Genomic DNA, 57,671 nt, shown 5'->3' on the forward strand with positions numbered 1-57,671 from the left:
TGCCGAGCGGCGGCGACCGGGACACGCCGCCGGATGCGCAAATTGATCGAAGTGTCTCAATGGAGTAGTCAATCCGACAGTCGGCTACGAAGTTTGCTAGATAGGGTCTGAGCAGGGAAAACGCCTTCAGGCTTCTCCCTTCGGGGTGGTCCGGGCCGCCGCCCTGCCGAGCAACTCGCTCGCCTCCTACCCGAAAGGTTCTCCCATGCGCCATCTCCTCCATCGAGGGCTGCTGACCGGAGTGGCCGTCGTCGTCGCACTGTCGGCCACCCCGGTCTCCGCCGCCGCGTCGTCGGGCCCGTCGTCGGGCGCTGCGTCCGCCAGCCGTCCGTCGCTGGCCGCCGGCACCTGCTCGATCCTGTGGGACCTGCTCAACCTGGGTGGCCGCAACGGCCTCGTCGCGGTCGGCCTGACCGAGGATCAGCAACTCATCAAGTTCGCGGCCAACCGGCCGAACCTGACCTGCACCATCGGCACGGTCGATCTACCCGGCGCCGAGACTCTGGTCGGCATCGACTACCGGGTCCAGGACGGCAGGCTCTACGGCGTCGGCGACGCCGGGGGCGTCTACACCCTGTCCACCCGCGACGCCACCGCGACGCAGGTCAGCCAGTTGACCGTCGCCCTCAGCGGAACGTACTTCGGCGTCGACTTCAACCCGGCCGCCGACCGGCTACGGATCATCAGCGACACGGGCCAGAACCTGCGGCACAACGTCAACTTCGGCGGGACCACCCTCGTCGACGGAACGCTCACCTTCCCACCCGCGGTCGGCACCGCCCTCGGGGTGACCGGTGCGGCCTACACCAACAACGACCTCAATGCGAACACCGCCACCACCCTGTTCGACATCGACACCACCGGTGACCAGGTCGCCGTCCAGTCCCCGGCCAACTCCGGCCAGCTCGCCGCGACCGGCAAGCTCGGAGTCGACGCCGATCAGCGGGCCGGCTTCGACATCTACAGCACGATTCGCAGCGGCCGGGCCGTCGGCAACACCGGCTACGCCGTGCTCAACGGCACCGGCCCCAGCCGGCTGTACGCGGTCGACCCGCTCACCGGCGAGGCCAGCACCACGGGCGCGTTCGCCCAGGTGGTCGTCGACCTCGCCCTGCAACTCAAGCAGCCGTAACCACCGGCCCCGGCGGGCACCCGGACGGCGACGGCGGTGGACCTCCGGCGTCGCCGTCCGCCCGGATCGGCCATGCGCTGCCGTGTCCCGTCCCGCACCCGGCAGCGCATGGCAGGCCGTCACCACCGGACCAGCATCACCCCGCCGGCACGGTCGCCCACGGCGACCCCGATCACCCGCCGCCGAGCAGTGCCGCGACCGCCTCGACGGTGTCCGGATGCGCGGCCACCAGCGCCGACTCCGACGGCCCCGCCGGCGTCGCCTGCGGTGTCGACCACCCGCCGTCGCAGCCGAGCAACGCGGCAACCGCCTCGACCGCCGCCGGATGCGCGGCGAGCAGGGTGTGCACCTGCCCCACCGGCCCGACCCGTACCGCCGACGGGGTGGGCGTCGGGGCCGGGGCCAGCCACGGCGGCACCCAGGCGTCCAGCTCCGGCAGCGTCCCCGGGAAGGTGCGCGCGGCCTCCCGCACCAGCAACGGCACCAGCTCCGGGCCGTGCTCCCGCAGGGTGGTGATCAGAGTGGGCAGCCAGGGCAGCAGGACCGGGTCGGGCAACCGGGCGAAGGCGGTGGACATCGTCTCCACCACGAACGGCGCGAGCCCCGGCACCGGTTCCAGCGCATGCACGAAACCGGAGAGATACCTCGGGAAGGCCGGCACCACCAGCGGGTTGGCCAGCAGTTCGGCGCAGCGCTCCCGCAACTCGGCCAGCGGCAGCAGGCCGAGCTGGTGCCGGGCCGCCCAGAGCAGGGCGACCTTCGCCGGGCTCTCCGGGTGCGACTGGGCCACCGCGAGTTCGAGCTGGGACCGGTCGCAGCCCAGCGAGAGCGCCAGGCTCTCCATGCTGAACAGGAAGCCCAGCATCGCCCCGACCTGCCGGACCCCGGTCTCCTCCTCGACGAACGCGGTCGGCAGCAGGGTGCAGTAGTGCGCGTAACCGGTCGTCACGAACGCCTCGCACCAGGCCGGCAGGGCCGGGGCGGTGGCCCGGTGGTGGGCCAGCAACCGGCGGATCCGCCGCAGCACCTCCGGGGCGTCGTCCACGGTGCGTTCGGTGGCCAGCAGCTCCACCGCCCGGGCGCCCAGCTCGTCGACCAACCGGGGGCTGTTCAGCAACCGGATGGCGTCCTCCACGGCGGCGAGGGCACCGGCGGCGGTCGCGTCGGTGCCCCGGACCGCCCGGCGCAGCCGCTGCTCCAGCACCTGCTCGACGGTCACCCCCTCGTAGCCCAGCTCGATCAGCGCCCGCTGGTGGCGGCCCAGCGCCAGGTCCCAGCTCTCCTGGATCGACCGGTGTCCCAACCGGCGCTCACCCATGATCGGGCGGACCGCGTCGGCGGGCAGCAGGTGCCGCAGCATCCACAGCAGATCCGAGCAGCCGGTCAGGGCGGGGGTCGCGTGCAGGTCCAGCAGGGCCCGTCCGATGGTGCGCTTCTCCAGGTCCAGGCCGAGCGGCTGGAGCCGGTCGAGCACGTCGCGGGCCAGCGGCGGCAGGGCGTCGTAGCCCACCTGCCCGATCCGGTCACCGCCGAGCAGGATCTCGCAGAGCCGTCGGACGTCCCGCCGACCCGGTACGACGTCCTTCTCGATGCAGGTCACCGCCGCGTCGGCGAAGTCGTACGGGGTCGGGCGGGCCCGGTTACGCAACCCGGCCAGCAGGATCGAGGTCTCGAACACCGCGATCGCGTCGGCGGTGCTGGCCAGGTATCCGTTGCGGCGGGCCAACCGGACGATGTCCACGCACCAGCCGCGCAGCTCCGCCTCGTCCAGCCCGTCCAGGGGTGGCGGTGCGGCGAGGAATCCGCTGAGCCGATCGGCCATCGGCCCGGTCGGTGCGGCCACCGCAGCGACCTTGCGCCGGCCCCGACCCTTTCCGCCCCGTTGGCCGTCCAGCCGGAACGGCGTCAGGCCCGACCCGCTCACCGCCTTGGTCCAGGTGGCGGCGGCGATCGACACCGAGCCCGGCGCCAGCCCGAACTGCGCCTCGATGGCCGAGTGGCTCGACGGGATCAGCCCGTACCGCCAGCGGGTGCCGGTCCGGGGGGTGATCGCGAAATCCGGGGCGGGGGAGTCCAGGCCGAACTGCGCGACCCGACTGGCGGCGTGGAACGCGCCGCACACGTAGAGGCAGTCCGCCGGGTCGGCCCCGGACGCGGCGAGGTGCTCGCGCATCCGGGTCCACATGTAGCGCTCCCGGTCCTCGTCGCGCTCGGTGCGGTCCGATCCGGCCGGCCGCAACCGGCGGAACAGGCTGCCGATCAGCACCATCACCTGTCGGTAGGTGTCGTGGTCGGCGCCGGCGAGGGGACGCTCGACGTACTGGTCCCACCACTCCGACCAGTGCCGCACCTTGCCGTGGTGCAGCAGGTACGCCTCCAGCTCGGCGAACCGGGGCCGCAGGTCGCCGATCTCCACGCCGACCGCGTCGCCGTGCAGCGCCGCCTGCTCACCCGCGCCGCCGGTCGACGCGGTGACCGCCGCCGGCCCGGTGCCGTCCGTGGGCCCGGCATCGTCCGTCGGCCCGGTGGCTCCCGCCGGCCCGGCGTCGTCGCGCGGCGACCACTGGAAGACGTGGTCGGTAGAACGGTCCACCAGCACCAGCTCCACACCCGGCGTCTCCAACGCGTATGCGATCGCCTGGTATTCGGCGGACGCCTCGGTGACCGGGGCGACGACGCTGAGCGGACCCCATTCGGCGGGGAAGCCGTCCAGCTCGGAGGCGAACGCCTGCACCGCCACCGGCAGCCGGCAGTTGCGCAGCTCGCCCAGGAGCGGCTGGAGGTCCTCGCACAGCTCCAGATAGATCACCTTGGGTTGCTTGTGCCGCAGCCGGCGTACCATCGCCAGCGCCGAGGCCGGCGAGTGGTGACAGACCGGGAAGATCTCCAACCGCTCGCCCAGCGCCCGGTCGACGTCGTCGACGATGCCGGCGAGGATGCCGGCCAGCGCGTCGGCGGAACCGGCGAAGGTGGCCGCCGCGTCGGTGAGCTGCTCCCGCAGCGCGCCGAACGGCCCGGCCGCCACCCCGGCCCCGGCGGTGCCGCTGCCGTCCCCGGTGGTGCGGTGGGGATCGTCGGGGGCGGTGGCGGTGGTCATGACAGCGAGGCGATCGCCTGGCGACCGCCGTCGAGGAAGCCCGCCCAGCCCTCACCGTTCTGCTTGGCCCGGGGCTCCACCACCCCGTGCAGGTACTTGTTGAGGATCGCCAGGTCCTCCGGGTTGCGTCGGGCCAGCGACCCCATCAGCGACCCGGCCAGCGTCTCCACCCGCAGGGTACGGTCGCCGAAGAACTGACTGTGCAGGATGGCGTCCTCCAGCACGCCGATCTGTTCGGCGGTGGACAGTGCCGACTCCAGCTTCTCGTCGTCGCTGGTCGCCGACGCGGCAGCGGCCCGCAGGTCGGCGAAGCTCTGCAACAGGATGTCCAGCAGGGTGGGCGGCACGTCCAGCTCGATGCGGTGCCGGCGCAACAGCTCCTCGGTGCGGAACCGGACGATCTCCGCCTCGCTGCGCTTGTTGGTGACCACCGGGATCCGGACGAAGTTGAACCGGCGCTTCAACGCCGACGACAGGTCGTTCACGCCCCGGTCCCGGCTGTTCGCGGTGGCGATGATGGAGAAGCCGGGTTGGGCGAAGACGATGTTGTCGTCGTTCAGCTCGGGGATGGAGACGTACTTCTCCGACAGGATGGAGATCAGCGCGTCCTGGACGTCGCTGGTGGAGCGGGTCAGCTCCTCGAACCGGCCCACCACGCCCTGCTCCATCGCCGTCATGATCGGCGACGGGATCATCGACTCGCGGGACTGCCCCTTGGCGATCACCATCGAGACGTTCCAGGAGTATTTGATGTGGTCCTCGGTGGTACCGGCGGTGCCCTGCACCACCAGGGTGGAGTTGCGGCAGATCGCGGCGGACAGCAGCTCGGCCAGCCAGCTCTTGCCGGTGCCGGGGTCGCCGATGAGCAGCAGGCCCCGGTCCGACGCCAGGGTCACGATGCTGCGTTCGACGAAGCTGCGGTCGCCGAACCACTTCTGCGGGATCTCCCGCTCCAGACCGTCGGCCCGTTCCGAGCCGAGGACGAACAGCCGGACCATGCGCGGGCTCAGCCGCCACGAGAACGGCTTCGGGCCGGTGTCGACCGACTCCAGGTAGTCGAGTTCGTCGGCGTACTTGACCTCGGCGGGGGCACGCAACATCTCGGACATGAGGGGTGTCTCTCCTAGGTGAGGAAGCTCTTGAGCTCGAAGACGAGTTTGCGGATGTGACCGGAGAGGACCGGGGTGCCCAGGTCCTTGAGGCGCTGCCGGAACCAGGGGTTGACGCTTTGCTGGCCGGAGCTGCTGACCGAGCCGACCGGGATGAACCGCACCCCGGAGCGGTGCACCGCCTCGATGCCGTCGAACAACGGTTGAGAGCGGTTGAACTCGTAGAAGTCCGAGATCCACACCAGCACCGTGTTGCGCGGCTCGACGATCTTGGGGCGGGCCATCGCCATCGCCACCGGCCCGTCGTTGCCGCCGCCGAGCTTGGTGCGCAGCAGCACCTCGAACGGGTCGTGCACCCACGGGGTCAGGTCCAACGCCCGGGTGTCGTACGCGATCAGGTGCACGTCCACCTTGGGCAGCCCGGCGAAGATCGAGGCCAGGATGGTGCAGTTGACCATCGAGTCGACCATCGACCCGGACTGGTCCACCACCACGATCAACCGGGACGGAGTGGTCTTGCGGGCGGTCTGCCGGTAATAGAGCCGGTCGACGTAGAGGCGCTCGTCCTCCGGGCTCCAGTTGGTGAGGTTCTGCCAGATGGTGCGGTCCAGATCGAGGTTGCGGTAGACCCGCTTCGGCGGCACCGACCGGTCGATCGCGCCGACGGTGGTCTGCTCGACCTGGGTCCGCAGCACCTCGGCGACCTCGTCGACGTACCGCCGGATCAGCGACTTCGCGTTGGCCAGCGCCACCCCGGACAGGTTCGCCTTGTCCCGCAGCAGCTGCTCGATCAGCGACATGCTGGGGGTGAGCTGGCTGGCCAGCTTCGGATCGGCCAGCACCTCGCGCAGGTGCATCCGGCGCACCAGGTCGGCCTCCAGGTTGCCGAGGGTGCCGCCCAGCCCGGTGCCGCCCTGCCGGCGCAGCTCACCCGGCGGGCAGCCGAGCGCCTGCTCGAACCAGCCCGCGTCGGACTGCCAGCGGGCCAACTGACCGGCGCTGACCGGCCCCGACCCGGTGCCGAAGACGTTGAGCAGCAGCTTCGACACCAGCGCGGCTCGGCGGACCTCGGCCTCGCCCGGCCGGTGCCTGCCGAGGTCGCCGGAAGCCGGACCGCCGGCGGTGTCGGCCCCGCCCGACGCGGTCGCACCGTCACCGCTGGTCCCGTCCTCGTCGCCGGGGGCGGCGGGACCGCCGGCGGTGTCGGGGACGCCGCTGGTGCTGTCGGGGTCGGCGGCGGTCGTGGGGTCGGCGGGGGCGGCGAGCAGGCCGCGCAGTTCGTCGGCGAGCACGGGGAAGCGCTGCACGACAGTGTCCACCGAGACGGTCGGGTCCAGCAGGGCTGCGGGCAGGCCGAGGTCGTCGACCACGGCCACGCTCGCCGACTCCAGGGTGGGCTGCTCGTCGGGGTCGAACAGTCGGCCCAGCAACCGCCAGTAGAGCACCTGCCGGCGGTTCTCGGCGGCCAGGTCGCCCGGGGTCACGGCGTCGTCGCCCGGTGGCACGGCGTCGCCCGGCGGCGTGGTGTCGCTCATTGCGGTGGGTTCGGTCATCGGCGCAGCAACCGTCCCGCGCGTTCGCGCAGCACGGCCACGGCGTCGCCCGACCTGGCCTCGGCCTTCGCCACCTTCGGGTCGGTCACCCCGTCGGCCCAGTCGCCGTTGTGCGCCTCGACCGGCCGGCGTTTGACGGTGGCCTGCACCGCCAGCGGCTGCACCAGCCACCGGCCGTCGTCCCAACGCACCAGGCCCAGGCAGGACGACGAGGCGGCGACCAGCGCGGGAGTGAGCGGCCCACTGGCCGGCAACCGGTCGAGGGCGACCGCGAGGCGGTGCCCGTCGAGGTCGACGGCCAGCCCGCCGTCGTGCACGACGTAGCCCTCCAGCAGCACCGGCTCGGCGATCGCCACCGGGTGTCGGTCCAGCGGCGGGATGGCCGTCGCCGCCGCCGTGCCGAGCAGCACCCGGGCGGTGGCGAACGGGTCGGCGGGCTCGCCCGCCTGCGCCTGCCCGTCGACCCAGTGCAGGTCGCCACCCTGCGCCGGCAGGTCGATGACGGCCAGCGCCCGTCGCTGCGCGATCGCGGTGAGCAGCACGGGGTACGCCGACAACAGCCGCCACACCGCGGGCCCACCGATCGTGGCGACCTTGGCCGCGCCCACCGTCACCCGGACCAACCGGGGCGCGGTGGCGTCGGCCGGTTCGAGGATCGCGTGCAGTTGCACCTGGACGGCGGTCTCGTGCTCGTGGACGTCGACCCCGAGCGGCAGCAGTCGACCGGTGACCCGTTCGGTGGCGGTCACCGTGGCCGGGGCGGGCCCGTCCTGGGCGAGCAGCACACCCCGGGCCCACAGGTCCGCCCAGCGGCGTACCGGCACCTGCGGCATGGTCGCCACCGGCAGCCCGGCCCGCAGTTCGGCGGCGAGCCCGTCGAGCAGCACCGCCAGCCGGCGCGACTCCGGCTCGGCCAGCGCCGCCTCGACCGGCGTCCCGACGGCGGAGAGCAGCTCGTGGTCGACGCCGCGCCAACCGGCGAGGGCGGTCTCGTGCAGCCAGGACCGGGCGGCGGCGCGGGCGGGGGAGGGGTCACCCGCTTCGCCGGTCGGCGCCCACGGGGTCCGGTGCCGCCCGAGGGCGGTGTCGAGCTGGTCGAGCAGGGCGTCGTGGGTCGCGCCGAGCAGCGCCGTCCGGGCGCCGGCCAGCGCGGCCAGATGTTCCTGCCCGACCGAGCCGGCGGTCACCTTGCCCACCGCCTCGGCCCCCCGTTCGCCCAGCGGGGTGCCCGCCACCGCGCCGGCCAGGGCCGTCAACGCGGTGGCGTCCTGTTCGCCGACCCGGGCGAAGCCCCGCAGCAGGGCGTCGTCGAAGCCGGCGACCACGTCGTCGGCGTCGGTCAGCCCGGTGGGGGTGCTGTCGCGCAGCTGCGCCAGCTGCGTGCCGAGCATCAGCGACCTGCCCCGGTGGAGGGGAACCAGTGCAGCTCGGGCAGCACGGTGGTGCTGGCCGGGAACTCCAGGTAGGCCAGATGGCGCAGGAACCGGCTGAACACCACCGCGGCCGAGGTCGGCTCGTGCCGGGCGTCGAGCCGGGACAGCAGCTCGACGCCGGTCTGCGTGCCGTCACCGGCGTCGACCCGCAGGTAGCGGGCGACCCGGTCGACGCCGTACTGGAGCACGGCCTCGTCGGCGAGGGACTCCAGGTGCTTGCAGGGCGCGCCGCGCAGCCCGCCGCAGGGCCGGTTGTTGTTGGTGCTGCAATGGTAGGCGTGGCTGCCGGCGGTCACCGACGAGACGTACACCCGCTCGATGTCGGACCCGCTGGACACCACCCCCTGCAACCGCCCGTCGGCCAGCTCGACGAAGGGCACCTTGGCCAGCTTGCGGGGCCGGGCCGGCGGCACCACCGCCAGCACGCTCCGCCGCCGCGCGGCCCCGTCAGCGTCCGTCACCGCACGTCCTCCCACCCGCCGTAACACCGGCGTCGACCATGGTTGATGGCGCGCGCCGGCCGAGGCCGGCGTCGCCGTGACCACAAGATCATGGCCCCCGGGTACGACAGTTCCCGGGGTGGCGACCATCCGGTGCGCGGGCCGTCCGGTGCTCCCGATGATCGTTGGCGGACGTCCCGGGAGGGCGGCCGGCACCCGGTTGGCCGGTGGCGCGGACGGCGTGGACCGCACCGCGCACCCCCACCGCCACCCCACCCATCTGGAATGCCGCTCCCATGACCGCCTTCCCCCGACCTTCGCCGATCAGGTGGTCGCCCAGCCGGTCCGTGCCCAGTTCGAGGCGTTCCTCGACGAGCACCGCAGCGCGCTACGCAGCTGTCTGGACGGGTGGACCGAGAAACAGGCACGCCGATCGTTGGTGGCCTCCCAGACCACGCTGCTGGGCCTGGTGAAGCATGCGACCTTCGTGGGGAAGGTCTGGTTCGACGAGGCCGTCACGGGGCGGTCGCGCGCCGAGATCGGCATCCCCGCCACGTCGGACCAGTCGTTCGTCCTCGCCGACGACGACACGGTCGCCGCCGTGCAGCAGGCCCATCGGGAGGCCTGCGCCGCGTCGCGGCGGGCGACGGCCGCCCTGGGTCTGGACGACGTCCTGTCCGGGCACCGGCGGGGCCCGTGCCCGTTGCGGTGGGTGTACCTCCACGTGCTGCGGGAGTTGGCCCAGCACTGCGGGCACGCGGACATCCTGCGGGAGCAGTTCGTCGATGCTCAGCCCACGGGGTCGGTCCGCCCGGCCGCCGTCGGGGCGCCTGCGCCGACCGGGGCGGGGTGCGACACCACCTGACCGTGGGGCCGTGCTAGCGGTCCCGGTTGCGGGGGTGCCGCTTGGCCGTGCGTTCGTTGCCGTGTTTGTAGTTGCCGGTGAGGCGCGCCATCAGCTCCTGCGGATCGTCGCTGTCCACGTCGACCAGGAACCGGGCTGCGGCGGCACCCCGGAGCACCGAGGCGGGGCGGCCGTGGTGCAGCACTTCCACGTCCCCGTTCTTGCGGAGACGATAGGTGAATCCCTCGGGGGTGCCAGACATCGTTCCATCGTCCTCGCGGACCGGCTCGCACGCGACCGGATTAGCCGCTCCGAGGAGTCGTCGTATCGATCATCGCGAGGTGGGGTCCGGCCACCGACCGTGACCCGGATCGACGTGTCCTCGCTGTCGACGGCCGCCCGCGCCCCGGGCCGTCAGTCGTCGTACTGGACCAGGCAGAACTCGTGACCCTCCGGGTCGGCCATGACCACGACCACACCCTGTTCGTGGTCGTGCCGCTCACCGGTGTACCTGCCACCGAGGTCGATGACCGTGGCCATGGCCTCGTCGACGTGGTCGACGGCGACGTCGAGGTGGAGCCGTACCTTGCCCGTCCGGGGCTCCGGCACCGGCTGGAACACCAGCCGTGGCTGTGGGTCACCCCGCTCGCCGAGGTAGACCCAGCCCTCCTGCGACGGGCCGGGTTCCCGACCGAGCAGGACGCCCCAGAACCGGGCCACCCGCTCGGGGTCGAGGCAGTCGATCGTGACACCGGACCAGACGTTCGCCATCGGCTGATCATGACAGAACGCCGGTCGGCCGTCCGGTCACGTCGCTGCCCGCCCGCCCGGCCTGCCGGGCGGGTCGGTCCCGGTCAGCCGTCGTCGCGGCTCGCCATCGCCGGTCGACGTGGTCCATGTCGCCGGCCTACCTGGTCCCTCGCGCCGGTGTGTCGGGACAGCTCACGCCTGCCGCACCACCCCGGCCGGGCCGGTGGGGCGTTGACCGCCCGGGTGGTCGCCGAGCAGGTGGCGCGGCGGGAGCGCGAACCCCGAAGCCCTAGACCTCCAGCCGCAGCCCGGCCCACCGGCCGCACCACCCCTTGGCCGTCACGCGCTCGCGTACCTTCGCGCGGCCTGCGGCGTGGTCGAAGGCCGGTGAGGGGCGGACGACCATGCCGACCAGGTCGGCCACGCCGTGGCAGCACACCAGGTGGACCGAGTCACCCCGCAGGGTGACCGCGACGCAGGTGGCCGTCTCGGGCCAGCGCGATATCGCGTCCAGGGTGCCGAGGTAGGGACCGTCGCCGTTGCGCAGGTGCATCCGTGCCTGGTTGCGGATCTCCCATGGCACCCCGGGCAGGAGCGTCGCGGCCCGGGCCTCGGCGCGGGTCTCCTCACGGGGGTCCCGCTCCTGCGGGTCGAAGTAGGCGACGTCCACATCGCGCGGCGGCGCGGCCGGCAGGTCGCTGATCGCGTCCCAGACCCGGTTGCGGACGAAGCCGGCACCGATCCACCAGTCCGGCAGACCGAGGTCGGCGGTGGCCCGGAGCACTCTCATCGCCGCCGGGTCCGACTCGATGAGGCCCACCACGTCCTGTGTGCTCACGACCACCCCGAGGAGCCTAGAGCAGCGCCCGTCCGGCCCGGGTCACCGTGGCCGGGACGGGTCGTCGCCGAAGGCCGCCGCGAGCGCCATCGTGATCAGGTCGGCCAGGTCGGTGCGCCCGTCGTCCTGTGCCCACCGCACCAACGCGGTGTGCATGACGGCCAGGCAGGCACTGGCCGCCGCCGCCGCGCGGAAGGCCGCATCGGGATCGGTGGCCTCGTCCCCGAGCCCGTCCACGATGGCCTGTTGCAGCAGGTGGTGGTTGTCCAGGTGCCGGGCGCGCAGGGCGGGCGTCGAGATCATCAGCCGCAGGCGGGCCAGCAAGAACCGGTCGTCACCGGCGGTGAGCGTACGCGCCGACTCGACGAGCGCGGTGCCGATCCGGCGTACGAGGGGCTGCCCGGCCGGTGTCGCGGCGATGCGGTCGGCGACCAGTGGCCCGTTCTGGTCGGCCAGCACGAGATCCTCCTTGGTCGGGAAGTGCCGGTAGACCGTCATCGGGGACACCCCCGCCGCCGCGGCGACGTCGTTCACCGTCGTGCCGTCGTAGCCGCGCCGGACGAACAACCGCACCGCGTGCGCCTGGATCATGCGCTGCGTCTCGGCCCGTCGCTGGTCCCGCAGGGTGGAGTGCCGCTCATTCACGTGATAGACACTACCTTGGTGATAGTGACTACCAAGTGGGGAGTGGCTCACACATGAGCGACCTGAGCGGCAGGACGGCCCTGGTGACCGGGGCGTCGCGGGGCATCGGACAGGCGATCGCGGTCCGGCTGGCCGCGCGGGGAGCGGCCGTCATCGCGCACTTCGGCACGGGCGAGGGCGGCGCGCTGGCGACGGTCGACCAGATCGGGCGGGCCGGTGGGACGGCGTACGCCGTCGGCGCGGAACTGGGTGTGGACGGAGATGTCGAGACGCTGTTCGCCGGGGTGGCGGCGAGCCTGGCCGGGCGACCACTGGACATCCTGGTCAACAACGCGGCAGCGCCACCCGCCGGCCCGCTCGGCGTCACCACCCGGGCCGCCTTCGACCGGCTGTTCGCGGTCAACGTCCGCGCGCCGTACTTCATCATCGAACGGGCGTTGCCGCTGCTGCGCGACGGCGGTCGGATCATCACGATCTCGTCCGTGGCGACCCGGATGGCCAACCCGGACCAGACGTCGTTCGCCATGACCAAGGGCGCGGTGGAGACGATGACCCTGGCCCTGGCAAACCAGCTCGGGGCCCGGGGCGTCACGGTGAACGCGGTCGCGCCCGGCGCCACCCGGACCGCGACCAACTCACCGGCCTTCGCCACGCCGGGCCTGGTCGAGTTGATCACCTCGATGACGGCCCTCGACCGGCTGGGTGGGCCCGGTGACGTCGCCGACGTGGTCGCGTTCCTCGCCTCCGACGCCGCACGCTGGGTCACCGGGCAGGTCATCGACGCCAGCGGCGGCCTCTTCCTGGGCCCGCGCGCCTGACGTCGGCCCGGCGACCCGCGATCGCCGGCCGGTTCAGGCCGGGACGGGGTGGTCCGCCTCGAACCGCTCCCGGGTGAAGAACGCCAGTTGGGCCCGCTTGTCGGGCATGTCGATCTCGTCGGCGAAGGTGAACCCCTCCCGTTCCAGTCGCCGCAGCGCGAACCGGTTGCGCACGTCGGGCTCGACCACGATCCGCAGCCGACTTGGGTCGCGGAACAGGAAGCGGGCCAGCGCCGGGCCGATCGCGTCGGTGAGCCCGCGCGGCGGTCGGCGGCCGGGGGCGAGCAGCAGGTGCATGCCGATGTCGCCGGGCCGCACCCGGTAGCGCTCGCCGACCGGGTCGGCCTCCGGCTGGTAGGTCTGGAACAGGCCCACCGGCGTGCCGTCCAGCCCGATCAGGTACGCGTGGTGGGTGCCCAGGCCGTCGACGTACGCGTAGATCTCACGTACCTCCTCGACGGTGTACGACCCCATGCCCCAGAACGACGCGCGGGGCTCGGTCACCCAGCCGTGCAGCAGCGCGGCGTGGGCGGCCGGATCGACCACGGTGAGGGTCAACTCACCGAAGCCGGGGATCTTCTCCTGGTAGGTCACGCGGTCCTCGTCTCGGGGTGCTCGGGTCAGGCCACGCCAGTCGGTGCCGACGGGGATCAGCTCGCCGGTGGCCCACAGGGGCAGCTGGTCGGCGAAGTGCGGGTCGTCGGGGCGGCCCGAGACGCCGAAGGGGACGATCCAGCGGCTCGCCGACCGGTCGGTCAGGTCCCACACGTACCGGGCGACCGGCCCGCGCCAGCAGGCGTCGGAGACCCCGGGCACGCTGGAGGTGGACAGCACGCAGTGGGTGTCGCCGCCGAGGTCGGTGCCGTCGCGCATCGCGGCCACCCGGTCCGTGACCGCCTCGGACACGCCGAGGTGCAGCGGGTGCAGCAGATGCCGCCGTCCCCAGGGGCCGGGTGGGTCGCCGGCCGCGACCTCCTCCAGCGCGGCGGCGGCGAGCGGTTCGACCGCACCGCCGAGGCGGGGCAGTCCGGCGACCACCCCCTCCACCGCGTGCCCGATCCGGGCCAGCGGGTCGGTCCACGGGGCGAAGAGCGGGTCGTAGCCGCCGGGGGCGTGCAACGGGCCCAGGGCGGGGTGCGCCGACAGGTGCCGGACCAGCGCGGCCCGCCAGGCGGCGAACGCCCCGGCGTCGATGCTGTCGGCCTCCATCCGGCCGTCCCAGCCGGTCAGCCGGTCCCGCAGCAGTCGGGCCGGCCCGCTGAGCGGCCCCGGGTCGAGCCGGTCGAGCAGACCGCGCAGGACCACCGACCCCAATTGGGTGTCCGTGTGGACGTCCGGCGCGGCGACGCCGTCGGCGAGCAGTTCGCGGATCCGGCGGGCCCGGTGCGGCGGGGCGAAGTCGACACCGAGTTCGGCGACGTCGTCACGCCGGTCGTTGGCGCAGACCGCCGGCTCGCCGACCGCGACCGGTTTGGCGGCGGCGTAGTCGCCGCGCCACCGGTAACGGGGGTCCCAGCCGGGCACCGGTTCCCGCCGGCACCCGTCGTCGCGGTGAGGCACCAGGCCGGCGACGAGCTGGTGCACCGCCCCGTGCCGGTCGGCGACGAGCACGCTGTTGACCGGTTCGACCCAGCCGCGCAGCGCGTCGGCGACGTCGTCGGCGGTGCGGGCCCGCAGCAACGGCAGCAGCGCGTCGAAACCGAGGCTCTCCGTCACCCGGGCCGGGGTCCGCAGGCTGAGTGCGTCGCCGGTGTGCCGGTCGTGGTCGATCACCGGGCCACGCGGGGTCTCGATCACCTCGACGGTCTCCGTCGCGCCGCCGCGTACCTCGATCCGCTCGTCGTGCCGGTGGGCGGGCACCCAGCCGTCGGCGTCGCGGACCAGCACCAGGTCGCCGTCGCGGCGCAACTGTTCGCGGTAGAGGTCCTGGTAGTCGGCCATCGCGTTGGTGACCGCCCAGGCGACGTCGCCGGCGTGCCCGAAGTGCGGCAGCCCCGGTACCCCGGGGAAGGCCAGTCCGACCACGTCGAACTCGGGGCAGGCCAGCCGGATCTGCTGGTAGATGCCGGGCAGTTCGAGCAGCCGGTGCGGGTCACCGGCGATGACCGGGGCACGGCCGGTCACCGGGTCGGCGGGCAGCGCCCAGGCGTTGCTGCCGGAGCCGCCGGGCCCCTCGACGGCGAACAGGTCGCGGGCGGCCGGGCCGAGGGTGGCGGCGACGTGGGCGTGCCACAGCTTCTGCGGAAAGGTGCCGAACAGGATGTGCTGGACCAGGAAGACGCCCAGCGGCGTCCACGGTCGCCACCGGCCGGGCGCGCTGCCGGTGGCGGCGAACTCGGGGGCCGCCGCCGCGCCGGTCGCCAGGCCCGCGTTGACCCCGTCGGCGTACGCGGTGACCCAGCGTCGGGTGGCCGGGGCGAGCCGGTCGAAGCAGCGCCGGGCGGTGTCGTCGAGCCGGGCCCGCCGGACGAACCGGTCCCAGTCGAGTGCGGCGGGACCGATGTGGGCGGCGAGCCGGCCCTCGGCCCGCCAGCGTTCGACCTCGAGCTGCCACGCCCGGTCGGTAGCGGTCACCCGCCCCTGCCATCGGGCCAGCTCATCGACGGTGTCGGCCCACAGGTGCGGTACGCCCCACCGGTCGCGGTGCACGCCGGCGGCCGGCCGGTCGCCCGGCGGCATGCCGGTCCCACTCTCCACAGGACTCCTCGCCTAAGTTACCCTCGCCTAACTTAGGCGGACCTTACCTGGAGGACGTGTGAAACGGAACTGGGAGGCCCTGGTGCTCAAGGCCATGGGCGGCCGGGACTTCCGGCTGACCGTGCGGAGCACCGAGCCGGTCGGCGGGCACTACCAGCGTCTGGTCATGGACGACGGTGGCCTGCTGGCGGCGGGCAAGGTGCACCCCACCATGTGGATCCGGCTCTGGTTCGACGACGCCGGCCGGGCGCACCAGCGGGCGTACACGCTGGTCGACCCGGAGCCGGAGGCCGGCCGGTTCACCCTCGAGTTCGCCCTGCACGACGGCTGCGCGGCCCGCTGGGCGAGCACCGCGCAGGTGGGTGACACCATCGTCGCCACCCTCCAGGGCAGCGCCTTCGCCCTGCCCGACCCGGCACCCGCCCACCTCTACCTGGTCGGTGACGCCGCCTCGCTGCCGGCGGTGAACAGCCTGCTCGACGCCGCGCCCGACACCCCCGCCACGATCTGGTTGGAGTACGCCCACGACGGGGAACGGGCGCTGGCCCTGCGTACCCGGGAGCAGCACCGGGTCACCTGGGTGCCGCGCGGCGACGACGGGCGGCAACTCGTCGACACCGTCCGGGCCGCGCTCCCGGTCGCACCGGACGCCCACTACTGGGTGGCCTGCGAGGCGACCAGCACCCGGGCCCTCACCCGGCACGTCCGGCGCACCCTCGGGATGGGCAAGCAGCAGCTGACCTCGCTGGGCTACTGGAGCGCCCGGTGAAGGGGCGCCTCGGCACGCTCACCACGCTCTACGTCACCCAGTACCTCGGCATCGGATTCATCACCGTCGGGCTGACCGCCATCCTGCGCGACGGTGGCACCTCACTGGACACCCTGGCCCTGCTGCAGTTCGTCGGCCTGGTCTGGCCGCTGAAGTTCCTCTGGGCCCCGCTGCTCGACCGGTACGGCTCTCGCCGGCACGGCCACTACCGGTCCTGGCTGCTGCCCCTGCAGGCCGGTCTGGTGCTGACCCTGCTGGCGCTGCTGCCGTTCGCCGATCCGACCCGGCAGCTCGGCCCGGTGGTGGCGATCTGCGCCGCCTACGTCTTCCTCTCCGCCACCCAGGACATCGCCGTCGACGCGGTCGCCGTCCGGGTGTTGTCCGAGGGGACCCGGGGCGCCGGCAACGGCATCCAGGTCGCCGCGAGTTACCTGGGCAACCTGCTCGGCGGTGGCGCGTGCGTGCTGGTCTACGACCGGTACGGCTGGGTGCCGGCGATCGGGCTGTTGGCCGCGCTGACCGCCGTCGGGCTGCTGGTGGTGTGGCGGCTGCGGGAGCCGGCCCGGGTCGCCCGGGTGGCCGGCACCGGGCAGGCGTACCGGGCGTTGCTGTCGGTGTTCGGCCAGCCCGGGTGCCGCTGGTGGACCTTCGGCGTGGTGCCGCTGGTCTACACCGGAGCCGGAGCGGCCTATGCCCTGGTCACCCCGGCGCTGGTCGACGCGGGCTGGTCGCTGGCGCGCATCGGCGTGGTCACCGGCGTGGTGATCAGCGCCCCGGCGATCGTGGCCGGCCTGCTCGCCGGGGTCGGCGTCGACCGGTTCGGCCGGGGACGGCTGCTCGTCGTCGGGGGAGCGGCCCTCGCGGCCTCCACGGCGCTGCTGCTGCCGCTGATGACCGGCCGGGCCCCGCTGGGCGCGACGGTGGCCGCGCTGTGCTGCTTCATGGCGGCGTACACCGTCGCCAACGTGGTGCTCTACGTGGTCAACATGGACTACTCGCGGCCGGAGACCGGGGGGTCCGACTTCACCGTGCTGTCGTCGTTCGGGCTGGTCTGTTCGTTCCTGGCGGCCTCCCTCGGACTGGCCGCGGCCGATCGGGTCGGCTATCCCGCCGTCGCGATCGCCTCCGTCGTGCTGGTCGCCCTCGGCGTCGTGGTGGGGCTCGGGCACCAACGACGGTTCCAGGGCACGCCGATGCGCGCGCCCGAGCCGGCGGCGGAGCCGGTCCCCGCAGCGGGTTGACGGCCGCGTCCGGGGTGTCGGCATTGACATGATTTTAGGTTAGGGTAGCCTAACTTGTAGATCAACTGGGCCACCAGGACGCCCCATGTCCCCGCCGCCCGTCGCCCCGCGTGTCCGTCACCGACCGTCGAGGACTGCCCATGAGCCTGCCCGGATCCACCGTCGAGGCCCCCGTGACCGCCCCGCGCCCTGTCCCGCCCCGCGCCCACCTGCTCAACGCCGGCACCGTCGCGGACTACCGTCGGGCCGTCGTCCAGGGCATCGAGCGGGTGGCCGCCCGGGTGGCCGAGGTGGACCGACCCGGGACCGGCGTCACCCCGGACGAGTTGGCCCCCCGGGTCGCCGGCATCGACCTGGACCGTCCGCTGGGCGACACCACCGCCGCCCTCGACGAACTGCACGACGTCTACCTGCGCGACGCGGTCTACTTCCACCATCCCCGCTACCTGGCCCACCTCAACTGCCCGGTGGTCATCCCCGCCCTGCTCGGCGAGGCGGTGCTCAGCGCGGTCAACTCCTCCCTGGACACCTGGGACCAGAGCGCCGGCGGCACCCTGATCGAGCGCCGGCTGGTCGACTGGACCGCCGAACGGATCGGCTTCGGCCCCGCCGCCGACGGCGTCTTCACCAGCGGCGGCACCCAGTCCAACCTGCAGGCCCTGCTGCTCGCCCGGGAGGAGGCGTACGCCCGGATCGTCGGCGGCGGCACCGACCGGCCCAGTCGGCCCGAGGTGCTGTCCCGGCTGCGGATCATCACCTCCACCGCCGGTCACTTCAGCGTCCAGAAGGCCGCCAAGCTGCTCGGCCTGGGCGCCGACGCGGTGCTCACCGTCGCCACCGACGCCGGCCGACGAATGCGTACCGACGAACTGGCCGAGACCCTCGACCGGTGCCGCCGCGAGGGTCACACCGTGCTGGCCGTGGTCGCCACCGCCGGCACCACCGACTTCGGCACGATCGACCCGCTGGAACGGATCGCCGAGATCTGCACCGCCGTCGGGGTCTGGCTGCACGTCGACGCCGCGTACGGCTGCGGACTGCTGGTCTCGCCCACCCGGCGGCACCTGCTCACCGGCATCGAACGGGCCGACTCGGTCACCGTGGACTACCACAAGTCGTTCTTCCAGCCGGTCAGCTCCAGCGCCCTGATCGTCCGCGACCGGCGGGTGCTACGCCACGCCACCTGGCACGCCGACTACCTCAACCCGGCCCGGATGGCCGAGCGGCGCATCCCCAACCAGGTCGACAAGAGCCTGCAGACCACCCGCCGGTTCGACGCCCTCAAGCTCTGGCTCACCCTGCGGATCATGGGCGCGGACGCGGTCGGCGCGCTCTTCGACGAGGTGATCGACCTCGCCGCCGCCGCCTGGCGGCTGCTCGCCGACGACCCCCGCTTCGAGGTGGTCACCCGCTCGCAGTTGAGTACGGTGGTGTTCCGCTACCTGCCGCCCGGTGTCAGCCGCGACGTCGTCGACGACGCCAACCTGTACGCCCGCGAGGCGCTGGCCGCCTCCGGCGCCGCCCTCGTCGCCGGCACCAAGGTCGACGGCGCACACCACCTCAAGCTCACCCTGCTCAACCCCGAGACCACCCTCGACGACATCGCCCACGTGCTCGACCTGATCGCCGAACACGCCGGCTGGTACGCCCGCACCTGCGCCACCGCCGAGCTGTCCAGCCCCGTCGGCTGACCACCCGCCCTGGAGAAACCCCTGTGTCGACCCCCGACTTCATCGCCATCGGGCTGGGCCCGTACAACCTCGGGCTGGCCTGCCTGACCGCGCCGCTCGACGATCTCGACGGCCTGTTCCTCGAAGCCCGCGACGACTTCGACTGGCACCCCGGCATGCTGCTGGACGCCACCCGGCTGCAGACGCCGTTCATCGCCGACCTGGTCACCCTGGCCGACCCGACCTCCCCCTACTCCTTCCTCAACTACCTGAAGGAATCCGGGCGGCTCTACCCGTTCTACATCCGGGAGAGCTTCTTCCCGCTGCGCCACGAGTACAACGACTACTGCCGGTGGGCCGCCGCGAAACTGCCCTCGGTGCGCTTCGGCCACCGGGTCACCTCCGTCGAGTACCACCCCGCCGACGACCGGTACGTGGTGCACGCCGTGGTGAACGGCGAACGGGTCACCCACCGGGCCCGGCACCTGGTGCTCGGCACCGGCACCCCGCCGCACGTCCCGGACGCCTGTGAGGGCCTCGGCGGTGACGTCATCCACAACTCCCGCTACCGGGAACACCGGTCGGCGCTGCGCGCCAAGCGCAGCATCACCGTCGTCGGCAGTGGACAGAGCGCCGCCGAGATCTACCACGACCTGCTCACCGACCTCGGCAGCCACGGCTACCAGCTCAACTGGGTCACCCGGTCGCCGCGCTTCTTCCCCCTCGAATACACCAAGCTCACCCTGGAGATGACCTCACCGGACTACGTGGACTACTTCCACGCCCTGCCCGAGGAGACCCGCTACCGGCTGGAGGGCACCCAGAAGAACCTGTTCAAGGGGATCAACGCCGACCTGATCAACGACATCTTCGACCTGCTCTACGCCCACCGGGTGCACGGGCCGGTGCCGACCCGGCTGCTGACCAACACCGAGCTGACCAGCGCCCGGTACGACGAGACCGCCGGCACCTACCGACTCGGGCTGCGCAACATCGAGCAGGACCGCGACCTGACCCTCGACACCGAGGGGCTGGTGCTGGCCACCGGCTACCACTACCGGGTGCCGGAGTTCCTCGCCCCGATCCACGACCGGCTGCGCTGGGACTCCCACGGCCGGTTCGACGTGGCCCGCAACTACAGCATCGACCACACCGGTCGGGGGGTCTTCCTCCAGAACGCCGGCACCCACGCCCACAGCATCACCTCGCCCGACCTGGGCATGGGCCCGTACCGCAACTCCTGGATCATCCGGGAGTTGACCGGGCGCGAGCACTATCCGATCGAGGAGCGGATCGCCTTCCAGGAGTTCGGGGTCCCGGCCGGCGGCACCTCGTGACCGACGTGGTGTACCGCCGGCACGATCCCGCGCTCGGCGAGTTCGCGCTGCGCACCCTCGACCCGGAGGGCGACGCCGGGCTGCTGCACGGTTGGGTGACCCACCCGAAGTCGGCGTTCTGGCTGATGCAGGACGCCGACGTCGACCGGGTCGCCCGGGAGTACCGGGGGATCGCCGACCACCCGCACCACGACGCGTACCTCGGGCTGTGGCGGGGCGAGCCGGCGTTCGTCGCCGAACGCTACGATCCGGCCCGGGTGGAACTGGTCGGCCTCTACCCGCCGGTCGACGGCGACGTGGGCATGCACTTGCTGTGCGCGCCCACCGACCAGCCGGTGCACGGCTTCACCCGGGCCGTCATCACCACCGTCCTGGACTGGCTCTTCGCCGACCCGGACACCCGACGGGTGGTGGTCGAACCCGACGTGCGCAACACCGCCGTGCACGCCCTCAACGCCGCCGTCGGCTTCACCGCCGTCGGCCCGATCCGCAAGCCGGAAAAGGACGCCCTGCTCAGCGTCTGCACCCGCGACCAGTTCCTGGCCGCCACCCGAGGAGACCTGCCCGCGTGAACCCCGCCGCTTCCGTGGCCCACCTGACCCCCGCCACCTGGGCCCACGCCAACCGGCTGCTGGTCGGCAAGGCGCTGGCCGAGTTCGCCCACGAACGCCTGGTCACACCCGCCCCCGCCGGCGAGGGGCGATGGGTCGTGCGCACCGACGACGGCACGGTGGACTACCACTTCACCGCCCGCCGCTTCGCCCTCGACCACTGGCAGATCGACCCGGACAGCATCACCCGGCGACGCGGCGACCAGGAGTTGCCGCCCGACGCCGTCGACCTCTGCCTCGAACTGCGCGGCACGCTCGGCCTCACCGACCAGGTGCTCCCCGTCTATCTGGAGGAGATCACCTCCACCCTGGCCGGCACCGCGTACAAGCTGGCCCGGCCGGCGCTGGGCGCGGCCGAACTGGCCCGCGCCGACTTCCAGGCGATCGAGACCGGCATGACCGAGGGGCATCCGTGCTTCGTGGCCAACAACGGCCGGATCGGGTTCGGCGTGCACGAATACCACGCGTACGCCCCGGAGGCCGGCCGACCGGTCCGGCTGATCTGGCTCGCCGCGCACCGCGACCACGCCACCTTCAGCAGCGCCGCCGACCTCGACTACCCCACCCTGCTGCGCACCGAACTCGGCCCGGACACCCTGGCCCGGTTCGCCGCCACGCTGACCGACGCCGGTGTCGACCCGGACGACTACCTGCTCATCCCGGTGCACCCCTGGCAGTGGTGGAACCGGCTCGCGGTCACCTTCGCCGGTGAGGTGGCCCGGCAGCGCCTGGTCTGCCTCGGTGAGGCGCCGGACGAGTACCTGGCGCAGCAGTCCATCCGGACCTTCTTCAACGCCACCAGCCCGCACCGGCACTACGTCAAGACCGCCCTGTCCGTGCTGAACATGGGCTTCCTGCGGGGCCTGTCGGCCGCCTACATGGAGGCCACCCCGGCGATCAACGACTGGCTCGTCGACCTGGTCACCGGCGACCCGGTGCTCGCCGGCACCGGGCTGACGATCCTGCGGGAGCGGGCCGCCGTCGGCTACCGCCACCCGCAGTACGAGGTGGCCACCGACCGCTACTCGCCGTACCGCAAGATGCTCGCGGCGCTGTGGCGGGAGAGCCCGGTGCCCGGCCTGGCCCCCGGCCGGCGGCTGTCCACCATGGCCGCCCTGCTGCACACCGACCGTGACGGACGGTCGCTCGCCGCCGCCCTGATCGCCGAATCGGGCCTGCCCCCGCAGGAGTGGCTGCGCCGCTACCTCGACGCCTACCTGGTGCCGCTGCTGCACAGCTTCTACGCCCACCGGCTGGCCTTCATGCCGCACGGTGAGAACGTCATCCTGGTGCTGCACGACGGCGTGGTCGAGCGGGTGATCTTCAAGGACATCGCCGAGGAGATCGTGGTGATGGACCCCGACGTCGACCTGCCGCCGCTCGTGCAGCGGGTCCGCGTCGCCATCCCCGACGACGAGCAGCTGCTGACCATCTTCGCCGACGTCTTCGACAGCTTCTTCCGCCACCTCAACGCCGTGCTGGCCGGCGAGGGGGTGCTCGACGAGGACGACTTCTGGCGTACCGTCGCCGACTGCGCGACCGACTACGCCGCCCGCGTGCCGCACCTGGCCGACCGGCTGCGCCGGCACGACCTGTTCGCCGAGGAGTTCACCCTGTCCTGCCTCAACCGGCTGCAACTGCGCAACAACCAGCAGATGGTCGACCTCGCCGACCCGTCGGCGGCGCTCCAGTTCGCCGGGACCCTGACCAACCCGCTCGCCCGTCACGCCCCGCCCCGATGAGCACCGCGCTGTCCGCCGTGCGGCCCGGCCCGGCGGTGCCGCTGCGGTCGCGCTGGCTGATCCTGGCGGTGCTCTGCCTCGCCCAGTTGACAGTGGTGCTCGACAACACCGTGCTCACCGTGGCGGTGCCGGTGCTCACCACCGAACTGGACGCCAGCACCACCGACATCCAGTGGATGATCAACGCGTACGCGCTGGTGCAGTGCGGGTTGCTGCTCACCGCCGGCAGCGCCGCCGACCGGTACGGCCGACGCCGGATGCTCGTCGCCGGCCTGGTGCTGTTCGGCGTCGGCTCGTTGGCCGCCGGGCTGGCCCGCTCCGGCGACCAGCTGATCGCCGCCCGCGCCGGCATGGGGATCGGCGGGGCGCTGCTGGTCACCGCCACCCTGGCCGTCGCCATGCAGGTCTTCGACGGCGCCGAGCGGTCCCGGGCGATCGGCATCTGGGCGGCCACCAGCGCCCTCGGCTACGCCGCCGGCCCGCCGATCGGTGGCATCATCCTCGCCCACCTGCCCTGGGGTGCGATCTTCCTGGTCAACGTGCCCATCGTGCTGATCTGCCTGGTGGCCGGCCGGGCGTTGGTGCCGGAGTCCCGGGACCCGGTCGGCGGGCGACCCGACATCGGCGGGGTGCTGCTGTCCACGGCCGGCCTCACCGGCGTGGTCTGGGCCATCATCGACGGCCCCGGACGCGGCTGGACCGCTCCGGCGGTGCTCGGCGCGGCCGGCGGCGGCGTGCTGCTGCTCGCCGCGTTCGTCTGGTGGGAACGGCGCATCGCCGCCCCCATGCTGGACATGCACTTCTTCACCGACCGCCGGTTCGTCGGCGCGGTCACCGGGGTCGTCCTGATCACCTTCGGCTCCACCGGCGCGCTGTTCCTGCTCACCCAGGACCTCCAGTTCGTCCGCGGCTACCCGGCCTGGGAGGCGGGGCTGCGGATGGTGCCGTTCGCGCTGTCCATCGTGCTGCTCAACCTGGGCGGCATCGCGACCCGGCTGATCCGCAGGCTCGGGGTGCCCGGGGCCATCGCGCTGGGCATGGTGCTGCTCTCCGCCGGCCTGACCCTGGTCACCCACGTCCGCTCCGACGGCTACGGCGTGCTGCTGACCGGACTGCTGGTGATGGGCTTCGGCTGCGCCCTGGCCAATCCCGCGATCGTCGAGGCGGTGATGAGCGCCATCCCACCGTCGAAGGCCGGCGTCGGCGCCGGGATCGACGGCACCATGGCCGAGGTGGGGGGCAGCCTCGGCATCGCCGTGCTCGGGGCGGTGCTCAACGCCCGGTTCGCCGCGCTGGCGCCGATCGTGGTGGCCGGCGCCGGGTCGTACCCGGCCGCGCTGGCCGCCGCCGGAGGCGAGAGCGAACGGGCGCAGGTGACCGACGCCTTCTCGTCCGCGCTGGTCACCGGGCAGACCGCCGGGGCGGTGGCGGTCCTGGCCGGTGGGTTGCTCGCCGCCGGGCTGCTGCGCCGCGCCGAGCGCACCCGCTGAGCGTCGGGGCCCTCAGCGAGCGGGACCCGGGGCCGTCCCCACCGGCCAGGCAGCCGGAATCCGTTCCAGCACCCCACCGGCGAACACGTCACGCAACCCGAGCGGCTTGAGGTGGACGTACCCGATGTGGCAGTCGCAGAGCGCGGCGTCGCAGGCCCGGGGCTTCAGGGCGGCGCGCCACGATCCGTCGTAGAGGTTGCCGATCGGCGCGGGCCGGAAGTGGCAGCGGCGCACCGTGCCGTCACCCGCGACCGAGATCGCCGTCTCCCCGGCGTGGCAGGGCCGGTCGAGCGACGGGTGCGCACGGACGCTCCACCCGAACAGCGGGTCCAGCGCCGTCCAGGCCGCCTCCTCCTCGGCGGAGTAGTGGTGCCCGTCGGCGGCGTTCACCCAGAGGTAGACCGCCTCGGGCAGGGCGGTGCGCAGCGCCCGCGCCTCGGCCAGGTGTGCGGGCAGGCCGACCACGCCGACCGAGTAGCGCACGCCCAGCGCGGACAGCCGGGCGCAGCGGGCGAGGAAGCGGTCCCGGGCGACCTGCCCCGGGTGGTACGTCGTCCACAGCGCCGCCGTCGCCCGGTCGGCGTCGGCCAGCCAGTCCACCCGGGCGGCCAGGTTGGTCTGGATGACCACCCGATCCACGTGCGGCAGGTGCGAGAGCGACACCATGGCGTCCCGGTACCAGCTGCGGGTCAGCCCCTCGCCCCACGGGGTGAACAGCACCGACAGCCGCCGGTCGGTGGTGGCCGCCACCCAACCGGTGAACCGCTCCAGCGCGGCCCGGTCGGCGCGCAGCAGCTCCGGCGGGTCGACCCGCTTGGCGAAAGGGCAGTACGGACAGTCGTAGTTGCAGCTCGCCAGTGGCCCCCGGTAGAGCACCGCCAGCTCCGCCCCGACGTCGGCGGGTCCGGCACACCTCGGCTGCGCCGCCCGGGACGCGACGGGCTGCACCGGCAGGGCCGCCCGGGGTGGGACCGGGTGCAGCGGGAGCGGGGTGGCGGGTGTCATCGGGGCACGTACCCGGTCATCGCCTGGTGGACGCGGGCGGAGGTCAGCCACGGGCCGATCGCGTCGGAGCGGGCCAGCCCGGCCGGGGTGAGCCGCAACCCGTCGGCGCGGGCCCAGCCCCGGGCGGCCAACCGCCCCAGCTCGGGGAAGTCCTCGCCCGGCGGCCGGCCGAACCGGGCGGCGTAGGCCGCCGCGTCGACCCCCTCGGCGCGCAGCAGCGACTTGAGCAGCCACCGGCGACGCTGCTCGGCGCCGTCGAGGGCGAAGCCGAACTCGGCACACCGGAAGTCGTCGGCCGGGCGGGCCAGGTAGTCGTCCAGCACCGCCCGGACCTGCGACACCGCGACCGCGTAGTCGAACGAGTAGTGCAGGGCGGTGGTGTAGGAGCGCGCCCCGCACCCGAGCCCGACCATGCCGTCGTCCTGGCAGCAGTAGTCCGGCCCGTCCGGGGCCGGCACGTCGGCGCGGCGGAACTGCCGCATCGACTCCTGGCGGTAGCCGGCCGCACCGAGGATCTCCACCGCCTGCCGGTAGAGGGCCAGCCGGTGGGCGTCCCAGTCGGCCCGGCCGTGCGCCCGCCGACCCAGCCCGGTCAACGGCCGGACATAGAGCGGATAGAGATACAGCTCCTCCGGCCGCCAGGCCAGCGCCGCGTCCAGGCTCTCCTGCCAGGTCGCCGCCGTCTGCCCGTCGATGCCGTAGATCAGGTCGATGTTCAGCACCGGGACGGCCGCGTCGCGGATCGCGCCGAGCGCCGCCTCCACCTCCACGCGCCGCTGCGGGCGGCCGGCGGCCCGCGCCTCGACGTCGAGGAAGCTCTGCACCCCGATGCTCACCCGGTGCACCCCGTGCGCCGCCAGCACCGCCAGCCGGTCCGGCGTCGCGGTGGCCGGTGAGGTCTCCACCGACAGCGGTACGCCCGGCAGCCGGGCCCCCGAGGTGCCCGTGACGATGTCGAACAGCTCGGTCAGCTCGTCGGCGGTCAGATAGGTCGGGGTGCCCCCGCCCAACGCCACCCGGGCGTACCCGGCGTCGTCGCCGAGCGCGTCGGCGACCCGTTCGGCCTGCCGGCGCAGCTGCCGCAGGTAGGCCGTCACCTGCTCCTGCGGCGCGTTGGCCCGGGTGAACAGGTTGCAGAAGCCGCAGCGCATCTCGCAGAACGGCAGGTGCACATAGAGGAACAGCGCGTCGCGGGCCTCGGCCCGCCACACGTCGGCCAGCAGCGGCCGGGGCCGCAACGCCCGGTACGAGGTCTTGTGCGGGTACGCGTAGAGGTACTGCTGGTACGGCGAGCCGTCGAGGCCCGTGTCGGCGCTGGTCACCATTCCCCCGGTCGCAGAGTGAAGTGGGCGTACGGGACGGTCCACACCACGTCGTGGCCGATCCGGTGGCCGGTGTGGCCGTCCTCGCCGTACGCGGTGCCGTGGTCGGAACAGATGATCGTGAACACCGGCCGCCCCCGGCCGGTGAGCAGGGCGAACAGCCGGTCGACCCGGGAGTCGACGTACTCCAGGGCGGCGGCGTGACTGTCCCGGCTGTCCTGCGCCGCGCCCGGCAGGTGGTGCCGGTTGGGCTGGTGCAGCGCGGCGACGTTGAGGAAGGTGAACACCGGCCGGTCGACCGGCTGGCCGGGCAGCACCTCGGCCAGCCGGTCGAGCTGGGCGTCCAGGCAGGTGGGGGAGGTGACCCCGAACTCCGGCTCCCAGTGCGCCTCGGCGAACAGGCCGGGCAGCACCGCCCCGAGCGGGCTGCGCCGGTTGAAGAAGCCCACCCCGCCCAGGCAGAGCGTGTGGTAGCCGGCCCTGTCCAGCGCGGTGGGCAGGTCGGGGGCGTCGAAGACCCAGGTGTCCCCGCCGGCGGTCTCGCTGCCCGGGAACGCCGCCGCGTACAGCCGCTCGTGCCGGCCCGGGCCGGCCGGGGTGGGCAGGAAGCCGGCGAAGAAGGCGTGGTGCGCGGCGTAGGTGAAGCTGGCGGGGGAGTGCCGTCGCTCCCACCGCCCACCGGGCAGCACCCGCGCCAGCCTGGGGGTCCGCCCCGCCCCGGCCAGCTCGGCGGCCACGTCGAAGCGCAAGGTGTCCAGGGTGACCAGGCAGATGTCGTGACTGCCGATCAGCGTGCGCATCCGACCTCCTCCCGCCGCGTCGTCGCCGGTCCGCCGGCCGTCGGGCGGGCCGGCCCCGTCGCCGGGCCGGCCACCGCGTCGCGCCCGGCCGGCCCGGTCGCTGCCGTGTCGTCGCCGGTCGGGCGGGCCGGTGCTGCCGCCCGCCACCGGTCCCACCGGCCGCTGGTCAGCGCGTGCACCTGCTCGGCGTAGGTGTCCCGGCCGTCGGTCAGCACCCCGGGCAGCAGGTCGCCGAACGCGTTGACCTCGGCCACCGCGTGCCGTCGCCAGCCCACCAGGAACATCAGGTCGACCCCGACGTGCAGCGACCGGGGGAAGCACGCCGCCGCCTGTGCGCAGGTCCGCATCGCCGCCGCCCAGGACTCCGGGCCGGCCGCCGCCCGCAGCGCGTCCAGGTCGCCGCGGGCGTTGCCCAGGTGCAGGTTGGTCAGCGGTCCCCGGGCGGCCCGGACCACGGCGTGGGTGGGCCGGCCGGCGACCACCACCACCCGCAGGTCGACCACCCGGTCGGCCAGCCCGGCCTTGGGCAGCCACTGCTCCACGTGCAGGCCCTCCGGGGCGAGCCGGTCGACCAGCGCCGCGACGGTCGCCTCGTCGTCGTAGCGGCGCAGCCGCAGCGAGTTGAACAGCCCGTCCGGGGCGATCTCGATCGGGGTGACCGCCTGCACCCGGCGTGGCCCGACCGCGAGCGCGATCACCCCGGCCGCCGACGACCCGTGTGCCGGCTTGACGAACACCCGGGGCCAGCCGGCCGCCGCCATCGCCGCCCGCAACTGCGGATAGCCCTCGACCGGCGGCAGCGCCGCCGGCACCGGCACCCCGGCGGCCGACAGCAGCGCGTGGCAGCGGCGCTTGTCGCACAGCGCCGCCACGTCGTCGGAGTGGTTGAGCAGCGTCGCGCCCCCGGCGGCCACCCGGCCCATCCCGGCCACCAGCCCGGCGTACGTGTCGGCGAGGCCGATCAGCTCTCCGTGCCGGGCGGGGGTGGCCGCGCCGCGCAGCAGCCGGTCCACCTCCGCGTCCTCGCCGGGGGAGTCGACCCGAACCAGGGCATCGGCGTCCGGCGGGGCCGACCCGGTGAGCACCCGCGCCCAGGGCAGCACCGCCGGGTCGGGCAACCCCGCCTCGCGCACGGACCGCCGGAACAACGCGACCCGCCGGTTGTCGGGGTTGCCCACCACGGTCAGTCGCATGTCACTCCGACACCGCCGTGTAGCGGTAGAAATCCCCGTCGTCCTCGTCCGGTTCCTGCGGCTCGCAGACGTCGACCTCGACGCCGGGCAACGCGGCGACCACCCGGTCGGCAGCCTCCTCCGACAGGTAGTGGTGGTGCAGGTCGAGGGCGGACAGGTGGGTCAGGGACTGCCCGGCGAGCAGCGCGGCCAGGCCGTCGTCGGAGAGGGTGCCCAGCGACAGGTCGAGCCGCTCCAGCCGGGGCACCACGGCGGCGGTGGCGAGCGCGGCGGCGAGATCGTCGGTGATGTCGGCGTTGCGCAGCCCGAGCCGGCGCAGCGCCGGGAAGAGCCTGCCGGCCAGCAACGCGTCCAGGTCGGCCACGGTGGTGTTCCCGCCGTAGTCGTCGGTGCCCAGCCACAGGTCCAGGTGGTGCAGCGCGGGCAGCTCCGAGCTGAGCACCGCGCCGACGAACTCCCGGGACAGCCCGCCGCTCTGCACCGACAGCTTCCGCAGCCGCTCGTGCCGCACCGGGGAGAAGGCGAAGTTCTCGCCGCCGCGTACCCGCAGCACCTCCAGCTCCGGGTAGGCCGTCAGCAACGGACTGACATCGCCGACCCGCATCCAGGAGACCTCGCACTCCTCGGTGACCATGTCGCCGAGGAACAGGGCCCGCAGCCGGGGCAGCCGGGGAGCCGCCGCGCAGAGCTGGGCGATCGGGGCGTGGTGGAACGCCGCGTATCCCCAGGCCCCGACGACCAGCGCCTCGACGCGGTCACCGACCTGCTCGACGAACCGGTCGAACCGGTCCCGGAACTGCGCCGACAGGGTGTCCTGCCGGGTGTTCCCGTCGAAGTGCCAGTCGGCGATCCGCCAGCAGACCTCGCCGTCCACGACGGGCAGCGGCCCGTCGGCGGGGAACTCGACCACCGGCCGGCCGGCGAACGTCTCGGCGTGGGAACCGAAAGTCATCGACGCTCACTCCCCGACCGCGGTGAAGCGGTAGACGGTGCCGTGGTACTCGTCCGGTTCCTGCGGCTCGGAGACGTCGACCTGGACGCCGGGCAGCGCGTCCGCCAGCCGCTGTGCGACCTCGGGCGAGAGGAAGTGGTGGTGCAGGTCGAGGCGGCGCAGGTGGGTCAGCGGCTGCCCGGCCAGCAACGCCTCGGCGCCGGGGTCGGTGAACACCCCCATCGACAGGTCGAGCACCTCCAGCCGGGGCACCACCGGGGCGGTGGCCACCGCCTGCGCGATGTGGTCGGCGAACTCGGCGTTGCACACCGCCAGGTGCCGCAGCGCCGGCAGCCGGTCCCCGGCCAGGATGGCGGCCAGGTCGTCGACGCCGGTGTCCCCGCCGTAGTCCTGCCGACCCAGCCACAGGTCGAGCCGGCGCAGCGCGGGCAGGTCGCAGTCGCCCACCGCGCGGGTCACCTCGGCCGGCAGGCCGCCGGTCTGGAAGCCCAGCTCCCGCAGCCCGGTGTGCCGCACCGGTTGCAGGCTCAGCTCGTTGCCCCCGCGTACCCACAGCACCTCGAGGTCCGGATAGGCGGCCAGTAGCGGGGTGAGGTCGCCCTGGGTGATCCAGGAGATCTCGCACTGCTCGCTCACCAGGTCGGCCAGGAACACCGCGCGCAGGGCGGTCCAGTCCTTCGCCGCGTCGGTCAGCAGGTCGATCGGCAGGGCCCGCTCGTACGTGGAGCCCCACTCGCCGACCACCAGCGCGCGGACCGCCTCGCCGGGGACCTCCGCCCGCAGCGCGGCGACCAGGCCGGCGAACTCCTCCGGCTCGGCCTCGAAGTCCTCGACCTCCAGCCGCCAGGCGACGGCCGACGGATCGTCGGGCAGGGTCATCCCCGGTGTGAAGGGGACCACCGGCATTCCGGCGAACGACGACATGTGCGAACGGATCACGCCTACCTCCGGCTCGACTGGTGTGACAGCGGCGCGACCGTAACAGGCCCGCCCGACACGATGATCAGTGCCGGCGGGGCCCGGCGGCCGGGCTTCCACGCGGAGTGCCGGGCCGGTGACGCTTTACAGCGGCAGGCGGGTGTGCGAGTCTCGTGTCAGCGCTCCCACGGCTGTCCGTGTTCGGATACCCCGGGGAGTTCGCTCGTGAGAAATCGCACCCGGCGGGCGGCGTTCATCGTCGCCACCGCCGTCACCACCACCCTCGTCGCCGGTGTCGTCACCGCCGTCTCGGCGCAGGCCGCCGCCGGCTGTCAGGTCACCTACCAGGTCGGCTCCCAGTGGGCCGGTGGCTTCACCGCCGCCATCACGATCAAGAACCTGGGTGACCCCGTCAACGGCTGGCGTCTGGGCTGGACCTTCCCCGCCGGGCAGGCCGTCACCAGCGCCTGGGGCTTCACCGCGAGCCCGGCCAGCGGCAACGTGGTCGCCACCAACCTCGACTACAACGCCGTTATCGCCACCAACGGCAGCCTCGACGTCGGGTTCAACGGCACCTGGACCGGCAGCAACCCCGACCCCGCCGGTTTCACGCTCAACGGCACCGCCTGCACCGGCACGACCACCCCGACCACCGCACCCCCGACCACGCCGCCGCCGACCACCGCACCCCCGACCACCGCACCCCCGACCACCCCGCCGCCGACCACCGCGCCGCCGACCACCCCGCCCCCCACCACCCCGCCGCCGACCACGCCGCCCCCGACCAGCGGGACGCCGACGGTGGCGTCGGACGGCACCGGGAGATACCGCACGGTCCAGGCCGCCATCGACGCCGTGCCGGCGAACAGTTCGAGCCGGGCCACCATCACCATCAAGTCCGGCACCTACCGCGAGGTCGTCCGGGTGGCGTCGAACAAGCCCAACATCACCCTGCGGGGGCTCGGCTCGGCACCGTCGAACGTCGTGCTCGTCTATAACAACTCCGCCGGCACCCGGAAGCCGGACGGCACCACCTACGGCACCTTCAACAGCGCCAGCATGTTCGTCGACGGGGCGAACTTCGTCGCCGAGAACCTCACCATCTCCAACGACTTCGTGGAGAACTCCTCCGGGGTCGACCAGCAGGCGGTCGCGCTGCACCTGAACGCCGACCGGGCGGTGCTGCGCAACGTCCGGCTCCTCGGCGACCAGGATACCTTCCTGGTCAACGACAAGACCCGGGCGTACGTGGTGAGCTCCTACGTGGAGGGCACCGTCGACTTCATCTTCGGCGGCGGCACGATCGTCATCGACAGCACCTCGATCTACGAGAAGCGGTCGACCGGTGGGCCGATCACCGCCGCCCGGACGGCCGCCAGCAAGACGTACGGGATGCTGATCTACCGCTCGACGATCACCGGCGCGACGAACAACACCACCCAGCTCGGCCGTCCGTGGGGGCCGGACGCCCAGGTCCTCTATCGGGAGTCGTCGCTCAGCGCGACCATGAAGACCGCCCAGCCGTGGACCGACATGTCCGGCAACGTATGGCAGAACGCGCGGTTCCGGGAGTACCGCAACACCGGGCCCGGTGCCGGCACGAACGGCAACCGTCCCCAGCTCAGCGACGCCCAGGCCGCCACCTATACCCCGCAGCGGTACCTCGCGGGCAGCGACGGCTGGAACCCGATGTGAGCATCCTGCCGGGGAAGCGCGGCGTCGACTGAGCGTCATCTGGTGTTGACCGTTCCCCGCGTCGGTGCCTGACGCGGGGAACGGCCCGGCCGGGGGAACGGCAGGGCAACGGCGCGGCGGAGTTGGCGCGGCGCTGGTGCGGCACGGACCGGTACCGAAGCTGCAATGTCTTGCGGATCATTGCCGGTGGGTGTCGAGGAGTTTGCCGCAAGGTCTTGCAAAACCTTTCATGGGTGCCGCATCGTCTTCTCACCGGACAGCCGTCCACACCCACCAGTGCCTCTTCGACCCCCGGAAGCAGGTCCACTCCCGATGTCCACACCCCGCGTCCCCCGGGGAACCCGTCTGCGACGGGGTCTCCTCGCCCTCGCTGTCACCGCCTCCTCCCTCGCCGCGCTGAGCGCACTGCCGGCCACCGCCCCCGCGACCGCCGCCGTGGCCCTCAACGACAGCGAGGTCACCGCCAACCTCTGGGAATGGAACTGGCGCTCCGTCGCCTCGGCGTGCACCGACCACCTGGGCCCGGCCGGCTACGGCGCGGTCCAGGTCGCCCCGCCGCAGGAGTCGATCAGCCTGCCCACCAGCGCCGACGGCGTACACCCCTGGTATGAGGTGTACCAGCCGGCCTCCTACCGGCTGGACAGCCGGTTCGGCACCCGCCAGCAGTTCGCCGACATGATCACCACCTGCCACCACGCCGGCGTGCGGGTGTACGTCGACGCGGTGGTCAACCACATGGCCGGCACCAACAACGCCGAGTCGGTCGTCGGGTACGCCGGCACCGACTTCTCCGGCCCCGGCTACAGCTTCCCGGCCGTGCCCTACGGCACCGGCGACTTCCACCGCCCGGGTGACAACTGCCCGACCTCCGGTGCGATCAACGACTGGGACAACGAGACCCAGGTGACCAGCTGCGAGCTGCTGTCCCTGACCGACCTCTACACCGAGAAGGACAGCGTCCGCACCAAGATCGCCGGCTTCCTCAACGACCTGATCGGCCTCGGCGTCGACGGCTTCCGGGTGGACGCGGTCAAGCACGTCAAGAAGGACGACTTCGCCGCGATCCTCGGCAAGCTGCGCAACACCACCGCCGAGAACAAGCGGCCGTACGTCGCCCAGGAGATCTTCGACGGCGCCAGCAACGACGCCCTCAAGGCCCGCGCCTTCATCGGCAACGGCGACGTGCTCGACTTCGGGTACGCCAAGGGGCTGAAGTCGGCCTTCCAGGGCTCGATCGCCAACCTGGCCAACGTCGGGAGCTGGAACCTCGACGCGCCCAGCGCCAACGTGTTCGCCATGGTCACCAACCACGACCTGGAGCGCGACGGGGTGGTGCTGTCCTACCGGAACGGCAGCGACTACACCCTGGCCAACTACTTCGCGCTGGCCTACCCGCACGGCAAGCCGTCGGTCTACGACAGCTTCTCCTGGTCCGACCGCAACCAGTCGCCGCCCGCCGACGGCAACGGTTACGTCACCGACACCGTCTGCGGCAACAGCTGGAACTGCCTGACCCGGTCGACCGGCATCAAGGGCATGGTCGGCTGGGCGAACACCGCGAAGTCGGTCCGGACCGTCTCCGACTTCACCGTGGTCAACAGCAACGTCATCGGCTTCCACCGGGGTGACCGGGCCTGGATCGGGATCAACGACTCCGGTTCCGCCAGCACCGCCACCTTCACCACCGGCCTGGCCGACGGGTCGTACTGCGACGTCATCTCCGGGGCGCGCGGCGGGGCCGGCTGCACCGGCACGACGGTGACCGTCGCCGGCGGCCGGGCCACCGTGCAGATCCCCGCCAACGGCGCGGTGGCGCTGCACGCCAACGCGAAGGGCGGCAGCACGCCCACACCGACCGCCCCCGCCGGCACGGTCGCCACGACCTTCACCGTCACCGTGTCCCTCGCCGGTGACCAGGACGCCTACGTCGTCGGCAGTGTCCCGGCGTTGGGTTCGTGGGCCCCGGCCGGCGCGGTCAAGCTGACCGCACAGGGCGGTGGGGTCTACCGGGCCACGGTCAACCTGCCGGCGGCCACGACGGTGGAGTTCAAGTTCCTCAAGAAGACCACGGCCGGCGTGGTGACCTGGGAGTCGGGGAGCAACCGGACGGTGACCACGCCGACCAGTGGCACCTCGACGGTCACCGACACCTTCCGGGGCGACCCCGCCGGCACCCAGGGCGCATCCTTCACCGTCAGCGCCACCACCTCGTACGGGCAGAACGTCTTCCTGGTGGGCAGCGTCGCGGCGCTGGGCTCGTGGAACCCGGCCAACGCGGTGGCGCTCTCCTCGGCCGCCTATCCGCTGTGGCGGGCCACGGTCAACCTGCCGGCGAACACGACGGTCGACTACAAGTACCTCAAGAAGAACCCGGACGGCACGGTGACCTGGGAGTCCGGCGACAACCGCAGCGCCACGATCCCGTCTACCGGCACGTGGAGCAGCAACGACACCTGGCGGTGACATCGGGCGGGTGCGGCGGCCGGTCCCTCTCCAGGGGTCGGCCGTCGCGCCGGTCCGGGCCGGGGCACCGGACCGACGCCGCCTCGGCGGGTGGGCCGGACCCGAGACCGGGACCGTGGGCCGGACCCGAGACCAAAGGTTGACGGGTGTCGATTCTTGCTCGTATCGTCCGGAAAGCGCTTTCTCTACCCGCCGCCACCACCCCACCCCGTCGGAGGTGCGTCCCATGCGCCCGTCCCGCCAGCGCCGGCTGGCCCTGCTGCTCGCCGCGGTGCTCGTTCCCGTGGCCACCCTCCTGGTCGGACCGGTCACCACCGCCTCCGCCGCCACCATGTTCAGCGACGACTTCGCCGACGGGGACACCGCCGGCTGGTCGAAGTCGGGCGGCACCTGGGGAGTCGTCACCGACGGATCCCCGGCCGTCCGGCAGTCGAACGTCGGCAGCGAGAACGCCCGGCTCTTCACCGGCAGCACCGGCTGGACCGACTACCTCGTCCAGGCCAGGGTGAAACCGCTCAGCCTCGGCCCCGGCGGCCAGGTCGGCCTGCTGGCCCGCGCGGCCGGGGCGACGCGCTACTACCGGTTGGCGCTGCTGCCCGGCAACCAGGTGCAGTTGCAGGCGGTGAACGGCGGCGCGGTCACCGTGCTGGCCGGCATCTCCCACCCCGTGGCCACCGGCACCTGGCACACCCTCGCCGTCGAGGTCACCGGCGGCACCGTGCGGGGCCGCGTCGACGGGGTCTTCGTCGGCGAGGTCACCAGCTCGCTGATCGGGGCCGGCCGGATCGGGTTGCAGACCGCGTACTCGTCGGCATCCTTCGACGACGTCCTGGTCAGGAACGCCGACATCCCGCCGACCACACCGCCGGTCCACACCGACACCCCGTCACCGAGCGTCACCCCGCCGGCCACCACGTCGCCCGTGACCCCGCCGGCCACCACACCGCCGCTGACCCCGCCACCCACCGTGCCGCCGCCCGGGACCGTCGTGCTGGTGGTCGCCACCGACGGCGACGACGCCAACCCCGGCACGCTGGCCCGGCCGCTACGCACCATCCAGCGCGCGCACGACCTGGCCGAGCCCGGCACCACCATCGCGGTACGCGGTGGCACCTACGCGCCGACCAGCACCATCAAGATCCTCAAGGACGGCACCCCGGACCATCCGATCACCCTGATGAACCACCAGGGCGAGAAGGTGGTCATCGACGGCGAGAACATGCCGTACACGCCGGGCGCGGTGGGCTCCAGCATTCCCCGGGCCGACCGGGGTGTGCTGCACGTCGAGGCGGACTGGTGGCGGTTCGTCGGCCTGGAGATCGTCCACGGCCCGTACGGCATCTTCGGCGTCGACACCAACTACGGCAGGTACGAGCGTCTGGTCACCCGGGACAACTACGAGTCCGGACTGCACCTGCAGGGCGCGTCCAGCGGCAACCGGATCATCAACCTGGACAGCTACGGCAACCGGGATCCCCGTAAGAACGGCGAGAGCGCCGACGGGCTGGCCATCAAGGAGGGCTCGGGCCTCGACAACCGGGTAAGCGGCGCGCGGCTCTGGCGTAACTCCGACGACGGGTTCGACGCCTGGCTGTTCCAGTCGCCGATCCTGATCGAGGACAGCGTCGCCTACGACAACGGTTACAACTACTGGAACCTGCCCGGTTACGCCGGGGACGGCAACGGCTTCAAGCACGGTGGCGGCAACGACCCGCGCCCGGCCGTCGACCATGTCACCCGCAACAGCATGGCCTGGGGCAACTCGGCCGGCGGGTTCATCGACAACGGCAACCCCGGCACGCTGCTCTTCGACCGCAACACCGCGTGGCGCAACGGCAGGGCCGGTTTCGACGTCTCCCGTTCCACCTCCCAGCTCCACCGCAATCTGGCGGTCGGCAACACCCCCGACGTCTCGCCCGGCTCCTCGACCGGGGCCGACAACTCCTGGAACCTCGGCGGCGACTGGCCGCTGGCCAGCACCGACCCGGCCACGATCACCGGGCCCCGGGCAGCCGACGGGTCCATCCCGACGTCGACGTTCCTGCGTCCGGCCGACGCTGCCGACGTGGGTGCCCGGCTCTGAGCCACCCGACCCGGCCGTGCTCCCGTCCGCACCGGCGGGAGCGCGACCGACCCACCCGGCGGCCCGACCCACCCGGCGGACCGGGCCGCCGGCCCCCGACCGGCGTGGTCGGCGGCCGGCCGGCCGGGCGGCGCGGCGTCGCTCGACGGCGGCCTCAGCGCCCCTGGAGGGTGCGGACGTTGTCGCCGAAGGTCCAGCCCTTGGACCCGTCCCAGTTCACCGACCAGGTCATCAGGCCCTTCAGGCCGCCCCGGTAGGTGTTCCACGCCTGGGCCACCGAGGCCGGTGCGAGGTGACCGCCGCCGGCACCCGGCTGCGCGGGCAGGCCGGGCACCTGCCTGTCGTACGGGACCCGGATGGTGGTGCCCTGGATGACCAGGCCGGTGTCGAGGCAGTCGGTCTGGGCGGTGAAGCCGCCGACCGTTCCGGCCGGATACGAGTCACCGGCGCAGCCGTACATGCTGCCGTTGTAGTACTGCATGTTCAGCCACCAGAGCCGCCCGTTGTCGACGTACCGCTTGATGACCGGCAGGTACGCGCCCCAGATGGCGCCGTAGGTGACGCTACCGCCGGTCACGTAGGCGGTCTCCGGGGCCATGGTCAGGCCGAAGCCCGCCGGCAGTTGGGCCAGCACCCCGTCGATGATGCGGATCAGGTTCGCCTGCGAGGTGGACAGCCGGGTGATGTCCCCGCTGCCGGTCAGCCCGGTCTCGATGTCGATGTCGATGCCGTCGAAGTGGTACCGCTTGAGGATCGGCACCACGGTGGCGACGAACCGGTCGGCGACGGCCGCCGAGCCGAGGTCGATGCCGGCGGTGGCCCCACCGATCGACAGCAGGACGGTCAGACCGGCGGCCTTGGCCTGGCACATCTCCACCGGGGTGGGGACCCTGACGGTGGCGTCCATGCCGTCCTCCCAGAGCACCGTGCCGTCGGCGCGGATCACCGGGAAGGCGGCGGTGACGACGTTGTAGCCGTGCCCGGTGATCCGGGGGTCGGTGATCGGTATCCACCCCAGCGGCGGGTGGACGCCGTTGGCCGCACCGTCCCAGTTCTCCCAGTAGCCCTGGAGCACCTTGCCGGCCGGCCGGGCCTTCAGCGCGCAGCCCGTGCCGTCCGGCGGCGGCGTCGTCGTGCCGGGGGTGGGCGTGGCGGTCGGGGTCGGGGGGCGGGTGGGCGTGACGGTGGGTGTCGGCGACGGCGTGGGGGAGGGCGTTCCGGTGCAGACGCCGAGGTCTCGCCAGAGCGCCGGGACGGCGGCCGGGTTCCAGCCGGCGCCGGCCGGCGGGGTGTGGGTCACCAGCGACTCGTAGCGACGGCCGAGGTAGCTGACCCGGGTGCCGGCCGGGTAGCTGACGCCCTCGGCCCAGGCCGGTGCGGAGCAGGCCACCAGGGCGCTGGCGTCACCCGTGGTGGTGGTCGGCGCGGCCACACCGTTCGCTGCGGGCAGTGCGACGGCGAGCAGCACCGCGCCGGCCAGCACGGCCGTCGTCCCGGGTCGAAGTCGCATGACATACCTCCTCGTCGATGGCGGGGAGGCTATCAGTTAACTTTGTTAAGTGTAAATGCCCGGTGAAGCGGTGGCCGCCGGCAGGGCCGTGCTGCCCGGCGGGTCGGACTGGCCGGCGGGGCCGTGCCGAGCAGCGGCCGGACCTGCCCGGCGGGTCGGACTGCCGCCCGCCACGACCGGGTCGCGGCGGGCGACAGTGCGCATCAGGGGATCGGATTCCAGCCGTCGACGCCGGCCAGGTACCGCTGCGGGGTGTAGGTCGGGGCCTGCGTGTCGGTCAACTGTGGCCGGTCGGTGGTGACCGTCGACCCGGGACCGCTGTTGCGGTATTCGGCGAACCGGGCGTCCCGCCAGGAGAAGCCGGACATGTCGCTCCACGGGGAGTCCTTCACGTGCGCGCCGAGCACGCTGTCGCGGAACACCGCCTGCCCGATCGCGTTGACGTCCCCGCTCGGATGCCACGGCCGGCCGAGGTGCACGCTCTGTGCCGCCGCCGAGTCGGTGGTCAGCACGCAACCGGTGAAGAGCAGCCCGTACGGGTTGCCGATCATCGTGGAGGGGGCGGTGACGTACCCGTTGTTGCTGCTCGAACCCCGGCTGAGCGACCGGATCTCGCAGCGGTCGAAGACCCCGGTGCCCCGGCCGAAGACGAAGTCGACATCGCCCTCGACGTAGCAGTCGCGGAAGTACGCCCGGCCGACAGCGTCGACGTTGGCGCTGTTGTGGTAGAGCGTGTCCTGGTTGCCGAGGAACCGCACGTCGTCGAAGACCAGCCGGTCGGCCCGGGTGAGCACGGCCACCGCCTGCTCGGCCCCGTAGTCGTGCGCCGCCTCGTCGAAGTCGTTGGCGAAGGTCAGGTGCCGGGCGGTGAAGTCGTTGCCGTCGATGGTCACCGAGGCGCTGCCCGAGGTGCCGTAGGTGCCGCCACCCGGCTTGGGGGTGCCCGAGGCGTTGTCGTAGACGATCACCACGTCCCGGGCGTCACCGGTCGACCCGACGAACGACACGTACGGCTTGCCGGCCGGGATCGTCACCGTTTCCCGGTAGGTGCCCGGCCGGATGGTGATGGTGTACCGGCTCGCGTTGCCCACCGGCACCGCGTCCACCGCCGCCTGCGCGCTGGTGAAATCCCCACTGCCGTCCCGGGCGACCACCGAGGACCCGTCGGCCGGCGCAGTGCCGGTCGGTGTGGGCGTCGGGCTGGTGGGAGGCGGAGTGCCCGACGGGGTGGCGGTGGGGGTGCTGCTGGGGTTCGGAGTCGCGCTGGTCGGGGTGGCGGTGGGGCTCGGTGGTGGGCTGGTCGGGGCGGTGCCGCCCCGGGTCACCACCACGTCGTCGAAGCGGGCGGTGGCGTGACCGGTCTGCACGCCGATCCGGCCGGTCGCGGTGAGCGTGCCGGTGCCGGAGCCGACCGGGACGCCGTCGACCCAGCCGCGTACCGCCGTCCCGGCGACCTCGATCCGCAGGGTGTGCCAGGCGTCGGTCGTCACCGGGTGGGACACCGTGCCCAGCGGGGTGGCCCGGCCGCTGCGTACCGCCTCCAGCCGGACCTGGTCGCCGGGGAGCAGGGCGAGCCGGTAGTAGCTGGTCGCACCGCTGGCACGGGCCAGCAGCGCGACCATGCCGGTGCTGCCCAGCGTCATCGGCTTCACCCGGGCCTGGACGGCCTGGTCGGCCCAGGACGCGCTGCCGGCGAACAGCCGGGCGTCGGCGGTGTCGCCCCTGGCCTGCTGCAACGCCGGGCTGTCGTCGGAGGCCACCGACCACGAGCCACCGGATTTCGACCAGCCGGCGGTGTCGCCGTCGGCGAAGTCGTCGCTGAACAGGGTGGCGGCGTGCGCGACCTGGGCCCCGCCGAGTTGGCTGAGGGTCAGCAGCACGGTGGTGAGCGCCGCAGCGGCAACGGCGGGCAGGGATCGTCGGCGGTTTCTGCGCATGACGGGTGGACCTCCGGGGCCGGAAGGGAGGTGGGGAGCAGTGCGTGAAAGCGCTTTCCTGGCGCACCGTAGCCCCGCCCGCGCACGACTGTCAATGCGTTCGGCCCCGGAGGACCGGCGTCGAACGAAGCTCATCCGTCGCCCCCGCCGGTACGTCACCGTTGTCCACCGGCGGCGACTCACTGCTGTCCACGACGCCACCGCCGGTCGGGCACGGCCCGGGTCGTCTCCTCGGCCGGTATCCGCTCCTTCTCGGCCTGGGCGAGAAGCCGTTGCTTCGCTTCCTCGTGTTCCGCCGCCTGGATCTGCTCGCCCCGGCTCGCTGCCGCCCTGTCGCCCTGGTCTCGCATGCCGCCTCCGTTGGTGGGGCGCGGCGACAAGATCCTGGAAGAACATCACGCCGTGTCCCGCGTCCGTCACCTACTTCAACGAGCAGGCGACCGGGGCATGGGCTGTCGTGACTCAGGGTGATGGGGCAGGTGCGAGTAATGCGACGCAAGGACCGCCTCTCACCCACTCGGGTGTGCCGTACCAGTCAGGGGGGTGCAGCCCCTGTCACCTCGGCCAGATCCGCCAACTCGTCCGTGCTCGCGCGACGGCGACCGGTGGCGATGGAGTCCTCGATGTCCCGCGCGTACCGCCAGATGGGTGCGTGTACCGCAACTGCGTCAGCGCCGCCGTCGCTTTCCGTGCCCTCGTCACCGCGTGGAGGCCCCGGTCGGGTCCCGCCGATGTCGCCGCCACGCTGATCCGCTGATGATGGGTGCCGGCGGCAGTAGCGCGTGCGACTCCGACACCCGGCCCCCGGCCGCTGCCTCTTCCGCTGCGACTCGGCGTTGCCGACATCTTCTCGGCGGGTGCTCTCGGCGTGGTGTGGTCAGTCCTCGGTCTGGGGGCCGAGCAGGCGGATCTCCTCGATGTCCAGCGTCGCCTGCACCTCCCGGAGCACGCTGTCGTCGATCTCGTTGTTGTCGCGCAACCGGGTCACCTCGCGGCGCTTGTGTTCCAGCACGCCCAGCCGCAGCCGGTCGTCCAGCTCCTGGACCCGGTCGGCGTCCGGCCCGTCGCTGGTCGCCGTCACCAGGTCGAGATGCCGCTGGTAGTCGGCGCGCAACCGGTCCACCGCCTCCCGGTCGACCTCGAGTTCGGCGGCGACGTCCGGCAGTGCCGTCAACGCCGCCTCGGTGGCCCGGCGGTGGGCGTGCCGCACCTCGTCGCCGCGTGCCTCGTCGCCGCGCAGGCCGGCCCAACGGGCCACCGCCGGCAGGGTGGTGCCCTGCACCACCATGATCGACACGATCGCCACGGCGGTGCAGAAGATGATCAGGTCCCGCTCCGGCACCGGCAGGTGCGTGGTGGCCGTGGTCACCGGCACCGCGAGGGCGGCGGCCAGCGACACCGCCCCCCGGAAACCCGCCCAGCCCGCCGCCACCCGGACCCGCCGGCTCACCCCGGCACCCCGACCCACCACCGGCAGGCCGTAGGAGAACAGTTGCAACCACACCAGCCGGACGACCACCACCATCAGGGTCACCGAGGCGGCGATGGTCACCGACCGCACCAGGGACGTGCTGGTCACGTGGTTCACCGCCCGGGGGATCTGCATCCCGAGCAGCACGAAGAGCGCGCCGTTGATCAGGAAGGTGGACAGGTCCCAGAAGGCGTACGCCAACAGCCGGGACCGGGCCCGGATCACCCGTGGCCCGGCGTACGACAGCAGCAGCCCGGCGACCACGACGGCGAGCACCCCGCTGGCGTGCACCACCTCGGCGAGCAGGAACGCGGCGAACGGGGTGAGCACGCTCAGCGCGCCCTCGCGCAGCGGGTCGTCCAGTCGGCGGCGGATCAGCACCACGACCAGGCCGACGGCCAGCCCGGCGGCGATACCCCCCGCGGCCGAGCCGACGAACCGGCCCAGGAAGCCGAACACCCCCGGCGCGGTGCCGCCGACGATCAGCCCGACCGTCACCGAGAACAGCACCAGCGCGGTGCCGTCGTTGACCAGGCTCTCCGCCCGCAACGTGGTCAGGATCCGGCGGGGCATCCGCTTCGCCAGGCCGGCCACCGCCGCCGCGTCGGTGGGGGCGAGTACCGCGCCGAGCACCCAGGCCGCCTGCGGGCTCATCCCGAGCCCCTTGGCGACCAGCGCCACCGCCACCATGGTCACCACCACCAGCGCCACCGCCAGCGAGGCGATCACCAGCAGGTTCGCCCGGATCTCCCGCAGGCTGATCACCAGGCTCTCCCGGTAGAGCACGGCGGGCAGGAAGAGCAGCAGCACCACCTCGGGTTCGAGCACCACCTCCGACAGCGGCGGCAACAGCGCCAGCAGCCCGCCCATGGTGATCAGCAGCACCGGCGGGGCCACCCGGTACCGGCTGCCGATGGTGGTGCCGACCAGCACGGTGGCGGCCAGCACCACGATCAGGACCAGGACCTCCACGGCACCCTCCCGCCTCCACCCGACATGCTGGTACGAAGTCGGCGGCGACGCGGGGGAATCCGGGATCTGTCCGGACCGGCTCAGGTGACCCGGGACGGCTCCGTCGGCACTGCGGTCCAGGCCTGCCGCTCGGCGATGTCCCGCAGCCGGTCCATCGCGTCCCACACGTCGACGTAGCGGGTGTAGAGCGCCGCCGGGCCGAGCCGCAGCCGGTCGGGCACCCGGTAGTCACCGACCACCCCGGCGTCGACCAGGGCGCGGGAGATCCGCAGCGCCTCCGGGTGGTGCAGCGACACGTGCCCGCCGCGCCGGCCCGGCTCGCGCGGGGAGGCGAGCCGGAAGCCGTGCGGGACGAGCCAGGCGTCGGCCAGTTCGATGATCAGCTCGCCGAGCCGTACCGACTTCTCGCGGACCCGGTCCGTCCCGGCGTCGGCCAGCACGTCCAGGGCCGGGTCGAGGGCGGCCATCCCCAGCACCGGCGGGGTGCCCACCAGGAACCGCTCCGGGCCGGGCGCGGGGTCGTAGCCGGCACCCATCCGGAACTGGTCGCGCTGGCCGAACCACCCCCAGATCGGCTGCCGCAGCGACTCCTGCAACTCCCGCCGCACATAGAGGAACGCCGGTGCGCCGGGGCCGCCGTTGAGGTACTTGTAGGTGCAGCCGACCGCGAGGTCGACACCGGCGTCGGTCAGCGCCAGCGGCACCGAGCCGACCGCGTGCGAGAGGTCCCACAGCACCAACGCGCCGACCCGCCGGGCGGCGGCCGTCACCGCCGCCACGTCCAGCAGCGCCCCGCAGCGGTACGACACCGCCGACAGCACCACCAGGGCCACGTCCTCGGTCAGCGACTCGACCAGGGTGGCCTGGTCCAACCCTTCGTCGAGGTCGGAGGGGAGCAACCGCAGGGTGTGCCCGCGCTGCGCGGCCAGCCCCTCCAGCAGGTACCGGTCGGTGGGGAACTCCTCGGCGTCGGCCAGGATCGTGCCCCGGCCCGGCCGGGCGTCGAGGGCGGCGGCGGCCAGCTTGTAGAGGTTGACCGAGGTCGAGTCGGAGACGATCACCTCGCCCTCGCGGGCGCCCAGCGCGTGGGCGGCGATCCGGTCACCGATGCGGCGCGGCCACTCGATCCAGGTCGGCCAGCTCCGGACCAGTTCGGTGCCCCAGCCGTCGCGGACCAGCCCGGCCAGGTGGCCGCCGGTGGCGGACGGCAGCCGGCCCAGCGAGTTGCCGTCGAGGTAGCACAGGTCGTCCACCACGAACCGGTCCCGCAGCCCGGCGAGCGGATCGGCGGCGTCCCACTCCTGCGCGACCCGCCGGGATGTCTGTGCGGTCATGGTGCCCTCCCTCCGCCCGGATACCCGGGCCGATGCAGGCTAGCCGATCGTCCCGCCGACCCACCGCGCCCACCGCCCCGGGCCCCGCCCTGGCCCCAGCTCCGGGCCCGGCCACTGCCCCGGCACCCGGACCCTGCCGCCGCCGGCCGGCCGGACGTCCCGGCCGGGCCGACCGCCGGTCAGCCGACCGGCACGGTGGCCGTGACGGTGGCCTGGTCGATGTCGCTGGTGCGGACGGTGAACCGGATCGTCCATTCCCCGCGCGCCGGGAGGCTGATCTCGGCGCTGCCGTGGTGCGGCTCCGGGGTGTCCACCGGCACGACCATCGGTTCGATCCCGGCCGACGGCAGGGCGAGGCTGACCGTCCACTGCACCACCGGCAGCGGCTGCCCCTGCGGGGTGTAGACGTAGGCGTGCAACGAGTTCGGCACACCCACCCGTACCGGATAGATGTCGAACTGGAGGGTGTAGCTACCGCTGGTGAGGGTCTGTGCGACGCCCTCGCGGGTGGCGCGGGCGGCCTGGGTGTCGGCGGTCCGGCCCGGCGGGGTCTGCACCAGCACGGCGGTCAGCGCCAACACCACCGCGGTGGCGGCGAGTTCCACCCCGGCCGCCCGCGCCACCCGGCGGGGCCGGTCGGCGGCCTCGCCGCCGCGCACCATCCGGCGCTGCCAGGCCGCGACGCCGAGCACGGCGGCGAGCAGGGCCGCCTTGGCGCAGAGCAGCCGACCGTAGTCGGTGCCGAACAGCGCGCCGGGCCGACCGAGTTCGATCGCGGCCTGCCCGACCCCGGAGGCGACCAGCCAGCCCACCGCGATGGTCGCCCACCGCGACCAGGCCGGCAGGACCCGGGCCAGCACCCGCCGGTGGGTGCCGGGCAGCAGGAACACCGCCAGGGTGAACAGCCCGCCCAGCCACACGCTCATTCCGGCCAGGTGCACCACGTCGGCCAGGATGCTCACCGGCGGCAGCGGGGAGGCCACCGGATGCCCGGCCAGCGGCCAGGTCAGCAGGCCGGCGAGACCCACCACCGTCAGCGCCACCCGCCGGCCCCGACCGGCCCGCCCACCGGCCACCGCCGGCAGCAGCACGGCGGCGGCCCCGGCCAGCGCCAGCCGGGCGCCGAGCACCGGCCCGATGTCGCTGCCCGCCACCGCCGCGAGGTCACCGCGCGACAGCCCGCCAACCGGCACCCCGACCATGTCCGCGGCCTGCGCCACCCAGGTCCCGGCGGTGCCCACGGCCACCAGGGCGAGGCCGACGTACCCGGTGGCGGTCACCGCGCGACGGCGACGACGGCGGGGCCACCGGACGGCACCGAGCAACGTGGGGCCGACCGCCAGCACCAGGCCCAGGTAGCCGACGTACCGGGCGGCGGGAGTCCACGCCCCGGCGGGCCGCTCGTCCACGGCCACCGGCTCCGGCGGTGTCGCCGACGGCGCACCGGCGGAGTAGGCGAAGCTGCCGGCGACCGGGTGGCTGTCCGCCGAGATCACCCGGTAGCTGACCAGGTAGGTGCCGAGCGGCCGGTCCGGCACCCGCACCGGAATCCGCAGGGTCGCCCCCTGCGCGACCGGCTCCCCGACGGTGACCCGTCGCCCGTCCGGGCCGAGCACCTGCACCCGGCCGATGACCGGCGAGACCGCCTCGCTGAAGACCAGCACCACCTCCCCGGGCGGGGCGCTGATCACCGCGTCCCGGACCGGGCTCGTCGCGACCAGCGCGGCGTGGGCGGCGGCCGGGGTCGCCGGAGCCAGCGGTACGGACAGCAGCGCGAGGAGCAACCCCAGCAGCACGGCGGAACGGGTGGTACGCACACCCAGTGGTTCGGATCTGATGATCACATGGTTCAACCGGAGCGGTACCGATCTGCGCCCCCGGCCGGTCGCCGGTCCACGCCGTCGGCGAATCGCGGGTCCGCACCGCCGGTCGGCAGCTGGTCTTGCGCGCGGTCCGGCTGCTGGTCCGCCGCGCCGGTGGGCTGCTGGCGCAGGGCCAGGGTCAGCACGAGTCGGGCGTCCGGGTCGTCCAGGGCCGGGCCGAACAGGGTGCGCAGCTGCCGCATCCGGTAACGGACCGTCTGCGGGTGGGTGTGCAGGTCCTCGGCGACCGCCACCACCTGCCCCTGCCGGCGCAGCCAGCCGTGCAGGGTCTCCGCCAGGGCCCGCCGGGCGGTCGGCCGGAGCCCGGCCAGCGGGGCCAGCACGGTGTCGGCGAGGTGGGCGGCCAGGCCCGGCTCCCAGGCGGTGAGCAGGCCGAGCAGATGGTCGTCGCAGGACACCACCGGCTCCCGGCCGAGCGCGCCGTGCTGGTGCAGGGTCAACGCCCGACGGGACAGCCGGTACGACAGCCGCGCCCGGTGCCGTTCGACCGTCGGCCCGAGGGCGGCCCGCCGTCCGACCAGCGCCTGCCGGGCCCGGTCGAGCCGACCCGGCGTACCGGGATCGGGCAGCACCACCCGGACGGCGTCACCGATGACGGCGGCCACCGCGCCCGCGCCGATGCCCCGGGCCACCTGCTCGGCGTCGGTGCCGTCGACGCTGAGCACCGCCAGGGTCGTCGGCAACGGCCAGCGGGCCGCGTCCGCGGCGGCGCGCAGCACCGCCTCGGCCGGCGGGTCGGGCTGCACGAGCAGGGTGACCAGGCGACGTCGGGTGGTGGCCCAGTCCTGGGCGGTGTCCCGTTGCTCGTCGAGGAACCCCTCGGCGGCGGCGCCGGCCAACGCGTCGACGTAGCCGAACAGCGCCCCGGCGATCACGTACAGGTCGGCCGGGGCCGGGCCGGGGTTCCGCCCCGCCGCGCTGGTGGTGTGTTCGACCAGGAAGGCCCAGATGTCGCGGGCCCCGAGGGTCAGCACGGTACGCAGGGCGTCCACCCGGTGACCCTCGCGGTATTCGGTGCGGCCCAGGGCGTGGAACACCTCCCGGGTCGCGGTCAGCTCCCGCCCGGGGTCGGCGACGGCGTCGACGAAGGTGTCGACGGCGGTCTGCACCCCCAGGGCCAGGCCCTGCCCCTGCCCACCGGTCAGCGACCGGCCCTGCTCCCGCATCGCCGCCCGGACGGTGCCGAGGATCCGCGCGTGCAGGGCGCCGCGCAGCCCCCGCAGGTGGTCGCCGACGGCCGGGGCGAGGCCGGCGAGGCCGGGCTCGATGTCGAGCAGAGCATCCGACACGACCGACCTCCATTTGTCATCTGGATGACAACCTCAGGGGTGAATCCTGCACCCCGGCGCGGATCATTTTGGCACCCCCGTACGTAGGGTCGGCCCATGGACACGGATGTCATCGTGATCGGCGCCGGCCTGGCCGGCCTGGTCGCCGCCGCCGAGGCCGCCGATGCGGGCCGTCGGGTGCTGCTGCTGGACCAGGAGTCGGCGGAGAATCTCGGCGGGCAGGCCTTCTGGTCGTTCGGCGGGCTCTTCTTCGTCGACTCACCCGAGCAGCGGCGGATGGGCATCCGCGACTCGGTCGAGCTGGCCTGGCAGGACTGGACCGGCAGCGCCGCCTTCGACCGCCCGGAGGACCACTGGCCGCGTCGCTGGGCGCAGGCGTACGTCCACTTCGCGGCCGGGGAGAAGCGGGCCTGGCTGCGGTCGATGGGCCACCGGGTCTTCCCGGTGGTCAGCTGGGCCGAGCGGGGCGGGGGAGCGGCCCACGGGCACGGCAACTCCGTCCCCCGGTTCCACGTCACCTGGGGCACCGGCCCCGGCGTGGTGGAGCCGTTCGCCCGGCGGGTCCACGATGCCGTCACCCAGGGCCGGGTGACGCTGCTGTTCCGGCACCGGGTCGACGAACTCGTCACCACCGGCGGTGTGGTCACCGGGGTACGCGGCACGGTCCTCGCCCCCGACGACGCGCCGCGCGGACGCAGCAGCTCCCGGGAGGTCGTCGGCGACTTCAGCCACGGCGCGCAGGCCGTGATCATCACCTCGGGCGGCATCGGCGGCAACCACGACCTGGTCCGGCGGGCCTGGCCGGCCCGGCTCGGCACCCCGCCGACCCGGATGGTCGCCGGGGTCCCCGCCCACGTCGACGGCCGGATGCTCGCCATCACCGAGACCGCCGGCGGGCAGGTGATCAACCCGGACCGGATGTGGCACTACACGGAGGGGCTGCGCAACTGGGACCCGATCTGGCCCGAGCACGGCATCCGGATCCTGCCCGGCCCGTCCTCACTCTGGCTCGACGCCACCGGGGCGCGACTGCCAGCGCCACTGTTCCCCGGCTTCGACACCCTGGCCACCCTGCGGCACCTGCGCGGCACCGGCCACGACTACAGCTGGTTCCTGCTCACCCAGAAGATCATCGAGAAGGAGTTCGCGCTGTCGGGCTCCGAGCAGAATCCGGACCTGACCAACCGCAGCGTCCGGCAGGTGCTGCAACGGGTCCGGCCGGGCGCACCCGGGCCGGTGGAGGCGTTCAAGCGCAACGGGGCCGACTTCGTCGTCGCCGACACCCTGCCGGAGCTGGTGGCCGGGATGAACAAGCTGGCCGCCGAGACCGGCGGGCCGCAGCTCGACACGGCGGCCCTGACCGCCCTGGTCGAGGCGCGTGACCGCGAGGTCGCCCACCCGTTCGGCAAGGACGCCCAGCTGACCGCGATCCGGGGCGCGCGCCGCTACCGGGGCGACCGGCTGATCCGGGTCGCCACCCCGCACCGGCTGCTCGATCCGGCGGCCGGGCCGCTGATCGCGGTGCAACTGCACGTGCTGACCCGCAAGAGCCTCGGCGGGCTGCACACCGACCTGTCCGCCCGGGTGCTGCGCCCGGACGGGGAACCGCTGGGTGGGGTGTACGCGGCCGGTGAGGTCGCCGGCTTCGGCGGCGGGGGCATGCACGGCTACAACGCGCTGGAGGGCACCTTCCTCGGTGGCTGTCTGTTCTCCGGCCGTACCGCCGGGCGCGCTGCGGCGGCGGCCACCGCCACCTGACGGCGGCCTCTGCGGCACGGCCGGCGCCGCTCGCTTCGTCCGTCCCGACCGCGCGCGCGGTGCTGGCGGGGGCCCGTCCGGGTCGGCCGCGGCCCCAGTACGATCGTCTTTCGTGGACGACGACGCGCTGACCGCGATGGTGACCGTCGCGCCGGGCCGGGTGACCCTGTCCGACCGGCGCACCGAGCGCCGCTGGTCGGTCGGGGTGGCCGCGTACCGGCTCGGCGTCGTGCCGGTCACCCAGGGGTGGTACGCCCGGGTGACCGGGGAACGGCCGAGCACCGCCCGGGGCGACCGGCTCCCCGTCGAGGGGGTGTCCTGGGCGGACGCGGTGCGCTTCTGCGTCGCGCTGTCCCGCCGGGAGGGGCTGACCCCGGCGTACCGGCTGCCCGACGACGGTGCGGACGTGGACGGCGACCGGAGCACCGTGGAGTGGGACCCGACCGCCGACGGCTACCGGCTGCCGACCGAGGCCGAGTGGGAGTACGCCTGCCGCGCCGGCACCACGGGCCCGCGCTACGGGCCGCTCGACGAGATCGCCTGGTACCGGGGCAACTCCGGTGAGCGGTTGCACCCGGTGGGCGACCGTGAACCCAACCCGTGGGGCCTGTACGACATGCTCGGCAACGCCTGGGAGTGGTGCTGGGACGTCTACGACGCCGAGGTGTACGGCAGCTACCGGGTGCTGCGCGGGGGCGGCTGGTACGACGAACACTGGAGCTGCCGGGCCTCGGTGCGTCGTCGCAGCCACCCGACGTTCCGCATCGACGACGTCGGCTTCCGGCTGGCCCGTTCCCTGCCGGGCTGAGTCCCCGCACCGGCACACCCCGGGTCGACGCGACGACGCCCCGCGGGGAGGGGGCGTCGCGCGGTGGTGGTACGGCTCAGCTGGTGGGGAAGTTGTCCGCCGGTTGCGCAGGTAGACGCCCGACTCGGTGAGCACACCGGTGCCGGTGTAGGTGCCGCCGGAGCGGGTGCCGGGGCGGAAGGCGGCGCTGCCCTCGTCGGCGTCGGAGTAGGTCCAGTTCGCGTAGCTGATCTTCAAGCGGTCCAGCAGGTCCAGCCACGCGTTGCTGCTCGCCGCGTCCACGGCGCCGCCGCCGGTGTAGGTGACGGCGCCGAACTCGGTGACGAACATCGGCGGCCGGGCGGCGGCCCGCTCCAGTTCGGCCCGGTAGTTGTCGCGGTGCGACGCGGCGTAGAAGTGGAACTAGGGTGCCCTTAACGTCCCCGCAACATGTCGGTGCCGGGTGAGTCCGGCAGCAGCCGCCGCCCCGGTCGGCGGTTGCTCCCGGGGACCCGAGGCGTGGGAGTTGCCGCCCGCCCGGCGGGCACGGGTCTTTCGTACCGGCCGGGCGTCGACGGTCGGGGTCAGGGCACGCGTCGGGTGCTGTGCCGCACGACCAGCGGCGTGGCCAGCTCGATCCGGTGGCTGTCCAGCCCTTCCCCGGCGATCAGGGACAGCAGCATCCGGGTCGCCATGCCGGCCATCTCGGCGAGCGGCTGACGGACGGTGGTCAGCGGCGGGGCGGCCCAGCGGGCGGAGTCGAGGTCGTCGAAGCCGACGATGCTGATGTCGTCGGGGACCCGGGCGCCTCGCTCGTAGAGCGCCTCGTAGGCGCCCAGCGCCATCTCGTCGGCGCAGGCGAACACGGCGGTGGGCGGCTGGGCGAGGTCGAGCAGGGCGTTCATCTCCCGGTAGCCCGACGGGGAGGTGAAGTCGCCGTGCCGGATGTACCCGGCGGGGATCTTGCGGTTGGCGGCGTTCATCGCGGCCCGGTACCCGTCGACCCGGGCGCGGCTGCACGGCACGGTCGGTGGCCCGCCGATCACCGCGATCCGGTGGTGACCCAGGTCGAGCAGGTGTTCGGCGGCGGCCACGCCCCCGGACCAGTTGGTCGCGCCCACCGAGGGGATGCCCGCGCCGGGCTGGCCGGCCGGGTCGATGATGACCACCGGGATGCCCAGCTCGTCGAGTTGGACCTGCTGGCTGGGGGACAGGTCGGACAGGACGAGCAGCACCCCGTCGCACCGGCGCTTGGAGAGCTGTTCGATCCACCTCCGGTCGGGGCGGGTGCGGCTGCGGCCGTGCACGGCGGAGACGACCACCCCGACGCCCGCCCGGTAGGCCAACTCCTCGACGCCGTCGAGGATCTGCATCGCCCAGGGGCTGCCGAGGTCCCGGAAGACCAGATCGATGAGGCCGGCGGCACCGGGCATCGAGGGTGCCCGGCGGGCCGTGTACGACCGTCGGTCGAGCAGATCCTGGATGCGACGTCGGGTCGCCGGAGCGACGTCGGGTCGGCCGTTGAGCACCTTCGAGACGGTGGGGACGGACACCCCCGCGGCGGTTGCGATCTCCGACAGCGTCGCCCGGTCCTCCGCCATGCCCGTCTCCCTTGCAGTCGTACGCCCGTCGGCAGCATAGCCCGAAAGTTTCGGAAGTCGGGGGACGGCCTGCCCGGCTCGGCGGTTCGGCGGCTCGCAATCGACGTTCGTCGGGGCCCGGGGGTGCCGGAGCCCGACAGTGGCGTCGAAACTTTCCCGAAACGGAAGTGTCCGGTACGGCTTTCATGTCCCGGATGCGGGGCTGATCCGTCCGCCCTCGGCCGGCCGTCCGGGTCAACCGCCCGCCCGACCCGATTTCGACTCCGGTTGTGCATACGGCATGCTGGTACGCGGACGGCAGGAACCTCTGTCGGTGGCCGGCGGCGACCCGCGGACACGCGGTCGTCCCTGCGCGAGACGTGCGGGAGGACAGGGCGGCGATGGCCGAGGCTCAGGCGTGGCGTTCCGTGTTCACCGGCACCAGCGAGATGGCCGCGCGGATGCGCGCCTTCGACTGGTCCGCCACCTCCCTCGGCGCGGTCGAGGGATGGCCGGCCAGCCTGCGTACCGCCACCCGGATCTGCCTGACCTCCCGGTTCCCCATGATCGTGTGGTGGGGGCCGGAGCTGCGGTTCATCTACAACGACGCCTACGGCCCCCTGCTCGGCAGTAAACACCCCGCATTGGGCAAGCCCGGTGACCAGGTGTGGGCCGAGATCTGGCACATCATCGGGCCGATGCTGCGCGGCGTGGTGGAGACCGGCGAGGCGACCTGGTCGGAGGACCTGCTGCTGCCGATGAACCGGCACGGCTACTGGGAGGAGACGTACTGGACGTACTCCTACAGCCCGCTGCACGACGACGACGGCGTGGTGCGCGGCGTCTTCACCGCGGTCAGCGACACCACCGAGCGGGTGATCGGCCAGCGTCGGCTCGCCGCGTTGCAGGACCTGGGCGCCCAGGCCGGCACCGCCCGGACCGTGGACGAGGCGTGTGAGCTGGTCGCCGGGTCGCTCGGCCGGTCCGCGGTCGACGTGCCGTACGCGGCGGTGCACCTGCGTACCCGCGGTGACGAGCTGCGCCTGGCCGCCAGCACCCTGGCCGGTGAGGTCGACCGGTGCGACGGGTCTGCGCCGCCGGTGTGGCCGGTGGCCGAGGTCCTTGCCGACGGCCGGCCGGCCCACGTCACCGATGTCGTCACCCGCGTCGGCGAACTGCCGACCGGCGGCTGGCAGACCGCGCCGACCGAGGCCGTCGTGCTGCCGTTGCACGGCGAGACCGGCGCCGAGGACATCGGCGTCATCGTCCTGGCCGCCAGCGCCGGCCGGGCGCTCGACGACGGCTACCGCACCTTCCTCGACCTGGTCGCCCAGCAGACCGCCGCCCTGATCAACGGTGCGGTGGCCTACGAGGTGCAGCAGCAGCGGGCCGAGGAACTGGTGGAGCTGGACCGGGCCAAGACGGCGTTCTTCTCCAACATCAGCCACGAGTTCCGTACCCCGCTCACCCTGATCAGCGGGCCGTTGCAGGAGCTGCGGGCCCGGCTGGGCGACCAGGACGAGCAGGTCCGCGACGAGCTGGAGGTCATGCACCGCAACGCGTTGCGACTGGGTAAGCTGGTCACCGCGCTGCTCGACTTCTCCCGCATCGAGGCCGGCCGGATGCAGGCGAGCTACGAGCCCGTCGACCTGGCCCGGTTCACCGCCGAGCTGGCCAGCGTGTTCCGGGCGGCGGTCGAACGGGCCGGCCTCACCCTGGACGTGGACTGTCCGCCGCTGTCCCGACCGGTCCACGTCGACCGGACGATGTGGGAGAAGGTGGTCCTCAACCTGCTCAGCAACGCCCTGAAGTTCACCTTCCAGGGCGGCATCCGGGTCTCCGTCGCCGAGCGCGACGGCATGCCGACGGTCCAGGTCGTCGACACCGGCGTCGGGGTGCCGGCCGACGAGATCCCCCGGTTGTTCGAGCGGTTCCACCGGGTGCCGCAGGCCCGGTCCCGGTCCCACGAGGGCAGCGGCATCGGACTGGCCCTGGTGCAGGAGTTGGTCGGCCTGCACGGTGGCACGATCACCGTCGACAGCACCCCGGACGTCGGCACCGCCTTCACCGTACGGCTGCCGTTCGGCGTGGCCCACCTGCCCGCCGAGCACGTCGTCACCGGCGTCGGCGCGCCGGTGCCGTCGGACACCGCCGAGCCGTTCGTTCGGGAGGCGCTGCGCTGGCTGCCCGCCGGCGACGTCGACGACCGGCCGGTGCCGGAGCCACCGTCGACCGACCACCCCGGCCCGGACCGTCCCCGGGTGCTCGTCGCCGACGACAACGCCGACATGCGCGACTACCTGCACCGGCTGCTGCGTTCCCGGTACGACGTCACCGCCGTGGGGGACGGACTCGCCGCCCTGGCCAGGGCCCGGGCCGACCTGCCCGACCTGATCGTCAGCGACGTGATGATGCCCGGTCTGGACGGCCTCGAACTGGTCGCCGCGCTGCGCGCGGAACCCCGCACCATGGGGGTGCCGGTGCTGCTGCTGTCGGCCCGCGCCGGTCAGGAGGCCGCCGTCGAGGGGTTGGAGGCCGGTGCCGACGACTACCTCGTCAAGCCGTTCCCCGCCGAGGAGTTGCTGGCCCGGGTCCGGGCCAACGTCGACCTGGCCCGGTTGCGCAACCACCATGCCAACTGGCGGGCCGCGATGATCAACTCATTGCAGGAGGGTTTCTTCGTCCTCGACGCCGACGGCGCGCTGGTGGAGATGAACACCGCCTTCGCCGACCTGTTCGGCTACGGCCCGGAGGGCCTGCCCTACCGTCCCCGGTATCCGTGGTGGCCCGACGACGCCACCGACCCGTCGGCGCACCGGTTGGTGGCCGACGCGTTCTCGCAGGCCATGACGGTGACCCACGGCTCGTTCGTGGTGCCGCTGCGGCACCGCGACGGCCACCGGCTCTGGACGGCGGTCGCCTTCAACGCGGTCACCGACGACCACGGCCGGCGGATGGTGGTCGGCACCATCCGCGACGTCACCGCCGAACGGTACGCGGTGCAGCGGGAGACCGCCCTCAGCGCCCTCAACCAGCGGCTGTCCCGGGCCGCCAGCACCACGGAGGCGTTGCGCGCCGGGGTGGAGGAGCTGCGCCAACTGTGGCAGGCGCACCGGGTGCTCGCCGCCCACTGGCAACCGAACGGCGTACCGACGCTGACCGGCACGCCGGTCAGCGACTGGGCGCAGCTCCCCGGGCCGGTCCGCGACACCGTCACCGCGCTGCGGTCGCAACCACCCCTGCGGATCACCATCGACCCGGCCACCGGTGTCCGGCCGGCCGGCGCCGGCACCACTGTCGACTCGCCGCAGGGTCCGCTGGTGATCTGGCTCGAACTCGACCCGGCGCGGGGTTTCGGCACTGAGGACCAGATGCTGCTGCTGCTCCTGTGCGGCGCGCTCGGGCAGGCACTGCACCGGGCGCACGCCGCCGATCAGCAACGCGAGGTGGCGGTCGCGCTGCAACGGTCCATCCTCGGCCCGGCCGAGCTACCCGACGGCTTCGCCGTACGGTACGAGCCGGCGACCCGCCCCCTGGAGGTCGGCGGCGACTGGTACGACGCGGTGACCCTGCCCGACGGCCGGATCGGCATCGTCGTCGGTGACTGCGTCGGCCGGGGCCTGCCCGCCGCCGCGGTGATGGGGCAACTGCGCAGTGCCTGCCGGGCGCTGCTGCTGGAGGCGTCCGGCCCGGCCCAGGTGCTCACCGCCCTGGACCGGTTCGCCCTGATGCTGCCCGGGGCGGCCTGCACCACGGTGTTCTGCGGCATCCTCGACCCGGAGAGCGGGAAGCTGACGTACAGCAGCGCCGGGCACCCGCCCGCGATCCTCACCCACCCGGACGGCCGCACCGAGCTGCTGGCCGGCGGGCGGGGCAGCCCGCTGGGCATTCCGTCCCGGGGCGGACGCCCCGACGCGATCAGCGTCGTCCCACCCCGTGCCGTGTTGCTGCTCTACACCGACGGCCTGGTGGAACGCCGTCGCCAGTCGCTCGACAGCGGGATCGCGCAGGCCGCCTCCGCCGTCCGGGAGGATCACACCGCCGGGGTGGAGCAGCTCGCCGACCGGGTGATGAACCGGATGACCCCGCAGGGCGGTTACGACGACATCGCCCTGCTGCTCTACCGTCACCCGGCGCCGCTGGAACTGTCGTTCCCCGCCGACCGGTCGCAGATGGCCCCGGTGCGTTCCACCCTGCGACAGTGGTTGCGGCGCACCGGCGCCGACCCGCACCTGGCCCAGGACGTGCTCGTCGCCACTGGTGAGGCCTGCGCGAACGCGGTCGAGCACGGCCACCGCGACGCCCGTCCCGGGTTGATCCGGCTGCTCGCGGTGGCCGCCGGTGCGGACCTGTTCGTCACGGTGGTCGACTCGGGACGGTGGAAGGTGCCCGAGATCGACCACGACCGGGGACGCGGCATCAACCTGATGCGCGCGCTGATGGCACACGTCGACATCCAGACCACCGACGCCGGCACCACCGTCGCGCTGCACACGAGGATTCCCGCATGAACACGCCTCTGGACCTGGCTACCGGCGTACGGGCCGACGGCGCCCCGGTGCTGACCGTCACCGGCGAGATCGACATGAGTAACGCCGACGAGTTCCGGGCCGCGATAGTGGACGCCGTCGTCGACGGACACCGGCTGACCGTGGACCTGACCGCGGTGGAATACCTGGACAGCGCCGCCCTCGCCGCGCTGTTCGCCCACGTCGACCGCCTCCGGGTGGTGGCGAATCCGTTGCTGGACAGCGTCCTGACGATCTCCGGTCTCGGCGCCCTCACCACGGTGACGATCCGCGACTGATCCGACCGGCCGACCGCACGGACGGCGTGCCGACGGGGGTGCCCGGGCGAATCCCGGGAGGCTCCGGCGACCGGTCCGCTGTTCCCGCACGGGTGCAGGTGGGGCGGTGACCGACGCACCTGGTCCCTGCAGATGGCGAACAGTGCAGATCCGGGGGCCGGGCGATCAGCTCGCCGTCACGCAGAACTCGTTGCCGTCCGGATCGGCCAGCACGACGTCGCCGTCCGCACCGACCTCGAGCCGGGTGGCCCCGAGCGCCACGAGTCGGTCGACCTCCGCCTGCTGGTCGCCCTCGGGCGCGAGGTCCAGTCGCTGCCGGTTGCGGCCCTGTTTGGGGGCCACGGGCGGGCCACCCCAGGCGACCTTCGTGCCACCGTACGGCGACTGGACCGCGGTTTCCTGGTCCTGGTCCCACACCAGCGGCCAGCCCAACGCCTCGCTCCAGAACAGGCCGACCTCCCGGGTGCCGTCGCAGGCGACCTCCCCGAGCAGGCCGCACCCGGCGAGGTAGTTGTTGCCCGGCTCGATGACGCAGAACTCGTTGCCCTCGGGATCGGCCAGCACGATGTGCCCCTCCTCGGGACGCTGCCCGACGTCGAGGTGGCTGCCGCCGAGATCCAGCGCGGTCGCCACCTGCCGCTGCTGGTCGTCAGGGCTGGTACTGGTCAGGTGCAGGTGCATCCGGTTCAGCCCGGCCTTGCGGGTAGGGCTCGGGACGAACCGGAGGCCGAGCTGGGTGTCCGTGCCGGATAGGAGCGCGCCACCGGTGGCGTCCTCGACGACCTCCCGGTGGAGCAGGCCGGCCCAGAAGCGCGCCAGTCGGCTCGGGTGTTGGGCATCGAGGGTCAACGTCAGGGGTCCCGAGAGCATCACCGCACAGTAGACGCCGACCGGTGGGGCAACAAGGCGATTGCGCCGGGCCCGGCCGGGGGTCTCGGCGATGGTGGCGGGAGGTCCGGGCGGTGGACGATGGTCACCGCCCGGACCGCTGTGCCCATGCTCACGACGCCTTGGCGCGGGTAACCGCCGACGGCTGGTCGCACGTGATCCTCTGGCGCTGGGGGGCCTTTGCGGTGCCGCTCGCCCCGGCGACGCGCGTCCGTTGCTCACGATGGGTAGCCGGTGGACGTGGGCCGTCGCCTGAATCGTGGCAGGAGCGGAGTTTCATGCTTGCCGGCGTTCCCACGTCGAGGGGCCGCTGTGGCGGGTCTACTCGCCTGCGTCTGCGTGGGTGAGTAGGCGGGCGGCCAGGGCGCGCACCTCGGCTCTGAGTGCGGCGGGTTGTTCGATGGTGAAGGGCCAGCCGAGTCCGGCAAGCATCTGGGCGGCACCGTCGAGGTGTTCGGCTCGGGTCGTCAGCCGTACTCCGTCGGTGACCTCGGTGAGTGTGCCGACAGATGGAGGGATCCGCCGCTGTGCCTGGGCGAGGCTGGTGTGCAGCAGGACCGAGATGTCGTGGGCGTAGGCCACTGAGGCGAGTCCGGCGAGGACGTGTCCGGTGGGGTCGAACCCGGCCGGCACCTCGAAAGCTCCGGCGGTGGCGTGAGTGGTGCCGATGCGATCGAGTCGGAACGTCCGAACGGACCCGCTGGCGTGGTCGCGACCGGTGACGTACCAGCGACCGTGGTGGAAGACCAGCCCGTACGGGTCGAGGTCGCGTTCGCTGGAGCGGCCGTGCCAGCTGGTGTACGTCAGC

The 57,671-nt window shown here is 73.3% G+C and carries 43 protein-coding genes and 2 pseudogenes (1 of these 45 cut by a window edge); 17 read left to right on the forward strand and 28 right to left on the reverse strand.

Annotated features, from left to right (window positions below; genetic code table 11):
* Window positions 1-205 precede the first annotated feature (205 nt).
* Window positions 206-1,132 (forward strand): DUF4394 domain-containing protein, encoded by a 927-nt coding sequence (locus GA0070216_RS05705; RefSeq protein ID WP_091240014.1) that lies wholly within the window; start codon window positions 206-208, stop codon window positions 1,130-1,132.
* A 172-nt stretch (window positions 1,133-1,304) separates the two neighbouring features.
* Here the strand turns inward: GA0070216_RS05705 and GA0070216_RS05710 are convergent, their stop codons facing one another.
* From GA0070216_RS05710 to GA0070216_RS05730, 5 genes are all read right to left on the reverse strand, one after another.
* Window positions 1,305-4,229, reverse strand: a complete 2,925-nt coding sequence (locus tag GA0070216_RS05710; protein WP_245722320.1) for a DUF5682 family protein — start codon at window positions 4,227-4,229, stop codon at window positions 1,305-1,307.
* On the reverse strand, window positions 4,226-5,338 hold the full coding sequence (locus GA0070216_RS05715; protein ID WP_091240017.1) for an ATP-binding protein: 1,113 nt from the start codon (window positions 5,336-5,338) through the stop codon (window positions 4,226-4,228). The genes GA0070216_RS05710 and GA0070216_RS05715 overlap by 4 nt, the downstream gene beginning before the upstream one ends.
* Window positions 5,339-5,352: 14 nt before the next feature.
* Window positions 5,353-6,768, reverse strand: coding sequence for a VWA domain-containing protein (locus GA0070216_RS05720; protein WP_425413138.1), 1,416 nt, complete (start codon window positions 6,766-6,768; stop codon window positions 5,353-5,355).
* 119 nt (window positions 6,769-6,887) lie between these two features.
* On the reverse strand, window positions 6,888-8,282 hold the full coding sequence (locus GA0070216_RS05725; protein WP_091240022.1) for a hypothetical protein: 1,395 nt from the start codon (window positions 8,280-8,282) through the stop codon (window positions 6,888-6,890).
* The gene (locus tag GA0070216_RS05730) at window positions 8,282-8,749 is read right to left on the reverse strand and encodes a hypothetical protein (RefSeq protein WP_091240940.1); all 468 of its coding nucleotides are present in this window, start codon (window positions 8,747-8,749) and stop codon (window positions 8,282-8,284) included. The genes GA0070216_RS05725 and GA0070216_RS05730 overlap by 1 nt, the downstream gene beginning before the upstream one ends.
* A gap of 193 nt (window positions 8,750-8,942) precedes the next feature.
* Here GA0070216_RS05730 and GA0070216_RS05735 point away from each other — a divergent pair, with 193 nt between their 5' ends.
* The gene (locus tag GA0070216_RS05735; RefSeq protein WP_091240943.1) at window positions 8,943-9,629 is read left to right on the forward strand and encodes a DinB family protein; all 687 of its coding nucleotides are present in this window, start codon (window positions 8,943-8,945) and stop codon (window positions 9,627-9,629) included.
* 13 nt (window positions 9,630-9,642) lie between these two features.
* Here the strand turns inward: GA0070216_RS05735 and GA0070216_RS05740 are convergent, their stop codons facing one another.
* The 4 genes from GA0070216_RS05740 to GA0070216_RS05755 form a co-directional block, all read right to left on the reverse strand.
* The gene (locus GA0070216_RS05740) at window positions 9,643-9,870 is read right to left on the reverse strand and encodes a hypothetical protein (RefSeq protein ID WP_091240024.1); all 228 of its coding nucleotides are present in this window, start codon (window positions 9,868-9,870) and stop codon (window positions 9,643-9,645) included.
* A 152-nt stretch (window positions 9,871-10,022) separates the two neighbouring features.
* On the reverse strand, window positions 10,023-10,379 hold the full coding sequence (locus tag GA0070216_RS05745) for a VOC family protein (protein ID WP_091240028.1): 357 nt from the start codon (window positions 10,377-10,379) through the stop codon (window positions 10,023-10,025).
* A 268-nt stretch (window positions 10,380-10,647) separates the two neighbouring features.
* Complete coding sequence (locus GA0070216_RS05750; protein WP_245722322.1) at window positions 10,648-11,196, reverse strand: nucleotidyltransferase family protein; 549 nt, start codon at window positions 11,194-11,196, stop codon at window positions 10,648-10,650.
* A gap of 42 nt (window positions 11,197-11,238) precedes the next feature.
* Complete coding sequence (locus GA0070216_RS05755; protein ID WP_091240036.1) at window positions 11,239-11,841, reverse strand: TetR/AcrR family transcriptional regulator; 603 nt, start codon at window positions 11,839-11,841, stop codon at window positions 11,239-11,241.
* A 53-nt stretch (window positions 11,842-11,894) separates the two neighbouring features.
* Here GA0070216_RS05755 and GA0070216_RS05760 point away from each other — a divergent pair, with 53 nt between their 5' ends.
* Complete coding sequence (locus GA0070216_RS05760; RefSeq protein ID WP_091240040.1) at window positions 11,895-12,659, forward strand: SDR family oxidoreductase; 765 nt, start codon at window positions 11,895-11,897, stop codon at window positions 12,657-12,659.
* Window positions 12,660-12,692: 33 nt separating this feature from the next.
* Here GA0070216_RS05760 and GA0070216_RS35265 read toward each other — a convergent pair whose 3' ends face one another.
* Both GA0070216_RS35265 and GA0070216_RS05765 read right to left on the reverse strand, forming a co-directional pair.
* The gene (locus tag GA0070216_RS35265; RefSeq protein WP_245722347.1) at window positions 12,693-13,253 is read right to left on the reverse strand and encodes a GNAT family N-acetyltransferase; all 561 of its coding nucleotides are present in this window, start codon (window positions 13,251-13,253) and stop codon (window positions 12,693-12,695) included.
* Window positions 13,254-13,277: 24 nt separating this feature from the next.
* Window positions 13,278-15,338: pseudogene (locus GA0070216_RS05765) on the reverse strand (penicillin acylase family protein); the annotation flags it as partial.
* 76 nt (window positions 15,339-15,414) lie between these two features.
* Here GA0070216_RS05765 and GA0070216_RS05770 point away from each other — a divergent pair.
* From GA0070216_RS05770 to GA0070216_RS05800, 7 genes are all read left to right on the forward strand, one after another.
* Window positions 15,415-16,125: a siderophore-interacting protein gene (locus GA0070216_RS05770; protein WP_091240047.1), complete on the forward strand. Its 711-nt coding sequence runs from the start codon at window positions 15,415-15,417 to the stop codon at window positions 16,123-16,125.
* Window positions 16,122-17,366 (forward strand): MFS transporter, encoded by a 1,245-nt coding sequence (locus GA0070216_RS05775; RefSeq protein WP_091240050.1) that lies wholly within the window; start codon window positions 16,122-16,124, stop codon window positions 17,364-17,366. The genes GA0070216_RS05770 and GA0070216_RS05775 overlap by 4 nt, the downstream gene beginning before the upstream one ends.
* Window positions 17,367-17,506: 140 nt before the next feature.
* Window positions 17,507-19,057 (forward strand): pyridoxal phosphate-dependent decarboxylase family protein, encoded by a 1,551-nt coding sequence (locus GA0070216_RS05780; RefSeq protein WP_091240052.1) that lies wholly within the window; start codon window positions 17,507-17,509, stop codon window positions 19,055-19,057.
* A gap of 23 nt (window positions 19,058-19,080) precedes the next feature.
* Window positions 19,081-20,373 carry a lysine N(6)-hydroxylase/L-ornithine N(5)-oxygenase family protein gene (locus GA0070216_RS05785; protein ID WP_091240055.1) on the forward strand — a complete coding sequence of 431 codons (1,293 nt, stop codon included), beginning with the start codon at window positions 19,081-19,083 and terminating at the stop codon, window positions 20,371-20,373.
* A gap of 5 nt (window positions 20,374-20,378) precedes the next feature.
* Window positions 20,379-20,945 carry a GNAT family N-acetyltransferase gene (locus tag GA0070216_RS05790; protein WP_425413139.1) on the forward strand — a complete coding sequence of 189 codons (567 nt, stop codon included), beginning with the start codon at window positions 20,379-20,381 and terminating at the stop codon, window positions 20,943-20,945.
* Entirely contained in the window at window positions 20,942-22,726 is a 1,785-nt protein-coding gene (locus tag GA0070216_RS05795; protein WP_091240062.1) for an IucA/IucC family protein, read from the forward strand. The genes GA0070216_RS05790 and GA0070216_RS05795 overlap by 4 nt, the downstream gene beginning before the upstream one ends.
* Window positions 22,723-24,216, forward strand: a complete 1,494-nt coding sequence (locus GA0070216_RS05800) for an MFS transporter (protein WP_091240066.1) — start codon at window positions 22,723-22,725, stop codon at window positions 24,214-24,216. The genes GA0070216_RS05795 and GA0070216_RS05800 overlap by 4 nt, the downstream gene beginning before the upstream one ends.
* A gap of 12 nt (window positions 24,217-24,228) precedes the next feature.
* Here the strand turns inward: GA0070216_RS05800 and GA0070216_RS05805 are convergent, their stop codons facing one another.
* The 6 genes from GA0070216_RS05805 to GA0070216_RS05830 are packed head-to-tail and all read right to left on the reverse strand — an operon-like array spanning window position 24,229 to window position 30,427.
* Window positions 24,229-25,221, reverse strand: coding sequence for an STM4011 family radical SAM protein (locus tag GA0070216_RS05805; protein WP_176738845.1), 993 nt, complete (start codon window positions 25,219-25,221; stop codon window positions 24,229-24,231).
* Window positions 25,218-26,543 (reverse strand): STM4012 family radical SAM protein, encoded by a 1,326-nt coding sequence (locus GA0070216_RS05810; protein ID WP_245722323.1) that lies wholly within the window; start codon window positions 26,541-26,543, stop codon window positions 25,218-25,220. The genes GA0070216_RS05805 and GA0070216_RS05810 overlap by 4 nt, the downstream gene beginning before the upstream one ends.
* On the reverse strand, window positions 26,540-27,343 hold the full coding sequence (locus GA0070216_RS05815) for an STM4013/SEN3800 family hydrolase (protein ID WP_091240948.1): 804 nt from the start codon (window positions 27,341-27,343) through the stop codon (window positions 26,540-26,542). The genes GA0070216_RS05810 and GA0070216_RS05815 overlap by 4 nt, the downstream gene beginning before the upstream one ends.
* The gene (locus GA0070216_RS05820; protein WP_176738846.1) at window positions 27,331-28,536 is read right to left on the reverse strand and encodes an STM4014 family protein; all 1,206 of its coding nucleotides are present in this window, start codon (window positions 28,534-28,536) and stop codon (window positions 27,331-27,333) included. The genes GA0070216_RS05815 and GA0070216_RS05820 overlap by 13 nt, the downstream gene beginning before the upstream one ends.
* Window position 28,537: 1 nt before the next feature.
* A complete protein-coding gene (locus tag GA0070216_RS05825; protein ID WP_091240073.1) occupies window positions 28,538-29,488 on the reverse strand; it encodes an STM4015 family protein in 951 nt (316 codons plus the stop codon).
* Between the two features lie 6 nt (window positions 29,489-29,494).
* Window positions 29,495-30,427, reverse strand: coding sequence for an STM4015 family protein (locus tag GA0070216_RS05830; protein WP_218108136.1), 933 nt, complete (start codon window positions 30,425-30,427; stop codon window positions 29,495-29,497).
* A 204-nt stretch (window positions 30,428-30,631) separates the two neighbouring features.
* On the opposite strand from GA0070216_RS05830, the gene GA0070216_RS05835 reads away from it, so the two are divergent.
* The 3 genes from GA0070216_RS05835 to GA0070216_RS36010 all read left to right on the forward strand — a co-directional run bounded on the left by GA0070216_RS05835 (window position 30,632) and on the right by GA0070216_RS36010 (window position 36,647).
* Entirely contained in the window at window positions 30,632-32,101 is a 1,470-nt protein-coding gene (locus GA0070216_RS05835) for a pectinesterase family protein (protein ID WP_245722324.1), read from the forward strand.
* A 312-nt stretch (window positions 32,102-32,413) separates the two neighbouring features.
* On the forward strand, window positions 32,414-34,564 hold the full coding sequence (locus GA0070216_RS05840) for a carbohydrate-binding module family 20 domain-containing protein (protein WP_091240079.1): 2,151 nt from the start codon (window positions 32,414-32,416) through the stop codon (window positions 34,562-34,564).
* Window positions 34,565-34,790: 226 nt separating this feature from the next.
* Entirely contained in the window at window positions 34,791-36,647 is a 1,857-nt protein-coding gene (locus tag GA0070216_RS36010; protein ID WP_091240082.1) for a right-handed parallel beta-helix repeat-containing protein, read from the forward strand.
* Window positions 36,648-36,801: 154 nt separating this feature from the next.
* Here GA0070216_RS36010 and GA0070216_RS05850 read toward each other — a convergent pair whose 3' ends face one another.
* The 7 genes from GA0070216_RS05850 to GA0070216_RS05875 all read right to left on the reverse strand — a co-directional run bounded on the left by GA0070216_RS05850 (window position 36,802) and on the right by GA0070216_RS05875 (window position 47,043).
* Window positions 36,802-38,157 carry a carbohydrate-binding protein gene (locus GA0070216_RS05850; protein WP_091240087.1) on the reverse strand — a complete coding sequence of 452 codons (1,356 nt, stop codon included), beginning with the start codon at window positions 38,155-38,157 and terminating at the stop codon, window positions 36,802-36,804.
* Window positions 38,158-38,360: 203 nt separating this feature from the next.
* Window positions 38,361-40,094, reverse strand: coding sequence for a pectinesterase family protein (locus GA0070216_RS05855; RefSeq protein ID WP_245722325.1), 1,734 nt, complete (start codon window positions 40,092-40,094; stop codon window positions 38,361-38,363).
* 179 nt (window positions 40,095-40,273) lie between these two features.
* Window positions 40,274-40,444 carry a hypothetical protein gene (locus GA0070216_RS34390; RefSeq protein WP_176738847.1) on the reverse strand — a complete coding sequence of 57 codons (171 nt, stop codon included), beginning with the start codon at window positions 40,442-40,444 and terminating at the stop codon, window positions 40,274-40,276.
* Between the two features lie 527 nt (window positions 40,445-40,971).
* Window positions 40,972-42,537, reverse strand: coding sequence for a Na+/H+ antiporter (locus tag GA0070216_RS05860; RefSeq protein WP_091240090.1), 1,566 nt, complete (start codon window positions 42,535-42,537; stop codon window positions 40,972-40,974).
* An 80-nt stretch (window positions 42,538-42,617) separates the two neighbouring features.
* On the reverse strand, window positions 42,618-43,871 hold the full coding sequence (kynU, locus tag GA0070216_RS05865; RefSeq protein ID WP_091240092.1) for a kynureninase: 1,254 nt from the start codon (window positions 43,869-43,871) through the stop codon (window positions 42,618-42,620).
* A gap of 179 nt (window positions 43,872-44,050) precedes the next feature.
* Window positions 44,051-45,688: a copper resistance CopC/CopD family protein gene (locus GA0070216_RS05870; RefSeq protein ID WP_245722326.1), complete on the reverse strand. Its 1,638-nt coding sequence runs from the start codon at window positions 45,686-45,688 to the stop codon at window positions 44,051-44,053.
* 32 nt (window positions 45,689-45,720) lie between these two features.
* The gene (locus GA0070216_RS05875) at window positions 45,721-47,043 is read right to left on the reverse strand and encodes a PucR family transcriptional regulator (protein ID WP_091240100.1); all 1,323 of its coding nucleotides are present in this window, start codon (window positions 47,041-47,043) and stop codon (window positions 45,721-45,723) included.
* A gap of 96 nt (window positions 47,044-47,139) precedes the next feature.
* Between GA0070216_RS05875 and GA0070216_RS05880 the strand changes: the two genes are divergently transcribed.
* The gene (locus tag GA0070216_RS05880) at window positions 47,140-48,801 is read left to right on the forward strand and encodes an FAD-binding dehydrogenase (protein ID WP_091240104.1); all 1,662 of its coding nucleotides are present in this window, start codon (window positions 47,140-47,142) and stop codon (window positions 48,799-48,801) included.
* Between the two features lie 136 nt (window positions 48,802-48,937).
* The gene (locus GA0070216_RS05885) at window positions 48,938-49,609 is read left to right on the forward strand and encodes a formylglycine-generating enzyme family protein (protein WP_091240960.1); all 672 of its coding nucleotides are present in this window, start codon (window positions 48,938-48,940) and stop codon (window positions 49,607-49,609) included.
* A gap of 258 nt (window positions 49,610-49,867) precedes the next feature.
* On the opposite strand, the pseudogene GA0070216_RS36355 reads toward GA0070216_RS05885, so the two are convergent.
* Both GA0070216_RS36355 and GA0070216_RS05895 read right to left on the reverse strand, forming a co-directional pair.
* A pseudogene (locus tag GA0070216_RS36355) lies at window positions 49,868-49,966 on the reverse strand (glycoside hydrolase family 5 protein); the annotation flags it as partial.
* 206 nt (window positions 49,967-50,172) lie between these two features.
* Window positions 50,173-51,189, reverse strand: coding sequence for a LacI family DNA-binding transcriptional regulator (locus GA0070216_RS05895; RefSeq protein WP_091240107.1), 1,017 nt, complete (start codon window positions 51,187-51,189; stop codon window positions 50,173-50,175).
* Window positions 51,190-51,569: 380 nt separating this feature from the next.
* Between GA0070216_RS05895 and GA0070216_RS05900 the strand changes: the two genes are divergently transcribed.
* The gene (locus tag GA0070216_RS05900; protein WP_091240110.1) at window positions 51,570-55,679 is read left to right on the forward strand and encodes a SpoIIE family protein phosphatase; all 4,110 of its coding nucleotides are present in this window, start codon (window positions 51,570-51,572) and stop codon (window positions 55,677-55,679) included.
* Entirely contained in the window at window positions 55,676-55,975 is a 300-nt protein-coding gene (locus GA0070216_RS05905; protein WP_091240114.1) for an STAS domain-containing protein, read from the forward strand. Before GA0070216_RS05900 ends, GA0070216_RS05905 begins: the two co-directional genes overlap by 4 nt.
* Window positions 55,976-56,140: 165 nt before the next feature.
* Here the strand turns inward: GA0070216_RS05905 and GA0070216_RS05910 are convergent, their stop codons facing one another.
* Window positions 56,141-56,845 carry a VOC family protein gene (locus tag GA0070216_RS05910; RefSeq protein ID WP_091240117.1) on the reverse strand — a complete coding sequence of 235 codons (705 nt, stop codon included), beginning with the start codon at window positions 56,843-56,845 and terminating at the stop codon, window positions 56,141-56,143.
* A 339-nt stretch (window positions 56,846-57,184) separates the two neighbouring features.
* Window positions 57,185-57,671, reverse strand: the 3' portion of a protein-coding gene (locus tag GA0070216_RS05915) for a helix-turn-helix transcriptional regulator (protein WP_091240120.1). It continues 473 nt past the right edge of the window; only the last 487 of its 960 coding nucleotides appear in the window; its start codon lies beyond the right edge, outside the window; its stop codon occupies window positions 57,185-57,187.

Source organism: Micromonospora matsumotoense (assembly GCF_900091525.1).
GTDB classification, from domain to species: domain Bacteria; phylum Actinomycetota; class Actinomycetes; order Mycobacteriales; family Micromonosporaceae; genus Micromonospora; species Micromonospora matsumotoensis.

Coding starts and splice junctions, on each gene's coding strand:
- GA0070216_RS05710 (WP_245722320.1), bottom strand. CDS start 4,229: ATGACCACCGCCACCGCCCCCGACGATCCCCACCGCACCACCGGGGAC.
- GA0070216_RS05905 (WP_091240114.1), top strand. CDS start 55,676: ATGAACACGCCTCTGGACCTGGCTACCGGCGTACGGGCCGACGGCGCC.
- GA0070216_RS05745 (WP_091240028.1), bottom strand. CDS start 10,379: ATGGCGAACGTCTGGTCCGGTGTCACGATCGACTGCCTCGACCCCGAG.
- GA0070216_RS36010 (WP_091240082.1), top strand. CDS start 34,791: ATGCGCCCGTCCCGCCAGCGCCGGCTGGCCCTGCTGCTCGCCGCGGTG.
- GA0070216_RS05715 (WP_091240017.1), bottom strand. CDS start 5,338: ATGTCCGAGATGTTGCGTGCCCCCGCCGAGGTCAAGTACGCCGACGAA.
- GA0070216_RS05805 (WP_176738845.1), bottom strand. CDS start 25,221: ATGACACCCGCCACCCCGCTCCCGCTGCACCCGGTCCCACCCCGGGCG.
- GA0070216_RS05725 (WP_091240022.1), bottom strand. CDS start 8,282: ATGCTCGGCACGCAGCTGGCGCAGCTGCGCGACAGCACCCCCACCGGG.
- GA0070216_RS05735 (WP_091240943.1), top strand. CDS start 8,943: ATGATCGTTGGCGGACGTCCCGGGAGGGCGGCCGGCACCCGGTTGGCC.
- GA0070216_RS05825 (WP_091240073.1), bottom strand. CDS start 29,488: ATGACTTTCGGTTCCCACGCCGAGACGTTCGCCGGCCGGCCGGTGGTC.
- GA0070216_RS05855 (WP_245722325.1), bottom strand. CDS start 40,094: ATGCGCAGAAACCGCCGACGATCCCTGCCCGCCGTTGCCGCTGCGGCG.
- GA0070216_RS05705 (WP_091240014.1), top strand. CDS start 206: ATGCGCCATCTCCTCCATCGAGGGCTGCTGACCGGAGTGGCCGTCGTC.
- GA0070216_RS05895 (WP_091240107.1), bottom strand. CDS start 51,189: ATGGCGGAGGACCGGGCGACGCTGTCGGAGATCGCAACCGCCGCGGGG.
- GA0070216_RS05880 (WP_091240104.1), top strand. CDS start 47,140: ATGGACACGGATGTCATCGTGATCGGCGCCGGCCTGGCCGGCCTGGTC.
- GA0070216_RS05815 (WP_091240948.1), bottom strand. CDS start 27,343: ATGCGCACGCTGATCGGCAGTCACGACATCTGCCTGGTCACCCTGGAC.
- GA0070216_RS05850 (WP_091240087.1), bottom strand. CDS start 38,157: ATGCGACTTCGACCCGGGACGACGGCCGTGCTGGCCGGCGCGGTGCTG.
- kynU (WP_091240092.1), bottom strand. CDS start 43,871: ATGACCGCACAGACATCCCGGCGGGTCGCGCAGGAGTGGGACGCCGCC.
- GA0070216_RS05800 (WP_091240066.1), top strand. CDS start 22,723: ATGAGCACCGCGCTGTCCGCCGTGCGGCCCGGCCCGGCGGTGCCGCTG.
- GA0070216_RS05740 (WP_091240024.1), bottom strand. CDS start 9,870: ATGTCTGGCACCCCCGAGGGATTCACCTATCGTCTCCGCAAGAACGGG.
- GA0070216_RS05820 (WP_176738846.1), bottom strand. CDS start 28,536: ATGCGACTGACCGTGGTGGGCAACCCCGACAACCGGCGGGTCGCGTTG.
- GA0070216_RS05900 (WP_091240110.1), top strand. CDS start 51,570: ATGGCCGAGGCTCAGGCGTGGCGTTCCGTGTTCACCGGCACCAGCGAG.
- GA0070216_RS05760 (WP_091240040.1), top strand. CDS start 11,895: ATGAGCGACCTGAGCGGCAGGACGGCCCTGGTGACCGGGGCGTCGCGG.
- GA0070216_RS05910 (WP_091240117.1), bottom strand. CDS start 56,845: ATGCTCTCGGGACCCCTGACGTTGACCCTCGATGCCCAACACCCGAGC.
- GA0070216_RS34390 (WP_176738847.1), bottom strand. CDS start 40,444: ATGCGAGACCAGGGCGACAGGGCGGCAGCGAGCCGGGGCGAGCAGATC.
- GA0070216_RS05885 (WP_091240960.1), top strand. CDS start 48,938: ATGGTGACCGTCGCGCCGGGCCGGGTGACCCTGTCCGACCGGCGCACC.
- GA0070216_RS05780 (WP_091240052.1), top strand. CDS start 17,507: ATGAGCCTGCCCGGATCCACCGTCGAGGCCCCCGTGACCGCCCCGCGC.
- GA0070216_RS05840 (WP_091240079.1), top strand. CDS start 32,414: ATGTCCACACCCCGCGTCCCCCGGGGAACCCGTCTGCGACGGGGTCTC.